We start from the raw sequence: 57671 nt of genomic DNA, 5'->3' as shown, positions 1-57671 counted from the left end.
GGCGGAAGATCCAGTGGCGCAGGAGGCTGAAGCGGACCGCGGTCGCCACCCACCCGGCGATGGTCGTGGTCCAGAGCTCTGCCACGACGCCGGCGTTAGGCTCCACCCAGCGCAGGCCCTCGAGGCTCCCCGCGGTGAGCAGCAGGGCGACGGCGAGGGCCACGAGGCCGTTGAGGTGGTCCTGGGCGAGCTTCGCGGTGCCGCGGACCAAGAAGGTGAAGCGGCGGTTGAGGGACGTGTTCATCACCGAGGTGATGATGAGGGCCACCGCGTTCGCGGTCTGCGCCCCCAGCCATGGACGGCACAGCGCATAGAGGGCGAGCGAGCTGAGCGTGCAGACGACGCCGACCCCGGTGAACCGCGTGAGCTGGCGGACCACGGGCACACGCCAGCTCTTCCGCAGCGACCAGCCGGGGCGCAGGGGCCATAGCCTCGGCAGGGACGCGGGAAGCATGGCCCGGACCGCCCTGCGCAGGCCCCTGGCGCTGGCCGGGCCGGAGTGGTCCACAGTGGCCTCGGGCGGGGTCTGCGGATTCTCCATGCCCTTCACCCTTTCACGCTGCGCTGTGGCTGTGCTGTGCCGTCGGTGTGACCCTTCCCACGTGGGGCCCGTCGTGGGGTCCGCCGTCGCGGGGGTGCCCGGAGGCGAGGCCCCCCCGAAAGAGGCGGGCCGACGACGGCGCGGTGCGGCGCCGTCGTCGGCCATCGCCTCGGGTGCGGCGTGGCTAGCCGCGCCGGGTCCGGTTGGCGACGACGGGGGCCGCGCCGGTGAACCCGTCCCGGGCAGCGGCGATCTCGTGGATCCGCTCCCGGGAGGCGTACCAGCCGAGGACCATGAGGACGCAGGCCACGGCGGTGGCCAGGAGCGTCCACGGGGAGTCGACGAGCACCATGATGAAGACGGCGACGAGGAACACGAGCGTGACGTAGCCGGTGTAGGGGGCGCCGGGCATGCGGAACGCGGGGCGCTCCGTCCAGCCCTTCTTGGCCCAGCGGTGGAGCTGGATCTGGCAGACCACGATCGTGAACCACGTGGAGATGATGCCGACGGAGGCGACGTTGAGGACGATCTCGAAGGCATCGGCGGGGACGAGGTAGTTCAGCGGGACGCCCAGGAGCGAGACCACCGCGGTGATCGCGATGCCGCCGTAGGGGACGCCGGCCTTGTTCATGCGCAGGGCGAACTTCGGGGCGGAGCCGGCAGCGGCCATGGAGCGCAGGATGCGTCCGGTGGAGTAGAGGCCGGCGTTGAGGGAGGAGAGGGCCGCGGTGAGGACCACGAGGTTCATGATCACGTCCACGCCCTGGACTCCGATGGAGCCGAAGAACGTCACGAAGGGGCTGACGCCCTTCTGGTACGCCGTGTAGGGCAGCAGCAGCGAGAGCAGGATCACGGAGCCGACGTAGAAGACGGCGATGCGCACCACGACAGAGTTGATGGCGCGGGGCATGATCTTCTCCGGGTTCTGGGTCTCGCCGGCGGCCGTGCCGACGAGCTCGACCGAGGCGTAGGCGAACACGACACCCTGCATCAGCAGGATCATCGGGGCGAGGCCCATGGGGAAGAGGCCGCCGTGGTCGGAGATGAGGGAGAGGCCGGTGGTCGCGCCGGTCGGGGTGCCGAAGAGGACGAAGTAGATGCCGAGGGCGAGGAAGGCGAGCAGGGCCGCGACCTTGATCAGGGCGAACCAGAACTCCATCTCGCCGAACACCTTCACCGAGACGAGGTTCAGGGTCAGCACGAGCACGAGGGCGATCAGGGCCCAGGCCCACTGGGGCACCGAGGAGATCCACGGGACGTACTTGCCGAAGAAGTGCATGTAGAGGGCCGCGGCGGTGGTGTCCACGATCGTGGTCATGGCCCAGTTGATCCAGTAGAACCAGCCGGAGATGTAGGCGGCCTTCTCGCCGAAGAACTCGCGGGCGTAGGAGACGAACGAGCCGGACGAGGGCCGGTGGAGGACCAGCTCGCCGAGGGCCCGGAGGATGAGGAAGACGAACGCGCCGCAGATCGCGTACGCGAACACGAGCGAGGGGCCGGCCGCGGCGAGCCGGCCGCCGGCGCCGAGGAACAGGCCGGTGCCGATCGCGCCGCCGATGGCGATCATCTGGATCTGGCGTGCCTTGAGGCCCTTGTGGTAGCCGGCATCTTCGGCATGGATCACATGGTCAGCCACATGGGCATGGCCGTGGTCCTCGAGATGGTCGGCGACTTCCGGGCTGCTGGGAGGCTGGGGCTGTGAGGAGGACATGGGTCCCTTTCGGTGTCAGGGGGACGTTCCGGGGTGGGAAAGGGTGCGAGGGGAGCGTGGGGGTGCTGACGGGCGGTGGCGGAAAGCGCCCTGGACGGTGGGGCGCGCTCAGGCGCCGAGGTTGGCGAGCCGCTCCGGGCGGAGGAGCTCGTCGAGACGGTCTGCCGTGAGGAGCCCGCGCTCGAGGACGAGCTCGGCGACTCCGCGGCCGCTCGCGAGGGCCTCCTGGGCGATGGCAGTCGCCTGAGCGTACCCGAGATACGGGTTGAGCGCGGTGACGAGCCCAATGGACTGCTCGACGGTGGTGCGCAGCCGCTCGACGTTGGCGGTGATGCCGCTCACGCAGCGGTCCGCGAGCGTGTGGCACGCGGCCGTGAGGTGGGTGATGCTCTCATGCAGGCTGTGGACGATGATCGGCTCGAAGGCGTTGAGCTGCAGCTGCCCGCCTTCGGCCGCCATGGTGATGGTGACGTCGTTGCCGATCACCTCGAACGCGACCTGGTTGACCACCTCCGGGATCACCGGGTTGATCTTGCCCGGCATGATCGAGGAACCGGACTGGACCGCCGGCAGGGTGATCTCGGCGAGCCCGGCGCGCGGCCCCGAGGAGAGCAGCCGGAGGTCGTTGCAGATCTTGGAGAGCTTGACAGCAACCCGCTTGAGCACGCCGGAGAGGTGGACGAAGGCGCCCATGTCCTGGGTGGCCTCGATGAGGTCGACGGCGGTCACGAGCGGCAGTCCCGTGACCTCGCCGAGGTGCCGGCAGGCGGCCTCGGCGTAGCCGGCGGGGGCGTTGAGGCCGGTGCCGATGGCTGTGGCCCCGAGATTGATCTCGTGGATCAGGCCGGAGGCCTCGCGCAGGCGCTCGCGGTCTTCGCCGATGGTCACGGCGTAGGTCCCGAATTCCTGGCCCAGGGTCATGGGGACCGCGTCCTGGAGCTGGGTGCGCCCCATCTTGACGACCGTGCGGAACTCGTCCGCCTTCGCGGCGAAGGCGTCCTCGAGCGCAACGAGCGCCGCGAGGAGGTCCTCGATGCCGAACACCGTCGCGACGCGCACCGCGGTGGGGTAGACGTCGTTGGTCGACTGGCTGAGGTTGACGTGGTCGTTGGGGTGCAGGGCCGCGTAGTCGCCCTTGCGCCGTCCCAGGACCTCGAGGGCGCGGTTGGCGATGACCTCATTGGCGTTCATGTTCGACGACGTGCCGGCGCCGCCCTGGATGACGTCCACGACGAATTCCTCGAGGAGCGAGCCGCTGAGGATCTCCTGGCAGGCGGCCTCGATCGCGTCGGACCGCTCGCCGTCGAGCAGTCCGAGTTCGCGGTTGGCCCGGGCGGCCGCGAGCTTGACCGCGGCGAGCCCCCGCACGAGATGGGGGTTGGTGGAGAGCCGGCGCCCCGTGATGGGGAAGTTCTCCACGGCGCGGAGGGTGTGCACGCCCCAGTACGCCTGATCGGGGACGAGCCGGTCGCCCAGCAGGTCGTGCTCGGAACGGAAGCCCTCGGGCACGTCCGGGCCGAGCTCGGCGCCCGTGGGGCCCGACTGGTCGTCGCGTGCGACCGCGGCGTCTTCTGCGGCGGTGGTGGGGGAGGCCATGGTGGTGCCTTTCTGGCAGGGCGGGGTCTGGTCTGGCGGGTCTGGTCTGGCAGGAGGAGGAGAACGTGCGGGGAAGGGGGATGCGCTGCGCCGCGGTGACTAGACCGCGGCGGGCGGGAGGGCGTCGTCGAGCGCGGTGAGGACGCCGACGCGACGGCCCCCACCGAGCACGGGCTGCGTCGCGAGGGCCGCGAGCGGGCCGCCCTCGCGGGCCTCCGGCAGCCCCAGCGCGGCGAGGGCGCGCACGGCGATCGGCATGCGGGCGCGGTCTCCGCCGTCGGAGACCTTGACCCCGACTGCGCGCCCGTCGGGCAGGCCCACGAGCTGGACGCCCTCGAAGCCGTCCTTCGCCACGGCGCCAGGCACCGCGTGCATGAGGGCGGTGACGTCCCTCCCGTCGCCGGCCACCATCGCCGGGTGGAGGCTCATGGCTCGGCCGACGGCGGCCTCCGGGCACTCGCTTCCGTCCGCGGCGGCGCGCGCGATCCTGCCGTAGGCGCGGGCCATGCCGACCAGGCTGACCGCCGGCAGCGGGGTGCCGCAGCCGTCGGTGGTCCAGCCGGCGGGCTCCTCGCCCGTCAGGTCCGCCACGGTGGCGGCAATGAGCCGCTGGAGGGGATGCGTCGGCACGAGGTAGCCCGCGGTGGGCCAGTCATTGAGGATGCACACCGCCGCCATGGCGGCGTGCTTGCCGGAGCAGTTCTGGCACACGCGGTCGGCATGGCCGCCCGCGGCGATCCACTCCTCGCGCTCGCGGACCCCGTAGGGCAGGTCGGTCGTGTTCTCGAGCACCGTCTCATCGAGGCCGTGGAGCGAGAGGATCCGCCGGGTGCCCTCGCGGTGCGCGGCGCCGCCCGAATGGCTCGCTGCCGCGAGGGCCAGCAGCTCATCGGGCAGGGAGAGCCCGGCGCGGACCAGCGCGACCGCCTGGAGCGGCTTGAGGGCGGAGCGGGGGAAGAACGGGGCCTCGGGGCTGCCCGCACCCCAGAGCAGCGCACCCTCGCCGTCCGTGGCGGCGACGGTCCCGTAGTGCACGCCCTCGACAGCCGCGCCGCGGATCTGGACGGCCAGCGGGACGTGGACGGGAAGCGCAGGGGCCGCCGCTGCGGGGGCTGCGGCAGAGCTGTGCATGGACGAGGGGGCAGAGGAGGTCATGGCTCGCTTGGGGGTCGGGGTAGGGGGACTGTCAGGGGCGGTCGGGATCAGGGCGCCCCGGCGGCGGGCGGAACGGTCACCGCTGGCCGAGCCGTTCGACAGCTTCGTCGACGGCGGCGAGGTGCCTGGCCATCGCGGCCTCGGCCCGCTCCACGGAACCGGCCTCGATGGCCTCGAGGATCTCCTCGTGTTCGCGGTCGGAGGCGGCCTGGCGGTCCGCGAGGAGGTTGAGGGTCTCGGACTGGTGGGCCAGCGCCTCGCGCAGGTCGGAGAGGACGTCCTCGAAGACGCGGTTCCCGCTGGCCTTGGCGATGGTGCCGTGGAAGACCGCCTCGAGCGCCACGCGGGCCGCCGGGTCGTCCTCGGCGGCAGTCTCGGCGACGATGCCCTTGAGGGTTGCGAGGTCCTCCTCGGTGCGCCGCAGGGCGGCCAGCCCGGCGGCGGGCACCTCGATGTGCGGGCGGGCCTCGGTGAGGTCGCGGGCCGAGTAGCGGCCCAGCACGAGGTCTCCGGTGGCGCGTGCGGAGACGACGAACGTTCCCTTGCCGGTGTGCGTCTGGGTGAGGCCGAGCGCCGCGCACGAGCGGAGGGCCTCGCGCACGACCGACCGGCTGACGCCGTAGCGAGCGGCCAGGGCGGCCTCCGAGGGGAGCTTCCCGCCCACGGGCACGGAGCCCGCCTCGATGTCGGTGCGGAGGTCCGCCAGGACAGCCTCCGCGGCGCTCACGCGGACGAGCGGGCGGCGCGGCGTTGCGCTGTCCTGCTGTCCGCGTGTAAGGCTGTCTGACAGGTTCACGCCCCACACTATGGCAGGCGTCACAGCCGGGTGTCAACCGGCGGGAACGTCCATGGGTGCTGCTAAGGTGCCGCCGCGGTCAGCGAGATCGGCTCGCCAGCATCACCTCGGGCTCCCGGCGCGGCGGTCGCGGCCGGTGCCGGAACCCGGACCTTGGGGGGCTCACGGCTCCTGGGAGCTCACGATTCCGACGGGGCAAGCTCGCCGACCGGTATCTCCGCCTCCAGCCGGTTCTCGGGGCCGGGCAGCGGGCATGCCCAGGCCTCGTCGTACGCGCAGCTCGGGTTGTAGGCGAAATTGAAGTCCAAGGTGTACGTGACACCGCCGGTGGTGTCGGCCCGCCCGGCCGCGCCGACGTGGCCCGTGCCGAGGAAGGCACCCTTGATGGAGTCGAGGAGGTACCGCCCCGCCCCGTAGGAACCGCCGGGCCGGCCCGCCGTGGCGTCGCGGAACGGCACGAACAGCCCGCCACCGTACCCGGTGTGCTCCCACGCGGCAAGGCTGCCGAGGCCGGGCAGCTCGAAGGTGCCGATGCGGACGAACGTGACGACGCCGTCGGTGCCGGTCGCGACGCGCCGCTCCTGCCCTGCCCCCTCGGGCAGGAGCGGTGCGTCGAAGCGGTAGGCACGGTCGTAGGGGGCGACGGGCAGGCCGCGGAAGCCTCCACAGCGGTGCTGAGGCAGGGGCGATGCGGGATGGGCCGCGAACAGGTCGTCGCGCCCGCGCCGCCACAGCTCGTGGCCCTCGCGGGGTGCCGCCGCCCGGACGCGCTCGTACAGCGAGAAGACGCGCAGGCGCCAGTCGGCCACCTCGTGGGGGAGCGGAGCGGTGGCGGGCCGGGCCGCTGCCGGCGCCTCCGGGCGGACAGCGGGGCGGTGCTCATCGGGCATGGCGACAGCCTACGGGAGCGCGGCTTCGCTAGGGTTGGACCATGGTCGCCGCCAGCAGTCCAGAGCCGCCGCGCAGTTCCCCGCAGGCCGTCGAGGCAGGCGCTCGCAGGGCGGGGGGCGTGCGTGCTCTCCGCGGAGCCGCGGCGCTCGCCGTCGCCGTGCTCCTCGCCGGCTGCGGCGCCGGCGCCGGCGCCCCCGTCTGGACTGGTGTGCCGAGTGCCGGGACGGCCTCTGCCGCGCCGGGCGGCCCGAGCGCAGGGGGCCCCACCCCGAGCGGCTCCGCGACCGCGACCGGCGCGGGAACGCCGTCGCCCGGCGCCACGAGCGCCACCTGGAAGACCTACACGGATCCGGCGAAGAAGGTCAGGTTCGAGCTGCCCGCGGACTGGATCGTCCAGAGCACAGGCCCGGCCGCCGGTGCCGCGCCGGGTTCGCTGCACATCGAGGTCAAGAAGGGGGACGGCACCTTCGTCGCGGCCCTCCAGACCGGCCTGCCCGTCCCCACGTCCGCGCCGTGCGACCCGGCGCAGGCCAAGCCCTACTCCGTGCTGAACAGCGTCCCCGTCACGGTGCCGTTCGCGGACGGCCCCGCCGTCATCACCCCGCGCTTCGTGTTCCGGGTCATCCAGGGCTACAAGTACTTCGGCTCGTTCGGGCTCACGGCCCTCGCCACCTCGGCCCAGGACGGGAAGGCCTGCCGCCTCGTCAACATCGTCCCCGGGCCGGCCGGGATCGGCGGGTACTCGTTCGCGGACACCGTCGAGGTGGTCCCCCCATCGCCCCAGGCCCAGGTTGCGCCGCTGTCCTCATTCGATAGCCTTGCTCAGGCGTCGGCCTACGTCCGCGACTCGGGCGACTTCGCCGACGCGCAGCGCATGATCATGTCGCTGGCCTTCACGCAGTCCTAGCCCTCCTGGAGCCCCATGCAGCGCACCGTCGGTGCCCACCTGAAGTTCACGACCGCGCCGCAGACCAAGCTGGCCATGGCCATTGCCGTGGCCCGCGTCCCCGGCTACAGCTCGTTCGAGGAGGAGCTCGTGGTGACGGCCGGAGGCCGTGCGGTGGAACCTCGGGAGCTCCTCGACGGCCACGGGGGCCGGTTCCACGTCCTCGAGCTCGCCGAGCCCACGGAGGTGGAGGTCGACTACCGCGCGGTGGTCGGGGGGACTGCCGACCCTGAGCCGGTCGACGAGATGGAGCTCATCCGCTACGTCCGCCCCAGCCGCTATGCGGAGAGCGACCGCCTCCTGCCCACCTCGTACGCGCACTTCGGCTCGCTCGCCGGGCTCGAGCTCGTCCAGGCCGTGCGGGACTGGGTCAATGCCCAGCTCGCCTATGTCAGCGGGGCCTCGCGGGGGACCGACGGGGCCGTCGAGACGCTCCTGCACCGCCGGGGCGTCTGCCGGGACTTCGCCCACCTGGCGATCGCCCTCCTGCGTGCCAAGGACGTCCCCGCCAGGCTCGCCGCCGTCTACGCCCCGGGCCTGCGGCCCATGGACTTCCACGCGGTCGCGGAGGCGTTCGTCGACGGCGCGTGGCACGTGCTCGATGCCACCGGGCTGGCGCCGCGCACCTCGATGCTGCGGATCACGGCCGGACGGGACTCCTCGGACACGGCGTTCCTCTCGACCGTCGGGGGACGGCTCACGCTCAACCGGCTCACCGTCACGGCCGAGGCCGCCGACCTGCCCGCCGAGGATCCCGCCGCGCTCGTGGCGCTCGGCTGAGCGGCCCTGCCGCCGGCGGCAGCCGGCGGCGTCAACTGAGCCGGCCCGCCGCCGTCGGCCTCAGAGCGGGTGCTCGGCCACGACGTGCTCGCGCACGCGCGTGGTGAGGTCCCGCAGCGAGGCGAGGTCGCCGGCGTCGAGCGCCCCTCCCATGATCCGGTTGATTTCCCGCACGTGGGCGCGTCCCACCTCCCGCTGGACGCGGGCGCCTTCCCCGGTGAGGCGGACGACGACGCCGCGGCCGTCAGCGGGGGTGCTCTCCCGTGCCACGAGCCCCTGCCGCTCGAGCCGCTCCACGAGGCGGGAGAGGCTCGACTGTGCCAGGAGCACGTGGTCGTTGAGCTCGTTGAGCCGGAGTCCGCGCCCCTCGCACCGGCTGAGGGTGAAGAGCACGTCGTAGCTGCTGATGCCGAGCGTCCGGAACGCCGGATCGCGCTGGAGCCGGCGCATCACCGCGACCTGGGCGCGGAAGAGGGACTCCCAGGCCTCGGACACCTCGCGGACCGAGGGGGCAGGGCCCCGGGGGGCGGGCGTCTGGGCGGTCACTGGGCCGCAGCCTCTGCCATGGCCTCGCCGGCCGCGGACTCCTCGGCGCGCCGTGCCGCCACCCGTGCCGCGTGCGTCGGGGCCTCCGGGACGTCCGCGGGGCGCCCTTCCGCGAAGCCCGCCCGGAGCTCCGGGAGCACCTCGCCGAGGAGGTCGAGCTGCTCGAGGACGGTCTTGAGCGGCAGTCCGGCGTGGTCCACGAGGAACAGCTGGCGCTGGTAGTCGCCGAAGTAGTCGCGGAAGGCCAGCGTCTTCTCGACGAACTCGGCCGGGCTGCCCACGGTCAGCGGGGTCTGGGCGGTGAAGTCCTCCATCGAGGGGCCGTGGCCGTACACGGGGGCGTTGTCGAAGTAGGGCCGGAACTCGCGCTTGGCGTCCTGGGAGTTCGGCCGGATGAAGAACTGTCCGCCGAGGCCCACGATCGCCTGGTGCGCCTTGCCGTGGCCGTAGTGCTCGAACCGCTCGCGGTACAGGTTGATGAGCCGGATGTAGTGCTCCTTCGGCCAGAAGATGTTGTTGGCGAAGAATCCGTCCCCGTAGTAGGCGGCGAGCTCGGCGATCTGCGGGGTGCGGATCGAGCCGTGCCACACGAAGGGGGCCACGCCGTCGAGCGGGCGGGGGGTTGCCGTGAAGCTGTGCAGCGGGGTGCGGAACTTCCCGCTCCAGGTGACCACCTCCTCGTCCCAGAGGCGGCGCAGGAGCGCGTAGTTCTCGATCGTCAGCTCGAGGGAGTCCTGGGGGTTCTTGCCGAACCAGGGGTAGACGGGGGCGGTGTTGCCGCGCCCCAGCACGAGGTCGGTGCGGCCGCCCACGAGGTGCTGCAGCATGCCGAAGTCCTCGGCGATCTTCACCGGGTCGTTGGTGGTGATGAGCGTCGTGGTGGTGGAGAGGATGAGCTTCTCGGTCTGCGCGCCGATGTAGCCCAGCAGCGTGGTGGGGGAGCTCGGGTAGAACGGCGGGTTGTGGTGCTCGCCGGTCGCGAAGACGTCGAGGCCCACCTCCTCGGCGTGCTTGGCGATCTTGACGATCGCCTGGATCCGCTCGCCCTCGGTGGGCAGGTGGCCCGTCGTGGGGTCGAGGGTGACGTCGCCGACGCTGAAGATGCCGAACTGCATGAAACGACCTTTCATCGGGCCCGGGCGGCGGTCGCCCGGCTAGATCAATGCATTTGCATCTATCTCAACGGGGGGCCGCCGCCGGACATTCCCGCGGCCGGGGATCAGTCCTTCGCAGCGCGCCGCCCGCTGACCCGGGGAACGGCACCGGTGGTCCAGTCGCCCTCGGGCTCGGCGGCGTCCTCCTCCTCCGTCGGCTCGGGCAGGGGAGTGCGCTTGAGGTCGCGCAGCAGCCTCCGCCGCTCGAGGCCGCCCTCCACGAGCCGGTACAGGACCGGGACCAGCACGAGCGTGAGCGCGGTGGAGGAGACGAGCCCGCCGATCACCACGACGGCGAGCGGCTGGGCGATGAACCCGCCGCCGCCCGTGAGGCCCAGTGCCATGGGGGTCAGGGCGAAGATGGTCGCGAGGGCCGTCATGAGGATCGGGCGGAGCCGCTGGCGCGCGCCCTGCTCGATGGCCTCTGCGAGCGGCAGGGCCGGGCGTCCCCCCTGCGGGCGGCGGTACTGGTTGATGAGGTCGATGAGCACAATGGCGTTCGTCACGACGATGCCCACGAGCATGAGCAGGCCGATGAGCGAGGGCAGCCCGAGCGGGATCCGGGTCACCAGGAGCAGCAGGATCGCCCCGGTCGCGGCGAACGGCACCGACACCAGGAGGACGAGCGGCTGGAGCAGGCTCTTGAACGCCGCGACCATGATCACGTACACGATCGCGATCGCGGCGAGCAGCGCGAGGCCGAGCTGCTGGAACGACTGCGCCTGCTGGCTCGCGGCACCGCCCACCGACGCGGTCGCCCCACCGTCGAGCGCCAGCGCGCCCACCCGCTTGGACACCTCGCCGCTCACCGAGCCGAGGTTCGCGTCGCCGGGCGTCACGGAGACGGTCGCGGTGCGCTGCCCCGCGGTGCTGGTGACGGTCACCGGGACGTCCACGGCCTCCACGGAGGCGATCTGGCCCAGCGTGAGGCCGCCCGGCGCGCCGGGGATCGGGATGGCGCGGACGGCTCCGATGCTCTGGAACTGCGTGCCCTTGCCGATCCGCACGGGGTAGTCGGTCGTGTCGAAACGGACCGTTCCGGCCGGAATCGGGCTCACCGTCGCGGCCAGCGCGGTGCTGATCTGCTGCTCGTTCAGGCCGGCTGCCGCAGCCTTCGCGCGGTCCACCTTGACCTGGACCACCGGCTGGGCCGCCGCGAGGTTGCTCGTCACGTCTGTCGCGCCGGGGACGTCCTTGAGTGCCGCCACAACCGCGTCGTTGGCCTTCGCGAGCGAGGACGAGTCGGGCGCCTTGACGGTCACATCGACGGTCGAGGCCGTGCCGAAACCGCTCTGCTGGCTCCCCACCGACACCGTGCCGACCCCGGAGAGGCGGCCGACGGCGTCGCGCACCTGCTGCTGCAGCGCCACCTGGTCCTTGGACTCGTCCGTGATCACCGTGAAGGTGGCGTTCGAGGCGCCAGAGGACAGGAAGGCGCTGAAGCCGGTCGTCGAGTTTCCGATCGTCACCTGGACGGTCTGGATCCCGCCCACGCCCTTGAGCGCGTCCTCCACCTTGGCCGCCGCGGCGCTCGTCGCGTCCAGGCTCGTGCCGGGAGCGAGCTTCTGGGTGACGGTGAAGTTGTTCTGGCCGGTGTTCCCGAGCAGGTTGGTGGGCAGGAGCGGCGCGAGGGCGAAGGTGCCCACGAGGAGGAGCGCGCCGGCCACGAGCGTGACGACGGGCCGCCGCTGGGTGGCGTGGAGGACTGGGAGGTAGCCGCGCTGCAGGGCGCTGCGCCGCTCCTTCTCGTGGGCCGCCGCCTCGATCTCGGCCCGGTCCCGCGCTGCCGCGGCCCGGTGGCCGAGGAACCAGTACGCGAGCACGGGCACGATCGTGAGGGCGACGACGAGCGAGGCCAGCAGCGCGATCGTGACGGTGAGCGCGAAGGGACGGAACAGCTCTCCGGCGAGGTTCCCGACGAAGGCGATCGGGAGGAAGACGGCCACCGTGGTGAGCGTGGAGGCGGTCACGGCGCCGGCGACCTCGCGCACGGCGTTGAGGATCGCCGTCGTCTTCTCCTCGCCGTAGCTCAGGTGCCTCTTGATGTTCTCGATGACCACGATCGAGTCGTCCACGACGCGGCCGATGGCGATCGTGAGCGCGCCCAGGGTGAGGATGTTCAGCGAGTACCCGGCGGCGAACAGCCCGATGAACGTGATGAGGAGCGAGAGCGGGATCGAGACCGCGGTGACGAGGGTCGAGCGGACCGAGAGCAGGAAGACGAGGATGGTCAGGACCGCGAAGCCGAGGCCGAGGGCGCCCTCGGTGGTCAGGTCCCGGATCGACTTCTCGATGAACGGTGCCTGGTCGAACACCGTGGTGAGCTTCGCGTTCGAGCCGAGGTCTGAGGCCAGCTGGGGGAGGGCGTCGCGCACCGCGTGGGAGATCGCCACGGTGTCCCCGTCGGGCTTCTTCGTCACGGACAGGGCGAGGGTCGGCTTGCCATCGGTCCGGGTGATCGACGTCGGGGCATCGTCCTCGATGGCCACGGCTGCGACGTCGCCGATCGTCGTCGGCTGCTTCGCCCCGGTGAGCGGCAGCGACTTGACGGCGTCGGTGGAGTCGACCGGGCTGCCGGCCTGGAGCGAGAGGGACTTCCCCTGGTCGGTGACCGTCCCGATCGGCACGAGGGCGCCGTTGTTCTGCAGGGCCGTGCGGATCGAGGCGATGTCGACGCCGCGGCCCGCCATCGCGGCCGGGTCCGGCTGGATCTGGAGGTGCTGCGTGGCGCCTCCGGTCACGTCCACGCTGCGCACGCCGTCGATCTTCGTGAGCTTCGGCACGGCCTGCTGGATGAGCTGGGTGTCCAGCTGGCTGAGCGGCCTGTCCGAGGAGGCGGCGATGAAGACGATCGGGAAGTCGCTGATGCTCCCGGCGAGCGTGTTGGGGGAGGCGTCGGCGGGAAGCTGGGACTTGACGTTGGAGATGGCGCGGTCGATCTGGTTCCGCGCGCGGTCCAGATTGGTCCCGTACTGGAACGAGAGCCGGATCGTCGAGACGCCGGTGCGGGACGTCGAGGCGCTGCTCTCAAGCCCCTCGACGGCCTGGAGCGACTTCTCCAGTGGCTGGCCGATCTGCTTGTCCACCACATCCGGCGAGGCGCCGGCCATCGAGGTGACCACGGTGAGCTGGGGGAACTCGATGGACGGGATGAGCTCCTGCTTGAGGCTCGTCGCCGTGATGACCCCGAAGACCGAGGCGAAGACCATGATGAGCGCGATGAGCGCCCTGTTCGCCATGGACAGGCGGGCGAGCCGGAACATCGGTGGCCCTTTCACATGAGGCCGGCCGTTCCGGGGACGGTGGCCGGGAGTCGTGGACTGGTAGCGAAAGGGCCCGCGTCCTCAGGCGAGAGGACGCGGGCCGGAAACGGACGCTGGCCTAGTGGGCCGGGGCCGCGAGCCCGAGGGCTGCCGAGGTGCTCGCGGCGATCTCGGCGGCGAGGTCCGGGTGGTCGTTGAGCTTGATGCCGTACCCGGGCATCATCTCGCTCAGCTTCGGCTCCCAGCCCTTGAAGTTCTTCGGGAACGCGCGCTGCATGAGCTCGAGCATGATCGGCACGGCCGTCGACGCGCCGGGGGAGGCGCCGAGGAGTGCGCCGATCGAGCCGTCCCGCGAGGTGATCACCTCGGTGCCGAACTGGAGGACGCCGCCCTTGGCCTGGTCCTTCTTGATGATCTGCACGCGCTGGCCCGCCGTGATGAGCTCCCAGCCTTCCGCCGAGGCGTCGGGGTAGTACTCCCGCAGCGCCTCGATCTTCTTCTCGTGGCCCTTGGCGACCTCCTTGACGAGGTAGGCCGTGAGGTCCATGTTGTCCTTCGCGACCGCGAGCATCGGGATGATGTTGCCGGGCCGGATGGAGAGCGGGAGGTCCCAGAGGGAGCCGTTCTTGAGGAAGTTCGTGGAGAAGCCGGCGTACGGGCCGAACAGCAGCGAGCGCTTGCCGTTGACGTAGCGCGTGTCCAGGTGCGGAACGGACATCGGCGGCGCCCCGACCGAGGCCTGGCCGTAGACCTTGGCGTCGTGCCGCAGCGCGACCGACTCGTCGGTGCTGCGCAGGAACTGGCCGGAGACGGGGAACCCGCCGTACCCCTTGCTCTCGGCGATGCCGGAGTCCTGGAGGAGGTGGAGCGCTCCGCCGCCGGCGCCGACGAAGACGAACTTGGCGTGGATGCTGCCGCGCTCGCCCGAGGCCTTGTGCCGCGTCGAGACGTTCCAGCCGCCCCGGGCGCGCTCGAGGCCGGACACGTCGGTGCCGTAGTTCACCTCGACGCCGTTGCCGGCGAGGAAGTGGACCAGCTCACGGGTGAGCTGGCCGAAGTCGACGTCGGTGCCCTCGGCCACTCGGGTCGCCGCGACGCGCCCGGCGCCGCGGCCCTCCATGATCAGCGGGGCCCATGCGGCGATCTGGGCCGGGTCCTCGCTGTACTCCATGGTGGAGAAGAGGGGGTTCGGGTGGAGCGCCTCGTAGCGCGTGCGGAGGAAGTCCGCGTGGGCGTCGCCGATGACGAAGCTCATGTGCGGCACGTTGTGGATGAACCCGGACGGGTCCGAGATGCTGCCGTCGCCCACGAGGTGGGACCAGAACTGGCGCGAGAGCTGGAAGCCCTCGTTGATCCCCAGCGCCTTCGCGGGGTTCACCGAGCCGTCCTTGGCCTGAGGCGTGTAGTTGAGCTCGCAGTACGCGGAGTGCCCCGTCCCGGCGTTGTTCCAGGGGTCCGAGCTTTCGAGCCCCACCTCGTCGAGGCGCTCGAAGAGCACGATGTTCCAGCTCGGTTCGAGCTTCTTGAGGAAAGCGCCAAGGGTGGCGCTCATGATGCCCCCGCCGACCAGAACGACATCGGCAGATCGGGTGGTGGAAATGAAGGTCACTGAAGTCTCCCTGCACAAATGGACCAGAGGCAGAATATCCCCCGCCCGCCCGGATCGCTAAATCCCCGGAGGGTCACAGTCAAGACCCCTCACCACATTTTTTCGGTGCGCCTACGCGCCCGGTGTGAGGGTCACGTGGTTGAACGTCTCGTTGAGGACGGGCGACGCCGGGTAGGTCGCCACCCGTGCGGACACCGCCACCGCGGAGATCGGGTAGGCGATCGGCACTGCAGGGGCGCTTGAGCCGATCTGGCCGTTGATGTTCTGGTAGGCCTGCGTCCGGTCGTTGCCGTCCGGCAGTCCCCGGGCGCGTTCGATCTTGCTGAAGATCTGTGCGTCGAAGAACCCGAACTCGCCGTTCTTCGCACCGAAGAGGGGTGCGAGGAAGTCGTCGGGGTCGCTGTAGCTCCCGTAGCGGCCCAGCAGGTGGAAGGCGTGGTCGCCCGCCGTCGTGACCTTCTGCAGGTACCCGTCCTCCCAGTCGACGGGGACCGGCTTGATGTTCAGGCCGAGCAGCGTCAGCTGGGCGGAGAGCTCGGCGTAGACCTTCTCGGGGTCCGGCAGGTAGAGCCGCGTGACGTTGAGCGGGTAGTAGAAGGGCAGCTCCTCGCCCTTGTAGCCGGCCTCGCTCAGTAGCCGCTTGGCCTTCTCCGGATCGTAGGACGGGAAGCCGCCTGAGGCGTTGAAGCCGCTGAGCTTCGGCGGCACGAACTGGGAGGCGGCCTTCGTGTCCTCGAGGAAGAACGGCTTGATGACTGCGTCCTTGTTGATGCCCATCGCGATGGCCTGGCGCACCTTGTCGTTCTGCAGGAGCGGCACGGCCTGGTTCATCCCCAGGTACATGACCGAGAACGGGTCGCGTCGCACCACCTGCAGGCCCTTGCGCACGAGGGTCTCGATGTTCTCGACAGTCACCGCGTCGTAGCCGTCGATGGTTCCGGCCAGAAGCGCCTGCAGCCGCGCCTGTGGCGTGTCGTAGACGACGAGGGTGAGCTGGGCGATCTGGCCGCGCGCCCCCCAGTAGGTGGGGGAGGAGTCGAGGACCACCGAGTCCTTGGTCCACTGCCGGAACCGGAACGGACCGGTGCCCACGGGGTGCTGGGCGTAGCGGGAGATCTTCGTCCCCGACCAGGGCTGGTCCTCGACGTCGGCGGTGCTGGCCTTGAGCGCGGCGGGCGAGGAGATGGCGAAGGCTGGGGTGGTCATCGCGGCGAGGAAGCTCGTGAGCGGCTGCGTGAGCTCGATGCGGACCTCGTGCTCGCCGAGCACCGTGCACCGCTTGTAGAGCGACAGGGAGGCCTGGTCGGAGTGTGCCTTGAACACTGCCGTGAAGGCGAGCCCCGTGTGATTCGAACGGAACTGCGGCGAGAACGCGTACCAGCGGTCGAAGTTGGCCTTCACGGCGGCCGCATTGAACGGGGTCCCGTCGTGGAAGGTAACGTCCTCCCGGAGCGTGAACGTCCACGAGAGGAGGTCTGCGCTCTGCGTCCACGCGGTCGCGAGGGACGGGGCGGGGGCCCCCGTGTCGGGATCGCTGGTGACGAGGCATTCGAGGACCTGGCGCGTGACGCGCCACGACTCGATGTCGGCGGTGACGGCGGGGTCGAGTGCGATCGGCGGAGCCGGCGTGGCGAAGGTGAAGGACGCGTTCGGGGCGGCAGAGCCGCTCGCGCTGGGCGAGGGCTTGGGATTGGGCGAGGGCGTGCACCCGGTCAGGAGGACCGCCGCCGCCGCTGCCTGGAGCAGTTCCCTCCGCCTCATGGTCCGCGCGCCACTCACGACCTGTTCCACGCCTTTCGCTCCCCGCCGCATGTCCGGCGCCCTTGTGTCCCTGGGTGTCGTCCTGCTCGGCCGGGCGGCCTGCAGGAGGCCGGACTGGGGCCGGAGGCGGTGCGCGAGGAGGGACTTGAACCCTCACGTCCGAAGACACAGGAACCTAAATCCTGCGTGTCTGCCAATTCCACCACTCGCGCGGCACCCCGCCTCTGGCGGGGCAACTCGATCAGTGTACCGGGAGGATCTTCAGGTCCCGCTGGAGCTTGGCGACGTGGCCCTTGGCCCGGACGTTGTACTGCGCGAGCTCGATCCGCCCGTCGGCGCCGATGACGAACGTGGACCTGATGAGGCCCTGGTAGGTCCGCCCGTAGTTGACCTTCTCGCCCCAGGCCCCGTAGGCCTCGGCGACACTGTGGTCCTCGTCGGCGAGGAGCGTGAATCCGAGGTGCTGCTCTGCAGCGAATCGGCGCACCGCCTCGGCCGGATCCGGGGAGATGCCCACCACGGTGAGGCCCGCTCCGGTGATTGCCGCGAGGCTGTCGCGGAAATCGCAGGCCTGCTGGGTGCACGCCGGTGTGTTGGCCTGCGGGTAGAAGTAGAGGACGGTCCTCTGTCCCGCGAAGTCCGCGAGGGACGTGGTCCCTCCGTCGGAGTCGGGGAGCGAGAAGGCCGGGGCGGCGTCGCCCGCCGCGAGTCGGTGGGAGGGTCCAGTCGTGGTCACGGACCGAGCCTAGCCGCAGTCGGCGCGCGCCCTCGAGGGGCGGGCGCGGCCCGAGTGCGGTGTGAGGCACTTCACCCGGGGGGGCTCCTGATCGATTTCGCTTTTCGAAAGACGTCCTGTAGAGTTTCATGTCGTTGCGGGGCACGGAGACGGGCCGGAAACGGTCGCTCAGACCGCAGCGAAGATGCGCCTCTAGCTCAACTGGCAGAGCAATTGACTCTTAATCAATGGGTTCCGGGTTCGAGTCCCGGGGGGCGCACGACAACCCCTTCCTGATCCACGCAAACGTGGATCAGGAAGGGGTCTTTTCGTGTCTCCACGGATCCGGTGCCGCGGACTCGCCGCTGCCGTTGCTTCGACGTGAGGAAACGCAGACTCCTGGGGGTCTCTCCTTGTCGCTCTGAAGAGGGCATCGCCGGGGGTCGTCGACCAGGTCAAGTGCAGGCTCGGCGGCGCAGCTGGCCTCGGCCACGGGGGCCTGCGCCGCTCCAGTGGGTGGGGAACCGCCAGAAGCTCTCCCCGGGCCACCACCACCCACTGGGACGAGCTCGCCCTGGGCAAAGTCGGCTGACCCACAGGCCCATGAGAGGTGTCGCCCGTGCCGGCAGCCAGCGGCATCTGAACGCATTCCTCATGAACACCGGCCACCACGAGGCGTCGTGGTGGCTCCCCGACACCCACCCGCACGCCGGAACGAGCCTCGCCCACTTCACCCGGCCGGCCCAGACCGCCAAGCGGGGGCTCCAGGATCACCCTGGGCGTCCGGGTGCGGCGTCCGGTCTCGAGGAAGAAGATGTAGCTGGTTGAGAACGCTGCACCCCTGGTACGAATCCTCGTCGGCGGTGCCCACGCAGGGTCAGGGGGAAAGGGGTCCTCCCGGGGCGGAGAACCCTCCTCCCCGGCCGCTGGGGCCCCGGGTCAGGAGGCCGGGTTGACGGTGGCCTCGTAGGTGAGGATTTCGGTGCCGTTGCCTTCATCGCCGTTGTCGGGGGCGACCATCATGGTCAGGTGGCTGCCGTTGGCGGCCATCTTGAACGGGTTGCGGGTGGCGACGTGCCCGGCGGTGGACCACTTCTGGAAGGGGACGTCGCGGGTGACCTGGTGGCTGGTGAGGTCGAGCATGGCCATGCCGCCGAGCTCGTAGGTGCTGTTCGCGCCGCCGGCGGCCGGGGTCTGGGGCAGGTTGGTGACGCCGCCGCAGAGCATCCTGGAATTGGGCACGTACTGGCAGTCCTGGTAGTCGATGAAGAAGTTCGGGTTCTCCCAGGTGGCCAGCTGCTTGCCCTTCAGGTCCCATTCGGCGAAGCGGCGCGAGCCCCAGGTGTTGCCGACGAGGTGGCCGGTCTGCTGGTCCATGACGATGCCGCCGAAGTGGTCCTTGACCTCGAACTGCTTGTGGACGTCGAGGGTGTTCCCGTCGACGCGGTAGATGATGGCGCTGCTGTTGGGCCGGTACTGGGCGACGGGGACCCAGACGTTGGTGCCGTCGAAGTCGATGCCGCCCGGGTGGTACATGTCGCCCTCGCCGAGGGTGATGTCCTTCTGCAGGTTCCCGGCCTTGTCCATGACGAAGAGGTGCCCGATGCCCTTGCCGGGGGTGCGGTCGTAGCCGCCCTGCGGAGTCGGGTACTTCTGGGTGGGCTCGATGATCTGCACGGCGGAGAGGAAGATGTGATCGGCGCTGAACGCGATGCCCTCGGTGTGGTAGGTCGGGAAGTTCAGCTTGAGCTTGCCCGTCAGCTGCCAGTTCGTGTTCCGGTCCACGGCGTTGAAGTCGTCGGCGAGGGCGGTGCTGACCTGGTGGTGGTCGGGTGCCGGGGCCGGCGGTGCTGCCTGGGCCGCGACGACGGTTCCTGCGGAGCCGGCGATCAGGATGGCGATGCCGGCGGCGAGGAGGGCGCGAGTTCGGGTGTTGCTCACGATGGTGGGACCTTCCGGTAGTTCGGCCACGATGAGCTTCAGAGGCTAGGCGGCAGTGGTGAACCGCACATGGCTCACAGGTGAACCAAGCCCTCCGCTGGTCACCCGGTCACGGCGGCCGACGGAGACGCCCAGGAGCTGGCGGTGGGGAAGTGGCGGTAGGCGAGCATGCCGACGCTGTTCTTCGTCGGGCCCGCCTGACGCCACCGCAGGTACCCGGCCACTTCGTCCAGACCGTCGAGCGGGTGAGCGCGGGCCTCGGTCAGTGCCGTGTCTTCTCGTCTTCCTGTCGATCTCCTCGCTGAGGCTGCATGATGCACGGGTCATGCATCCGAGGGTGAACACGCAGACCACGAGTGTCACGAATATTTGGGCTCCGGTGTCGCTGCCTGATGGACGCGGCGGCCCGCACGGCCCGGCAATGGCTCCTCTTGACCTCTGTGCGATGCGCGCGGATTCTGGACAGCAACGGCGAGCTGGGGGCCTGTCGGACCAGGAGGAGGGGCCAATGGGCCTTCACCGGATCTCTGACGCTGGCCTCCTGGGACTAGGACCGGCCCCAGGTCCCGGGCCTCCTCGATGCTGCCGGCACTGGCCATCGTGCTGAGTTGCTGTACGTCTGGGACTTCCAGCAGGGCGGCCTCCTTCCCGCGCCTGCGCTGGGGCGATCCCGTGCTTCGCTCGGTATCGGACGCCTGAGCCCAGGTCGGCTATCGAGCGTCATGGGCAGCCGGGGCCGTTTATGCTTCGCGCTTGTCCTCCCGTCCCCCGCTTGGTATAGCGAACCGTCCCCGCACTGCTGAACCGCTCTCCAGACAGATCGCAGGGCTCCAGTCCCCGGAAGGCACGATTAGCTCGCACCCCGTGGGGTGGAGCTAAGCGTTTGTGCGATAGGAGCGGCATGATGCGGACGATGGCACGCGACGCAGCGAAGCGGATGATTCGCCTCCCTAGTGCCCCCGGATGGTACCTGCCATGGCCCGCGTGTTCCTGAGCCACTCCAGCAGAGACGGCGTGGCAGCAGCCGCGCTGAAACAGTGGCTCGTCGAGCAGGACCCAGCGCTGGCTGATGACATCTTCCTCGACTCCGATCCTTTGACCGGGGTGCAGATAGGGGAGCGGTGGAAGGACGCGCTGCGCCGTTCGAACGCCCGCTGCGAGCTTGTCATCTGCCTTCTCTCCGCAAACTGGGCGGCTTCCGCTGAATGCATCGCCGAATACCGGATGGCGGAATCACTAGACAAGATGATCTTGGCTGCTCGCCTGGAGCCTATGTCCCAAGCAGGCATAACCGACGAATGGCAGCACTGCGACCTGTTCGGTGAGGGACCCTCGACGATTGTGGACGTCGATGGCCGCGGCCACGTCGTCTTCCTGGCTGAAGGCCTGCAGAGACTGCTTCGAGGGCTCCAGCATGCGGGCATCGGAACGGACCACTTCCCTTGGCCCCCGCCCAGCGACGCTGACCGCTCCCCCTACCGAGGATGGGAACCGCTGGAGGAAGCGGATGCCGCAGTGTTCTTCGGGCGGACCGGGGAAATCGTCCGTGGCCTCGACACATTGCGCGGCATGCGGAGCTCGGGCATCGCTTCCCTGTTCGTAGTCCTTGGTCCTTCTGGCACCGGCAAGTCATCATATCTGAGAGCCGGGCTCTTACCCCGGTTGCGACGCGAAGGGCGCTTCTTCCTTCCCCTGGGCATCGTGCGGCCAGGTCACGACCCGCTCATGGGGAACCGAGGACTGGCCCGATCCATCTATTCGCTCCGCACTTCTGTCGGTCTCGTAAGACCTGACCTCGCTTCCGTCAAGGAGTCCTGCGGCCGCGGAGACGCAGAGAAGCTGCGACAGTTGCTGATTGAGGCGGCAGAGACAGCCGTCACAGAAACGGAGGAGGTGGAGGAGAATCGTCCGAAGACTACCTTCATCCTTCCGGTTGACCAGGCGGAAGAGCTGTTCAATCCTGATTCGTCATCCCGCGCCCGACTGTTCCTGCAGACTCTCGCGCGGCTCTGCGACGGCAGCAGCCCCGACCTGCAGCTCATCGTCGCGCTCACGATCAGGGCCGATCGATATGAGTCGCTTCACAACTCTCGCGAACTTGCGGGCCTCCACAGTGTGTTGTTCAGCGAGCTGAGACCACTTCCCCCTTCACAGTTCAAGGAAGTCATTGTTGGCCCCGCTGCCCGGTCAACGCAGAGCGGACGCCCGTTGCGGGTAGAACCGGAACTCGTGGACCGCCTCATAGCCGATTGCCAGTACGGGGCGGACACACTTCCGCTTCTCGCATTCACACTGAAGCTCCTCTATGAAGAGGATGAGGCAAGCGGAACGCTTTCGCTGGACTCCTACGAAGCCCTCGGCGGCCTGGGTAGAGTCGTGCAGGGCGGAATCGACGACATTCTCTCGCCGGATAGCCACGTGCGGCACGCTCAACTGATGCAATTGCGCTCCGCGTTCATCCCTTGGCTTGCCACCATCAACCCGGACAATGACGAGCCGATGCGTCGGGTAGCCCGATACTCGGATCTGCCAGCCCCTGCTCGCCCCCTCATCGACGCGATGGTGGTGAAGCGAATGCTGGTCAAGGACTCCCGTGACGGCGAGACGGTCATCGAAGTCGCGTTGGAGAGCCTCCTGCGGCAATGGAGCGACCTGGCGGTGTGGCTGGACAGCGAACGGGATGACCTAAAGGAAGCTGACGCTCTAGAGCGGTCAGCAGAAGCATGGAGGCGCCATCATCATGGAGAGGCGTGGCTACTAGAAGGCGAACGATTGGCCAACGCCGAATCGCTAACGGGGAGGGCCGGATTCCGGGAGCGTCTTGAGCCGGTCAAGGCGTTCGTTAACGCGTCCCGGCAGCGCGAAGATGACAGGGCACTGGCGGAGAGGCGACGGCAAGAGTCCGAACTGCGTGCTGCGCGTGAGAAACAAAAAGAAGCCGAAGCTCATGCGCAGGCACTGCGCAGGCGCACGCGAGTACTCCGAACATTCCTTGTCGCGACTATTGTCACTGCGCTCGTCGCAGTCCTCGGATTCATCCAGGCTTCCGTCGCCGAACGCGAAGCTATCGCCCGGGACCGCGAGGCGACTGCGTTAAGGCTCGCCGCCGAAGGCCAAGCGATGGTTGCAGGCGCCCGTCCCGGAGGGGAGATCAGGGGGCTGCAGGAGATGCTCGCTGGCGAGGTGCTTCTCCCCAGCTCTGAAAATGAACGGGCTATCATCAGCACGGTTGTGGCGAAGCGCAACGTTTCGAAGTTGGTGACTGTAGGCCACCCAGTCAACGGCGTCGCGTTCAGCCCGGACGGCAGCAGGATCGTCTCGGGCGGTGCCGATGGAACGCTGCGGCTGTGGGCGGCGGGCAGCGGTGGGCCTGTGGGGGCGCCGATGACCGGCCACCACGGGGCGGTCAACAGCGTCGCGTTCAGCCCGGACGGCAGCAGGATTGTCTCGGGCGGTGCCGATGGAACGCTGCGGCTGTGGGCGGCGGGCAGCGGTGCGCCTGTGGGAGCGCCGATGACCGGCCACCAGGGAGCGGTCAACAGCGTCGCCTTCAGCCCCGACGGCGCCCGCATCGCTTCCGGAGGCGATGATCGGAGCATCCGGCTGTGGACTCCCTCGACACGTTCGCTAGCGGCGCCCCCTATGAACGGGCACAAGAATCGAGTCTTGAGCGTCGCCTTCAGCCCCGACGGCAGGCGCATCGCCTCGGGCAGCGAGGATTACACCATGCAGCTATGGGATGCCGGAACTGGCCGCGCCCTCGGTGACCCGACTGCTGGCCATGGACAGGAAGTGCGCAGCGTCGTCTTCAACCGGAGCGGCACCCAGATAGGCACAGGACTCGAAGACGGCACCCTGCGCATCTACGACACCGTCATGCTGCCGCCTATCCTTGGCCACGACGGAGCCGTGCTCTCAACCGCCTTCAGCCCCGACGGACGACAGATCGCTTCCGGAGGAGCAGACGGAACGGTCCGGCGATGGGACACCAATACGGCGCGTGCTGAAGGTGCACCCATGGCCGGGCACCGGGGCGCCGTCAACAGCGTCGCCTTCAGCCCGGACGGCACCCGCATCGGCTCGGGAGGGGCCGATGGGACGATCAGGCTTGGGATGCCCGCACGGGGAATCCAGTGGGGGCGCCGATGACTGGGCACAGGGGCGCCGTCAACAGCGTCGCCTTCAGCCCGGACGGCACCCGCATCGGCTCGGGAGGGGCCGATGGGACGATCAGGCTGTGGGATGCCCGCACGGGGAATCCGGTCGGGGCGCCGATGACTGGGCACAGGGGCGCGGTCAGCGGCGTCGCCTTCAGCCCGGACGGCACCCGCGTCGCCTCGGGAGGGGCCGATGGGACGATCAGGCTGTGGGACGCCCGCACGGGGAATCCGGTCGGGGCGCCGATGACTGGGCACCAGGGTGCGGTCAACGGCATCGCCTTCAGCCCGGACGGCACCCGCATCGCCTCCGGAGGAGCCGACCGCACCGTTCGCCTTTGGGAGCCGGCTCGCCTGACGGAGTCCGGCCCACCCATGACGGGTCACGAGAGCGCGGTGACTTCGGTCGCGTTCAGCCCCGACGGAAAGCGCATCGCCAGCGCGAGCGAAGACCGCAATGTTCGCCTTTGGAACGCTATGGAGCAGCTGCCGATCAGTGACCCGTTCGCGGGCCACCTCGACTCTGTGACGGGAACCGCCTTCCACCCGAACAACGCCCTTCTAGTCTCCGCCAGCAGAGATGGAGCCCTCAGGCTCTGGCCGGCTCCCGCGGCGTGGGCTCAGAGGCTCTGCACGATGCTGACGACCAATATCAGCCACGATCAGTGGTCCAACTGGGTGTCCTCCAGCATCGACTACCAGCCCATCTGCGCAAATCTTCCGTCATCGCCCTGAATTTCGAGCTCGTGAAGGATGCCATGGACCGCTCGGGAATGCAAAGCAGAGGAGACCGCTTCTTCTCCGGTGAAACAGTTCGCTTTCTCATGTACGGCGTTGGACTCGCGCGCCTAAGGCGCGCAATCTAGGAGGCAAGAAATGACGGAGTGCGAGAAAGACTGCCTTGAGGAAGAGGATCTCCTTCCTGCCAGCTTCCAATACTACGATGAGATGTCGGGTAGGGGTCAGAAAGCAGCTAAGCGCCTCAATCTCGCTCGCCTCGTGGGCGTCACCGTCGCAGCCATCGCAGGCGCGACTGATTCCGTCATGGACTTGCCGCAACTGGGCAGCGTCTCGCTGCTCGGCTTCATGGCGGCGCTCGGATCGGATTACCTACTGCTGCAACGGGAGCCAGAAAAGACATGGTATGCGGCCAGAGAGGCTGCTGAAACGATCAAGACTCTCGCGTGGTGCTATGCGGTAGGCGGAGAACACTTCCCTCATCACATGCGGCAGGACCATGCGGACAGAAGATTCATCGAGAAGTGTGCAGAGATAAGATCTCTTGTCAGCGATGATATTCTGGTCAGCTCAACCGGCGGCGTGGTTTCGGAGATCAAACCGACGTCTCTTATGATTGCAGTCAGGACGGATTGGACCTTCTGTCGCCGACGCGAGGCGTACATAGCGTACCGGGTCCGGAAAGAGGCAGCTTGGTATGGGCAGCGAGCCGCCAGGAACCACAAGGCGGCTCAGAAATGGAAAGTGTTTCTCGTTGCCGCGGAAATTGCCGCCCTGACGCTCTTATCTGCTCGGATGTCGGGAGGGACGCAGGCACCGAAGATCGATTGGGCCGGCATAATGGCCGCTCTCGTCGCTGCAGGCTCGTCGTGGATGCATTTCAAGCAGTACGAATTCCTTACTTCGGCTTACAGCCGCGCCCAAGAAGATCTGGAAACACAGGTTGAGCGTCTTGCCATTTCGAATGAAGACCAATGGCCGCATGCAGTGGCCGACGCCGAGGCGGCCATAAGCCGCGAGCACCGCCTCTGGAAGTCGACTCGAGGAAGTGTGACTACGTAAGAACTGTGCTGGGCATCCTCAGTGCCACGACGTCCGATTGACACCTGCTCGGTTGCCCCATAACGGACGCTAACAAGCGACGAGCGATCCTCCGCTGGGCAAGTCGCTCCTGGTCGGGGAGGGCAATCCCTCAGTAATGTTGAATTCGGACGGGTGCGTGCTCTGGACGAAGTCGGCGGACCTACCGCCGGGCGTACCGCTCGCCGGCGTGGATGCTCAGGCCAGACTCCAGGTAGCGGAGCCGGCGCGCCAAGCCCCTGCGTACAGCAGAAGGCCACCAATCCAGGTCGAAACCCGTCTCCGGCCCCGCCGCGCGCCCGGGCCGAACGGCCCTCCCGCGGGCGCCCGGGAGGGGTTACCTTGAGCGCGGCCTAGAAACTGACCCGGCAGCTGCCTGTGCAGAGAGGAGCGGAGATGCCCACGATCGTCCTCATCCACGGGATCGCGGCCGAGAACTCCTCTGCCGCCAGCCTCCTGGCCGTCTGGCGCCCAGCACTTGCCGGCGGGTTAGCCAACGCAGGCCGCAAGGACCTCTCCCAGCAGGTCCTCGACAACACCATCACCGTGGACATGGCCTTCTACGGGAACCTCTTCCAAGGGCCGGCCACCTTCGACTCCGCTGCCGTGAGCGGAGACGCCGAGGAGTTCGCCCGTGCCATCGTCACGCGCGCCGCGGACTCCTCAGCCAATGACGAGGAGAGGGTCCCCAACCCCGATACCCCGGCCGCCGCCGAGGCAGTTGAGGCTGCCAAGACCGCGGAGGTCGGGGGATCTTCGAGTGCTGGCGACGCCACCGCCCCGCCCAGGCCACGAGGCGATGACCACGGATCGTCCGAGGAGGCGAGAGCAGCTCGAGAGGGCATCGAGGGGACCTTCCTCCAAGCCCTCGACCACCTCCCCTGGATCAAGAAGACGATCTTCGGCCTCGCCGAGGACACCGTCGCCAAGCCCCTGAAGCAGGTAGCCACCTACATGCACGACCAGGCCATCCAGGACCAGGTCCAGAGGGCCGTGGCCGCCCTCGTCGACGACGGCACGAAGGTCATCATCGGCCATTCCCTGGGCTCGGTCGTCGCCTTCAACTATGTCACGCACGCCCTTGACCGCGACCTGCCGCTGCTGCTCACCCTTGGCAGCCCCCTGGGCGACAAAACGCTCATCTACCCGCGCCTTGTGCCGCAGCTTCCCGTCTACCCGCCCCGGGTGAACCTATGGGTGAACGTCGCCGCGCGCAACGACCCGGTGGCGGCCAACCCGAACCTCGCGGACGACTTCCTCGGCGTCCCCGCCGGATGCGGGCTGAACTCGGGCTGGACCGTGCAGAACCTGCAGGGAGGCGCTCATAGCGTCCTGGACTACCTCAACCAGGAGGAGGTCGGGAAGGTCATCGCCAGCGCCCTCGCCTGAACGGGCACGGCAGTACCAGCACTGGCACAGGAAGGGGCCCAGAGCGTACACGGGCTGGGCCCCCGGAGGCAGGCAGGGCGAGGCGGCGGGAAGGTCTGGCACGTCCGCCATCCTCTGGATGCGACCCAGAGGCGCCGAATGCTGCATGCGCGTGGATGCCCGCAAGGGGGCGGGTTCCGGGTTCGAGTCCCGGGGGCGCACCGCAACCCCTTCCTGGTCCACGGAAACGCGGATCAGGAAGGGGTCTTTTCGTGTCTCCCCCGATCCGGTACCCCACGGACTCGCAGGGTCTCGGCGGTCAGCGGATGTGGCCGCGCCGGCGCTGGTCGTCCAGCCATCCGGGGTACTCGTCCAGGACCATCTCGTACAGGTCCTCGGGCTTGGTGCGGTCGACGTCGCGGACGGGCTTGTAGTCGGCGTTGTCGACGTAGCGGCCCTCGAGGTCGTCGAGCCTCTGGAGGAAGGCGATGTTCTCGGCGCCGATGGAGAGGAACTGCCAGAACACCGGCGCGTACGAGGCACGGGTGATCTCCGTGACCGCTTCGGCCTTGCTGTCGGGGGAGCCATCGGTGAGGAACACTGCGAGCACTGGCTGCCCGTCGCGGGCGTCCACGGCCGAGTAGCCCGTGGACTTGCGGAAGAACCCGCCTCCGGACTTCGGCGCGAGCTTGAAGTAGTCGAGGACGGCGCGGAACGCGGCGGCGTAGTTGGTGGTGCCCATGTGGCGCTTGGCGACGATCTTGGCGATGACGTCGCGGAAGTTGCCCAAGGTGACGGTGCCCTCATGGCGGGCGGAGGAGTCGAACGTGAACAGGTCGATCTCCCCGTCATCGTCGAGGTGCACGCCGAGCGCGAGGATGGTTTCCGTGAGCCGCTGCATGGCCCCGGACTTGTACTCCTTGCGCATGGAACCGGAGTAGTCGAGGACGAGGGCGACCTTGGCCCGCTGGCCGTTCAGGCGTGCGGTGTCGATCGCGGACGCTGCGGTCTTGGCGAGGCTGAGAAGCTCCGGTGCCTTCTTCTCAACCTTGTCGAGGGTGATCCCCATGATGGTCCTTCCAGGGAGGGCCCCTCCCGAGTGCACGGGAGGAATGCGAGTGCGCGTGATCCTGAAGCTACCGGTGTTACGGCCCAAAGGGCGGAGGCACGACGGTCCGGTGTTGCCGCGACCTGCCCCGTGTGGGGGGTGCACGGTGGTCGGCGCGACGGGACACGGCCGGTGCACAGCTTCGGCCTGTAGCTTAATCCCCGGCATCGGTAGTTCGGGACATGATGGGGACGCAGATGGGACACAGAAACCGGCCCCTTGGCGGGCGCTATGGGATGAAGGGGCAGGACCTGCCGGACGGTCGGAGGCTCGTACGACGCGCGCTCTTCGACGGCGTGCAGTCGGCGGCCTTCGCAGCGGATCGGAAGCTGGCGGCGGGGCTCGAGGCGGGGCGCCGCGCGGCCCGGGCGGTCTACACCACAGGAAGGGCGGCCGTCGTGGTTCTGGGGCTCGTGCTCGGGGTCCTCGTCGTCACTGACCGGATCGCCCCCGTGGCCGCGGCGCTTCTGGCCGTCGCCCTGCTGGTCACGCCCGACCTGCTCGCGCACCTCCACCGGGCCTGGGAGGCCAGACAGGACGGCGCCCTCGCCGGCCTCTTGGGACGTGACGCCTTCTTCCACCACGCCGGGCCGTGGCTGGCCCCGATTCCCGCGCGGGAGCGGCTGGCGAAGTATCTGGCGCTTCTGACGGCTGGCGAGGTCGCGCTCTCGGGCGTGCTGCTGACCTTGGAGGCATCGGACGCCGGACCCCTCGCACTGGTCGCGACCACGGTCTGATGCTCGATGCCGTCAGACAGCCAGCGCGGCTAGGAGCCGGCCGTCCTGACGCGCTCGCTCAGAGGCGCCTGGCGCCCTGTGTCACTGGCCCCTCCACAGGTGGTAGCCGAGGATGAGGAGCGGCCAGGCGATGGTGGCTCCCAGCAGGAGGACCCCGCCGGCGGCCATGGCGAGAACCTTGAGGATCGGTGTCAGTGGATTTCTTCCTTCTCGTGCTGGACGGCGGCTGAGCGGGATGCGTCGTGCCGGACCGGCAGGTCCTCACGCGTCCCGGCCCCGGGGTAGAGGAGCACGCGGGGCTTTTTCGCCGGGCCGGCGGGGAGGCTCAAGCGGGCCGGCAGCTCGGCGAGGTGCCCTCCCCGGTGCCCGAGGCGGAGCTGGCACCTGGACATGAAGCTCGTCTGGTGCACGTCGAGCTCCGCCTCATAGGTGCAGCGCTGGCCCTCCGGGAGGGCCACTGATTCCGTCACAGAGTGTCCATTCCGTCCGGGTGGCCCGCAAGTCCGGGCCACTGCCTTCTGATGGCGCGTCGATGCCACAGGTGTGCGTGGCATGAGTCACACTCTAGGGCGCTGCGGGCCCGTGGCGGCGCGTGCGGCGTCGTGTCGCGCGGCCGCCAGGAAGACTTTGGATTGAGGACCACTTGGGCCCCGGCCGAGCGGAGTCGCCGGCCGGGGCCCTTCTTCCCGCTCGGATGACCCGGGCGCCCGCCCGGCTGGCACGTGGCTGCCGGGCAGGAGCGGGCTGCCGGGGGATGGGCCTATGAAGCCAGACGCGGCTACTGGGTCAGGGGCGTGTTGCCGTAGTTGACGTGGCACGCGCCGCCGGAGAGCACGTCCCCCGGGACCACCCTGTAGTTGTGGACGGACGGGTTGACGATCACGGTATGGGCCGCGCCGTTGGCGTCGGTCAGCTCCGAGCCGCACGCGTCGGCGGCAGCCTGGGTTCCGGAGGAGCCGCCGATCCACACGTCGAGCCAGACGGTGGTGCCGGCAGGGGCTCCGGTGTGGCAGGGGCCGTTCTGCGGGGTGTCCCCGTCACCGCAGGTGTCCTCGACGATGAGGTACTTCTGCAGATTGGGGACGTAGAGGCGCGTCCCGGCGGGGTAGTCGAGGGTGTCAATGCCCCCGGTGATGGAGTGTCCGACGGCGACCGTCACCGGGTCCGCCCAGGTCCCGGTGCCGCCGGCCGTCCGGTGCAGGACGGGGTGGGAGACCGTGGCCGAGCCCGCCGGGGTGTTGTCCCAGTAGCCGTATCCGGTCGTGTACGCGGTCGTGACGAGGGTCCCCGTCTCGTGGACGGCTGCCGGAGCCTTGGGGGCGGGTGCGGGGATCCGCGCAGCGGGGACGGCCGCCGGGGCCGGGGCCGGGGGCCGGTTCGCCGCACCAGCGGCAGCCTGGGCAGCCGGGGCTGCCGCCGTGGCGGAGGCTGTGGCCGGGGCGCTCGCCGCGGCCGGCGTCGTCGGCTTGGCGGTGTGCTCCGCCGCGGGCGACTTCGTCGCCGTGGGCGTCGCGTCGGGGGTGGCACTCGCTCCGGCGGAGCTCGGCAGGGCGGTCCCGTGCTGGGCGGCGCCCGCGCACCCGGTCAGGGTGAGCAGCAGGGCGGCCGCGGCGGTGGACAGTGTTCTGGCGTGCTTCATGCAGGGGTTCTTTCTGGCTCTTGTACTCGACGATGGCGCACGGCCCCCCCGGTGCGCCAAGTCATCGAGCGTAGTCGGGCTGCTCCGCGAGGCGAAACCGAGAGTGCGCCCCCGCCGGTCACTGCTGCGCGGGGATCTCCCCGAAGTTCGCGTGGCAGGCCTGGCCCGAGAGGACATCGCCGGGGGTCACCCGGTAGTCACGGATGCTCGGATCGAGGATGACGGTGTGGATGCCGGTCAGTGTGGACTGGCACTGCCTGGAGTCCGAGTTGCTGCTGGAGGAGCCGCCGATCCAGACGTCGAACCACACCGTGGCCCCGCGGCGGGCGGCACGGGAGAGGTTGTGGCAGGGGATGTCCTGTGGGGTGGCCCCGTCGCCGCACGCATCCTCGACGATGAAGTACTTCTCGAGGTTGGGGATGTACATGCGGGTCCCGGCGGGGAAATCGAGGGTGTCCACGCCGTTGCTGATCGAGTGGCCCACGGCGATGGTGACCGGGTCCGCCCACGTCCCGGTGCCTCCTGCGCTCTGGTGCAGGACGGGGTTGGAGATGACGGTGGATCCGGGCGGGGTGTTGTCCCAATACCCGTATCCGGTCGTGTAAGCCGTGGTGACGACCCTGCCGGACTCCTGCGGCGAGACGGTGCGGGCGGCCGAGGCGGAAGCTGAGGGGGAACCGGGGGCCGGGGCCGGGCCGGGGCCGGGGGAGCCAGAACAGCTGGTTGCGGCGAGCAGGGCCACAGCCACACCGGCCAGCCTCCGCTGGGTTGCCCGCATGGCGTCAGGCGCCCGCGGCCGGGCGCGGCGGTGCCGGCGTAGAGGCCGACGCCGGGACCGGCCGCACGAGGGGCGCGCGGCCCCGGTGGCGGCCCCGGCGGGCGGTCGAGCGGTCCTCGCGCAGGACGGTCCACACGGCGAGCGCGAGCAGGATCACACCCGAGACGGCGATGACGACCCAGTCCACGGCAGCCTCCCTGCGAGAGTAGTCGGCAACGGCTGAGGCCATTAGACCCTCGCTCCAGCCTGCCCGTCCAGAGACTTGAGGCGGGCAATCACCCAGCGCGGCTCGCCGGCCGGCGGACTACAGGCCGACCAGGTCGCGCAGGAAGGCCTCGAGGTCAGCGGCATCGTCTTCCTGGGCCAGGGCGACGGGGGAGTCGGTTCCGAGCTCGCAGACCGGGCGCAGCGTGAAGGTGACGACCCTGCCGGTGCTCGTGGCGACGTCGAAGGCGCCCGGGAACGGCTCGGAGACATAGGCCAGATTGGTGAGGTCGATCGTCGTCGGCTGCGCGGTGCCCGAGAGCGTCCCGCGGTCGAACGGAGCGAGGACGAGCTCGACCGGCCGGCGGCGGTAGCCCACCACCAGGCCGGTGGCGACGGGAGTTCCTGGCCGGGGCCCGGAGACCGAGCCGCCGCACTCCGTCACGCACACCAGGTTGTAGTCGCCGTAGTTGGGGATCTGGCTGTCGAAGACGTAATGGAGCGCGGCCTTCAGGGCGCCGTCGGGCTCGGGGGCCCGCCCGGTCGGGGCAGTGCTGCTCACGGTTCTCCTCTCGCCGAAGGCCAGTCTACGTACTCGGCGCCTGCTGGGCGCCTGGCCACGCAGCGCGGGCGGCCGCGCGCCCGGTGCCGTGCCCGAGCACCGTCCGGCGGTGCTGCGCCAGTACCCTGTGCGCATGGACTTCCGCCGACTGCTGCTCCTGAGGGAGCTCGCCGACCGCCGCACCATCGGCGCGACGGCCGATGCACTCGGCATCACCGCCTCTGCCGTCTCCCAGCAGCTCAAGCTCCTGCAGGAGGAACTCGGCGTCGTCCTCATCCAGCGGCAGGGGAGGGGCGTCCGCCTCACCGAGGCCGGAGAGGCGATGGCGGCCGCGGCCGCCGGCGTCGCCGTGGCGATGGCCCGTGCCGAGGCCACCGCCGACGGCTACCGCAGGGGCGAGCAGGCCAGCGTGCGGGCAGTGTTCTTCCCCAGCGCAGCCGAGATGTTCCTCCCCGGCCTGCTCGACCGCGTCGCCGCGTGCGAGGGGCTGCGCCTCGAGGCCCGCCTCGAGGACCCGAACGCGCAGGGCTTCGTGGACCTCGCAGCAGACGCCGACCTCGTCCTGGGACACTCCGTCAACGGGCCGGAGGAGTTCCTCCGCTCCGGGCTCGTGGTCGAGCCCCTGCTCGAGGAGCCGCTCGACGTCGCACTGCCGGGCGACCACCCGCTGGCCGCGCAGGACGTCCTCGCGCCCGACGACGTCGCGTCCTGGCCCTGGATCGGCGTGCCGGCGGGCTTCCCCTTCGACACGGTGCTGCGCCAGATCGAGCTGCAGGCCGGGCGCATCGTCGACCGCGTCCAGCTCATGCCTGACCTGCGGGCCATGGAGGCCCTCGTCCGCGGCGGCCACGGGCTGAGCCTGCTGCCGCGCTTCACGTCCCGCGGGGCTCTCCGCAGCGGGCTGGTCCTGCGCCCGCTGACGGGCGTGCAGGCGTGCCGCAGCGTGGTGCTCCTGGCCCGCGCCGACGTCGCGGCCAGGCCCACCGTGCGCTCCGTCATGGACATGGTCCACGCGGAGGCCGAGAGGATCGTCCGCGACGATGCCGCCGAGGGGTGATCCCCGCCACACCTGCGCCCTAGACTGTGGGCCATGACTGAGCAGAGCCAGCCCCGGCCGGCACAGACACGCACGGCACAGAAACCCACGGCACAGACGGGCACGTCGCAGTCGGGCGCGGCACCCGAGGATGCAGACGCCAAGCCCCGCAGCCGGGTCGTGACGGACGGCATCCACGCGGCCCCGGCGCGCGGGATGCTGCGGGCGGTCGGATTCGGCGACGAGGACTTCGCCAAGCCGCAGGTCGGGATCGCGAGTTCGTGGAACGAGATCACCCCGTGCAACCTCTCGCTCGACCGGCTCGCGAAGGCCGCCAAGGAGGGGGTGCACGCGGCGGGCGGCTTCCCGATGCAGTTCGGGACGATCTCGGTCTCGGACGGCATCTCCATGGGCCACGAGGGCATGCACTTCTCCCTCGTCTCCCGCGAGATCATCGCCGACTCGGTCGAGACCGTCATGCAGGCCGAGCGGATCGACGGCCAGGTCCTGCTCGCGGGCTGCGACAAGTCCCTGCCGGGGATGCTCATGGCCGCGGCCCGCCTCGACGTCGCGAGCGTCTTCCTCTACGCGGGCTCGATCATGCCCGGGTGGGTCAAGCTCGAGGACGGCACCGAGAAGGACGTCACGCTCATCGATGCCTTCGAGGCCGTCGGGGCGTGCGCTGCCGGGAAGATGTCCCGCGGCGACCTGGACCGGATCGAGCGGGCCATCTGCCCGGGCGAGGGCGCGTGCGGCGGGATGTACACCGCCAACACGATGGCCTCGGCGGCGGAGGCGCTCGGCATGTCGCTGCCCGGCTCCGCCGCGCCGCCGTCGGCCGACCGTCGCCGGGACGTGTTCGCCCACCGCTCGGGGGAGGCCGTGGTGAACCTGCTCCGGCGCGGGATCACCGCACGGGACATCCTCACCCGCGAGGCGTTCGAGAACGCGATCGCCGTGGTCATGGCCTTCGGCGGCTCGACGAACTCCGTGCTGCACCTGCTCGCGATCGCCCGGGAGGCCGAGGTCCGGCTCGAGCTCGAGGACTTCAACCGGATCGGGGACAGGATTCCGCACCTGGGGGACCTCAAGCCGTTCGGCCGCTACGTCATGTACGACCTGGACCGTGTCGGGGGCGTGCCCGTCGTCATGCGCGCGCTCCTCGACGCCGGGCTGCTGCACGGCGACGCGCTGACTGTCACCGGCAGGACGGTCGCGGAGAACCTCGCCGAGATCTCGCCGCCCGACCTGGACGGGAAGATCGTGCGCGCCATGGACAACCCGATCCACGCCACCGGCGGCCTCTCGATCCTCCACGGCTCGCTCGCGCCGCAGGGCGCCGTCGTCAAGACCGCCGGGTTCGACGCCGACGTCTTCGAGGGCACGGCCCGGGTGTTCGAGCGGGAGCAGGCGGCGCTCGAGGCGCTCGACCAGGGCCGGATCACGCCCGGGGACGTCGTCGTCATCCGCTACGAGGGGCCCAAGGGGGGCCCCGGCATGCGCGAGATGCTCGCGATCACCGGGGCGATCAAGGGGGCCGGGCTCGGCAAGGACGTGCTCCTGCTCACCGACGGGCGCTTCTCGGGCGGCACCACCGGGCTGTGCATCGGCCACGTGGCGCCGGAGGCGGTCGACGCCGGCCCGGTCGCCTTCGTGCGCGACGGCGACAGCATCCGCGTCGACATCCCGAACCGCCGCCTCGACCTCCTCGTGGACGAGGCCGAGCTCGCGGCACGCCGCGAGGGCTGGTCGCCGATCCCGGCGAAGTTCACCCGCGGCGTCCTGGCCAAGTACGCCAAGCTCGTGCACTCCGCGAGCGAGGGGGCTGTCCTCGGGTGAGCAGGATGGGTCGGCGGGCCAGCCCGCCGCCGCGGTGCGTCTCACGCTATGGATGGAGGTCCGCATGGTGAGACGGCCTCCGTCCAAATTGACACTCAAAACCTCAATTCGGGAGACTGTGGGCATGCAGATCGCCCCGACGAGCATGGTGCTCGATGTCGTCCTTGCCCAGCGCGTGGCTCACTGAGCCCGTCTGGCACGATCTGTCACGCGCAACCCCTCGAAACGCCAGGCGGCCGAGGGGTTGTTTTCGTTGGAGCACACCTTCGCCACGAAGATCCTAAGGAAGAGACTGATGAGCAAAGGAACGCCGATCAGCCCATCGCTGATGGCTTCGAAGCCGTCCGCGGCCAAGGCCGCGGATCCTGTCGACACCGTCGACTCTGCCTCTGCCGTCCTGGGGCCCAACCGTGTTGTTGAGCCCACAGAGATGACTGGATCTGAAGCAATTGTCCGCTCGCTCGAGGAACTGGGCGTGGACGATGTCTTTGGTCTCCCGGGCGGCGCGATCCTGCCGACCTATGACCCTCTGATGGCTTCGAAGATCAACCACGTGCTGGTGCGCCACGAGCAGGGCGCCGGCCACGCTGCCCAAGGGTATGCGATGGTCACCGGCCGTGTGGGAGTCTGTATCGCGACGTCGGGTCCGGGAGCCACCAATCTGGTGACCGCGATCGCCGACGCCCACATGGACTCCGTTCCCCTCGTCGCCATCACCGGGCAGGTCTCGAGCTCGGTCATCGGCTCGGACGCGTTCCAGGAAGCGGACATCGTGGGCATCACCATGCCGATCACGAAGCACTCCTTCCTCGTGACGAAGGCCGAGGACATCCCGCGCACCCTCGCCGAGGCTTTCCACCTCGCCTCCACCGGGCGCCCCGGGCCCGTCCTCGTCGACGTGACCAAGGACGCCCAGCAGGCCAGGACCATGTTCAGCTGGCCGCCCCGGATCGACCTCCCGGGCTACCGCCCCGTCACCCGCGGGCACAGCAAGCAGGTGCGCGAGGCCGCCCGCCTCATCGCTGCCTCGTCCAAGCCCGTCCTCTATGTCGGCGGCGGCGTGATCAAGGCGCACGCCTCGGCAGAGCTGCTCGCCCTCGCGGAGGCCACCGGCGCTCCCGTCGTCACGACGCTCACCGCCCGTGGGGCCTTCCCCGACTCCCACCGCCAGCACCTGGGCATGCCCGGCATGCACGGCTCGGTTGCCGCGGTCACGGCCCTGCAGCAGGCGGACCTGCTCATCACCCTCGGCGCGCGCTTCGACGACCGCGTCACGGGCGTCCTGAGCACGTTCGCGCCGAACGCGACGGTGATCCACGCCGACATCGACCCGGCCGAGATCTCCAAGAACCGCACCGCGGACGTCCCCATCGTCGGCTCGGTGAAGGAGATCCTCCCCGAGCTCACCGAGGCGGTGGCCGGCCTGTACGCCAAGGACGGCGCCCCGGACATCACGGCCTGGTGGTCGTTCCTGGACAGGCTGCGCGAGGACTACCCGCTCGGGTGGACCGAGCCCGAGGACGGGCTCCTCTCCCCGCAGCGCGTCATCTCGCGCATCGGCGAGCTCACGGGGCCGGAGGGCGTCTACGTGGCGGGCGTCGGGCAGCACCAGATGTGGGCGGCCCAGTTCATCAAGTACGAGCGCCCCCACGCGTGGCTCAACTCCGCCGGCCTCGGCACGATGGGCTACTCGGTGCCGGCGGCGATGGGCGCCAAGGTCGGCAACCCGGACCGGCCCGTCTGGGCGATCGACGGCGACGGCTGCTTCCAGATGACCAACCAGGAGCTCGCGACCTGCGCGCTGAACAACATCCCGATCAAGGTCGCGGTCATCAACAACTCCTCCCTGGGCATGGTGCGCCAGTGGCAGACGCTCTTCTACGACGGCCGCTACTCGAACACCGACCTGCAGACCGGCGCGGACACCGTGCGCATCCCGGACTTCGTCAAGCTCGGCGAGGCCTACGGGTGCGCCTCCTTCCGCGTGGAGCGCGAGGAGGACATCGACACCGTCATCGCGCAGGCGCTCGAGATCAACGACCGGCCGGTCGTCATCGACTTCGTGGTGAGCCCCAACGCGATGGTCTGGCCCATGGTGCCCTCCGGGGTCAGCAATGACCTGATCCAGGTGGCCCGCAATTCCACCCCCGATTGGGAAGAGGAGGACTGAGCATGTCGCGCCACACCCTGTCCGTTCTGGTCGAGGACAAGCCCGGCGTGCTGACCCGCGTCGCGGGCCTGTTCGCCCGCCGCGCGTTCAACATCCACTCGCTCGCCGTGGGGCCCACCGAGGTCGACGGCGTCTCGCGCGTCACCGTGGTGGTCGACGCCGAGGGCGATCTCCTCGAGCAGGTCACCAAGCAGCTGAACAAGCTGGTCAACGTCATCAAGATCGTCGAACTGCTGCCGGAGAACTCGGTCCAGCGCGACCACCTGCTGATCAAGGTGCGGGCAGACGCCGTCACGCGCCTTCAGGTGACCCAGGCCGTGGACCTGTTCCGGGCCTCGATCGTGGACGTCTCGACCGATTCCCTCGTCGTCGAGGCCACCGGGACCTCCGAGAAGATCCAGGCCCTCCTCGCCGTCCTCGAGCCCTTCGGGATCCGCGAGATCGTCCAGTCCGGCACGCTCGCGGTCGGCCGCGGCTCCCGGTCCATGAGCGACCGCGCGCTCCGCGCGAGCTGACCCGCGCCGCGGGCCCGGCGCCTGCGGCCGCCCCACACCTCACAACGCAATCAAGGAGAACCAAGTGACAGAGCTGTACTACGACGACGACGCAGACCTCTCGATCATCCAGGGCCGCAAGGTCGCCGTGATCGGCTACGGCAGCCAGGGCCACGCCCACGCCCTCAACCTCCGTGACTCCGGCGTCGACGTCCGCGTCGGCCTCAAGGAGGGCAGCAAGAGCCGCGCGAAGGCCGAGGAGCAGGGCCTGCGCGTCCTGACCCCGCGCGAGGCAGCGGAGGAGGCCGACGTCGTCGTCATCCTCGCCCCCGACCAGGTCCAGCGCCACCTCTACGCCGACGACATCGCCCCGGCGCTGAAGGAGGGCGACGCCCTCGTCTTCGGCCACGGCTTCAACATCCGCTTCGGCTACATCCAGCCGCCGGCCGGCGTCGACGTCATCCTCGTCGCCCCGAAGGCCCCGGGCCACACCGTGCGCCGCGAGTTCGTCGCCGGCCGCGGCATCCCGGACATCATCGCGGTCGAGCAGGACGCCACGGGCAAGGCCTGGGACCTCGCCAAGTCCTACGCCAAGGGCATCGGCGGCACGCGTGCCGGCGTCATCAAGACCACGTTCACCGAGGAGACCGAGACCGACCTCTTCGGCGAGCAGGCCGTGCTCTGCGGCGGCGTCTCGCACCTCGTCCAGGCGGGCTTCGAGACCCTGACGGAGGCCGGCTACCAGCCCGAGATCGCCTACTTCGAGGTGCTCCACGAGCTCAAGCTCATCGTGGACCTCATGTGGGAGGGCGGCATCGCCAAGCAGCGCTGGAGCATCTCCGACACCGCCGAGTACGGCGACTACGTCTCGGGTCCCCGCGTGATCTCCCCGGCCGTGAAGGAGTCCATGAAGGAGGTCCTCGCGGACATCCAGTCGGGCGCCTTCGCCAAGCGCTTCATTGACGACCAGGACAACGGCGCCGCGGAGTTCAAGGCCCTGCGCGAGAAGGAGGCCGGGCACCCGATCGAGGCGACCGGCAAGGACCTGCGGGCCCACTTCTCGTGGCAGCAGCAGGACGCCGACTACACCGAGGGCTCGGCCGCGCGCTGACCCCCGGTACCGCAGCGGCGGGCGAAGCCCTCGCCCGCCGCTGCTCCTCTCTGGGTGCGGCCCCCGGCGCCCGGAGGCCCCACCGTTCCGCCCCGACCTGCCCCACCCCTGCCTGATCTTGAGAGGCCCCCGCCCCGTGACCACCAAGCCTGTCGTCCTCCTCGCCGAAGAACTCTCGCCCGCCACCGTCGCCGCCCTCGGACCCGACTTCGAGATCCGCTACACCGACGGCGCCGACCGCTCCCAGCTGCTGTCCGCGATCGCGGACGTCGACGCGATCCTCGTCCGCTCGGCCACGCAGGTGGACGCCGAGGCCATCGCCGCCGCGAACAAGCTCAAGGTCATCGCCCGCGCCGGCGTCGGCCTCGACAACGTGGACATCAGGGCGGCCACCCAGGCCGGCGTGATGGTCGTGAACGCCCCGACGTCGAACATCGTCTCCGCCGCCGAGCTCACGTGCGGGCACATCCTCTCCCTCGCACGCAACATCCCGGCCGCGAACACCTCCCTCAAGGGCGGGGCGTGGAAGCGCTCCAAGTACGCCGGCACCGAGCTGCTGGACAAGAAGCTCGGCGTGATCGGCCTCGGCCGCATCGGGGCGCTCGTGGCCGCGCGCATGCAGGCGTTCGAGATGGACGTCCTGGCCTACGACCCGTACGTCACGGCCGCGCGGGCCGCCCAGCTCGGCGTCAAGCTCGTGACCCTTGACGAGCTCCTCGCCCAGAGCGACTTCATCACCATCCACATGCCCAAGACCCCCGAGACGGTCGGCATGCTCGGCAAGGACGCGTTCGCGAAGATGAAGAGCACCGCGTACGTCGTCAACGTCGCCCGCGGCGGCCTCGTCGACGAGGAGGCCCTCGCCCAGGCGCTCGAGGACGGCCAGATCGGCGGCGCCGGCATCGACGTGTTCGCCAAGGAGCCCAGCACCGACCTGCCGTTCTTCGGCCACGAGAACGTCGTCGTCACCCCCCACCTCGGCGCCTCCACCGACGAGGCCCAGGAGAAGGCCGGCATCTCGGTCGCCAAGAGCGTCCGCCTCGCCCTCGCCGGCGAGCTCGTGCCGGACGCCGTGAACGTCGCCGGCGGCGTCATCGCCCCCGACGTCCGCCCGGGCATCCCCCTCATCGAGAAGCTCGGCCGCATCTTCACCGCCCTCGCGCACGACTCGGTCACCCAGATCGAGGTCGAGGTCGCCGGCGAGATCGCCAACCTGGACGTCAAGTCCCTCGAGCTCGCGGCCCTCAAGGGCGTCTTCACGGACGTCGTGTCCGAGAAGGTCTCCTACGTCAACGCCCCGGTCCTCGCGGAGCAGCGCGGCGTGGCCGTGCGCCTGCTCACCACCACCGAGGCCGAGGACTACCGCAACGTCCTCACCATCCGCGGCCTGCTCCAGGACGGCACCCAGGTCTCGGTGGCGGGCACCCTCACCGGCCCGAAGCAGGTCCAGAAGCTCGTCGGCATCAACGGCTACGACGTCGAGATCCCGATCTCCGAGCACCTCGTGGTCATGTTCTACTCGGACCGCCCCGGCGTCATCGGCACGATCGGCCACATCCTCGGCATGAACCAGATCAACATCGCCGGCATGCAGGTGGCCCGCGCGGACGTGGCCGGTCAGGCCATGGCCCTCCTCACCGTCGACTCCGCGATCCCCTCCACCGTCCTCGAGACGGTCAAGAGCGAGATCGGCGCGACGGTCCTGCGCGAGGTCGACCTCGAGGACTGACTGCCCCGCCCCTGCCGGGCACGCACGACGGCGACCCCCACCGCCCGCGGTGGGGGTCGCCGTCGTCCGTGGTCACTTTGGCCGCGTTCCGCGGCGCTTTGGCGGTCCGCCGTACGGATCCGGTAATTTCTTAGGGTGAGCCCCGCATCTTCGAAGACACCCTTCTACATCACCACCGCCATCACGTACCCCAACGGGGCCCCGCACATCGGGCACGCGTACGAGTACATCTCCGCGGACGCCATGGCGCGGTTCAAGCGCCTCGACGGCTTCGACGTCTTCTTCCTCACCGGCACGGACGAGCACGGGCTCAAGATCGCCCAGACCGCCGAGCGGGAGGGCCTCACCCCGCAGCAGTTCGTGGACCGCCAGGCCGACGTGTACCGCGAGGTCCACGAGCTCCTCGGCACGAGCTACGACCGGCTGATCCGCACCACCGACGCGGACCACTACGGCGCCGCGCAGTCCATCTGGAAGCGGATGGCGGACGCCGGGGACATCTACCTCGACAAGTACGAGGGCTGGTACTCGGTGCGCGACGAGGCGTTCTACACCGAGGACGAGACCGAGGTGCGCGACGGCGTGCGGTACTCGAAGGAGACGGACACCGAGGTCACCTGGACGGCCGAGGAGAGCTACTTCTTCCGGCTCTCCGCCTACCAGGACCGGCTCCTGGCGTACTACGAGTCCCACCCGGAGTTCGGCGCGCCGCAGTACCGCTTCAACGAGGTCATCTCCTTCGTCAAGCACGGGCTCGAGGACCTCTCCATCTCGCGGACCTCGTTCGACTGGGGCGTCCCCGTCCCCGACGCTCCGGGCCACGTCATGTACGTGTGGGTCGACGCCCTCACGAACTACCTCACAGGCGTGGGCTACCCGGACGTGCAGTCCGAGCAGTTCCAGCGGTTCTGGCCCGCGGACGTGCACATCATCGGCAAGGACATCTCCCGGTTCCACGCGATCTACTGGCCGGCCTTCCTCATGAGCGCGGGCCTCGAGCTCCCGCGGCGCGTGATGATCCACGGCTTCCTGCAGAACAACGGCGTGAAGATGTCCAAGTCGCTCGGCAACGTCGTGGCGCCCGCGGACATGATCGCCCAGTACGGCCTCGACGCGGTCCGCTACTTCTTCCTCCGCGAGGTGCCCTACGGCGCCGACGGGAGCTACAGCCACGAGGCCATCGTGGGGCGCATGAATGCGGACCTCGCCAACAACCTCGGCAACCTCGCCCAGCGCTCCCTCTCGATGGTCGCCAAGAACCTCGACGGCGTGGTGCCCGAGCCGGGCGAGTTCACCGCTGCGGACCGGGAGGTGCTCGACGCCGCGGCAGCCCTGCTGCCGGCCGTGCGCGCGGCCTTCGACCGGCAGGAGTTCTCCCGCGCCCTCGAGGCGGTCTGGACGGTCCTGGGGGACACGAACGCCTACTTCGCCGAGCAGGCCCCGTGGGTTCTGCGCAAGACCGACCCGGCGCGGATGGCCACGGTCCTGTACGTCACCCTCGAGGTGGTCCGCCAGGTGGGCCTGCTCGTCCAGCCCGTCATGCCGGCCTCCGCGGCGCGGCTGCTCGATGTCCTCGGCCAGCCCGAGGGCGAGGCGCGCCAGTTCGCGGCGCTCGACACCCCGATCGCGCCCGGCACCCAGCTGCCCGCCCCGACGCCGGTCTTCCCCCGATACGAGGAGCCCGCCGGGGTGTGAGGCCCGACCGCGCCGGGCCGGGGCCGGAGGGCGCGTGACGCGGAGCGCCGTGGGCGGGCCTGGTGACGGGTGGCGTCCGACGCCGGCGGGGCCGCCGATTCACGCGCGGCCCGGCGGGGTACGGTCCTGACATGGTGTCGATCGACCCCGCGAGGGGACCGTCAGCAGGCGCGGCCGCCGAATCCGCAGCAGGGGAGGACCTCGGGCAGGAGGCGCGGGCCGCCGGGACCGCCTCCGGGGGCTGGCCCGACCGCGCGCTGGGGCTCGCCCGACGGCTGGGCGACGCCGCCCCGTTCCCCGGCGAGGGCCGCACGGGCGAGCTGTGGGACCTGCTGGCCGCCCTCGGGGCCGCCGACCTCTCCGTGGCCCGGGTCGTCGAGCCCCATCTCGATGCCCTCGCCATCCTGCGCCAGGCAGGCCTCGGCCGACCCGAGGCCGGCAGCATGTGGGGCGTCTTCGCCGCGGAGGGCCCCGGCACCCGTCTCGAGGCGCGCCGGACGGCCGAGGGCTGGCGCCTGCACGGGACCAAGCCCTGGTGCTCGCTCGCCAAGGCCCTGACCCACGCGGTGGTGACCGCCCACACCGGCCCGGACGCCAGGCGCGCGTTCGCCGTCCCGCTGGGGCACCCGGCGGTGGTGGCCCGCGAGGGCGGCTGGCACGCCCTCGGCCTCCCCGGCATCCCGAGCGGTCCCGTCGACTTCGACGGCGTCCCCGCCGAGCCCGTGGGCGAGGACGGCTGGTACCTCGAGCGGCCCGGCTTCGCGTGGGGCGGGATCGGCGTCGCAGCCGTCTGGCACGGCGGTGCCCTCGGCGTGGCCAGACGGCTGTGGGCCGCGGCCTCGCAGCGGACCCCCGACCAGATCGCCCTCGCACACCTCGGCACGGCCGACCTCGCCCTCGGCACCGCCCGGGCAGTCCTGGCCGACGCCGCCGCGGCCGTGGACGCGCGCCGGGCCGAAGGTTCCGCGGGCGCACTCTGGGCGCTGCGCGCGAGGGGGACCGTCGCGGCGGCCGCAGAGGCCGTCCTGACCGTCGCCGACCACGCGCTCGGGCCTGCCCCGCTCGCCTTCGAAGCCGAGCACGCCCAGCGGGTCGCGGACCTGCGGCTCTACCTCCGCCAGCACCATGCCGAACGCGACACCGCGGCCCTGGGCCGGTCGCTGCTCGAGGCGGGGGAGCGGCCGTGGTGACCTTCAGCCACCTCGACGCAGGCACTCCCGAGGCCCTCTGGCGCGGCGACCGCAACCTGGCGGCCGCGCCGCCGCTCGACCTCGCGGGGCTCCGCACCCTCATCGTCCTCGCCGCCCACCCCGACGACGAGACGCTCGGCGCCGGCGGCCTGATCGCGCACGCGGCCCGGTCCGGCGCCGCGGTGCACGTGATCGTCGCTACCGACGGCGAGGCCTCCCACCCGGACTCGCCCAGCGTCACCCCGGCCCGGCTCGCCGAGGTCAGGCGGCGCGAGGTCCGCGCCGCGGTCGGGGCCCTCGCTCCGTCGGCCACTCTCGACTGCCTCGGCCTCCCCGACGGCGCCCTCGCCGACCGGGGGCCGGACCTCGAGCGGGCGCTGGGAACGGCCGTCCGCGCCGCCCTCGGCGAGGCGGCCCACGGAGGGGACCGGGCCGGCGTCGTGCTCGCGGCACCGTGGCGGCGGGACGCCCACCCGGACCACGACGCCGCCGGAGCGGCGGCCGCGCGGGTGGCGGCTGCTGCCGGCGTCGGGCTGCTGGAGTACCCCGTGTGGATGTGGCACTGGGCCGAGCCGGGGAGCCCGGACGTTCCGTGGGCCGGCGCGCGGCGGCTCGAGCTCGCACCGGCCGTCAGGGACGTCAAGGAGGAGGCCCTCGCCCTGCACGTCAGCCAGACCGCGCCGCTGTCCGCCCACCCCGGCGACGAGGCCCTGCTCGGCCCCGGCATGCAGGAGCACTTCGAGCGCGGCTTCGAGCTCTACTTCGCCTCGCCGCCGCGCGACGCCCGGGCGACCTTCGATGCGGTGCATGCCGCGAGCCCGGACCCCTGGAACTTCACGTCGAGCTGGTACGAGCGCCGGAAACGGGCCGTCACCCTCGCAGCCCTGCCGGCCGCGCGGTACCGGCGCGCGCTCGAGGTGGGCTGCTCGATCGGCGTCCTCACCGGCGAGCTCGCGGAGCGCGCCGACGAGGTGGTCGCGACGGACGTCAGCCAGCGCGCCCTCGAGCGGGCAGCCGAGCGCCTGCCGCACGCCGCCGCGATCAGCTGGGAGCACCGCCGCCTGCCCCAGGAATGGCCCGACGGCCCCTTCGACCTCATCGTCGCCTCGGAGGTGGGGTACTACTTCGGCCCGGAGGAGCTGGACGAGTTCGTGCGGCGGTGCCTCGGCAGCCTCACGGACGACGGCGCGCTGGTCGCCTGCCACTGGCTCGGCACCATCGAAGGGTGGCAGCTCAGCGGCGAGGACGTGCACGCGCGGCTGCGCGCCGAGGCGGGCCTCGAGACGGTGGTGCACCACCGCGAGCGCGACTTCCTGCTGGAGGTCTTCGGGAAGCGGCCCGCCGCCTCGGTCGCGCAGCGCGAGGGCCTCGTATGAGCGGCAGCCACGCGGTCTCGGAGGTCGTCGTGGTGATCCCGGCCAAGGACGAGGAGGAGCTCCTGCCGGGATGCCTCCAGTCGGTCGCGGCGGCCGTGCGCGAGCTCGCGGCGGCGGCCCCCCGCGTCCGTACGGGGGTGACCGTGGTCCTGGACGGCTGCAGCGACGGATCCGCGGAGGTCGTGGCGCGGTGGCCCCAGGTCCGGGCCGTCGAGGGCATGGCCGGGAACGCCGGCGCAGCGCGGCGGCTCGGCGTGCGGCACGCGCTCGCCCGGGCAGAGGCGCACAGGGAGCGGGTCTGGATTGCCTCGACCGATGCGGACAGCAGGGTCCCGCGGGACTGGCTCGTGGAGCACATGGCCCTCGCGGAGTCCGGTGTCGGGCTCGTGCTCGGCACCGTCGTGCCCGATCCGGCGGACCTCGATCCGGAACGCCTCGCCGCCTGGTACGCGGCCCACCGGCTCGCCGACGGCCACGGCCACGTGTTCGGGGCGAACCTCGGCGTGCGGGCGGACGTCTACGGAGCGGCGGGAGGATTCCCAGCACGGGCCTCCGGGGAGGACGAGGCGCTCGTCCTGGCCGCGAAGGCGCTCGGCGTTCGCTGGCGGGCCTCCGACGCCTGCCGCGTGGTCACCTCGGGGCGGCTGCGCGGGCGGGCCCGCGGCGGCTTCGCCGACTACCTCGCGGCGGCCCTGCCCACCTAGCCCGATTCGTGGGGAACCAGCAGGGTGCTGGGGCCGGGTGGCCTCGGGCTCCGGTGAGTGTCCGGATTGCGAGACCACGTGCCCAGCATGTGGATGGTTTCGTTAGGCTGGCACCATGACGCAGACGCAGCTCGACCTCGCAGTGATCCCCGGAGACGGCATCGGCCCCGAAGTGACGGCCGAGGCGCTCAAGGTCCTCCACCGCGCCCTCGAGGGCACCGGCCTCGAGGTCAAGGAGACGCACTACAGCCTCGGCGCGCAGCACTGGCTCGAGACCGGCGAGACGCTCTCCGACGAGACGCTCGCCGACATCCGCGGCCGGGATGCGATCCTGTTCGGCGCGGTCGGCGCCGCCCCCGGCGACGCCCGGATCCCCTCGGGCATCCTCGAGCGTGAGGTCCTCCTCAAGCTCCGCTTCAGCCTCGACCACTGCGTCAACCTCCGCCCCTCGACCCTCTACGCAGGGGTGCCCAGCCCCCTCGCGGCGCCGGGCACCATCGACTTCGTGGTGGTCCGCGAGGGCACGGAAGGCCCCTACACCGGCAACGGCGGCGCCCTGCGCACCGGCACCCCGCACGAGATCGCCACCGAGGTCTCCGTCAACACCGCCTACGGGGTCGAGCGCGTGGTGCGGGAGGCCTTCCGCCGCGCGACCACGCGCCGCAACAAGGTCACCCTCGTCCACAAGCACAACGTCCTGGTCCACGCGGGCTACCTCTGGAAGCGCACGGTCGAGGCCGTCGCGGCGGAGTTCCCCGGCGTCGAGCACGACTACCTGCACGTCGACGCCGCGACGATCTTCCTCGTCACCGATCCGTCCCGGTTCGACGTCATCGTCACCGACAACCTCTTCGGCGACATCCTCACCGACCTCGCCGGCGCCGTCACCGGCGGCATCGGGCTCGCGGCCTCGGGCAACATCAACCTCGACGGCACGGCGCCCAGCATGTTCGAGCCGGTCCACGGCTCCGCCCCGGACATCGCCGGCCAGCAGAAGGCGGACCCCACGGCGGCGATCCTCTCGGCCGCGCTCCTGCTCGAGAACATCGGCCAGCCCGAGGCCGCGGCGCGCATCCAGTCCGCGGTCCGCGCCGACGTCGAGTCCCGCGCCCAGGCCGGCGCCCGCACCACTGCCCAGATCGGGGACGCGATCGCCGCGCGACTCTGAAGCGCCCCTGGGGCGCGGCCCCTGGACCGCGCGACCAGGGCGGACGACGCCGGGTGCCCGCCCGCCGTCGTCCGCCCGCCTTCCGGCAAGTACGCAGGCGTAAGCTGGTGGCACTGACAGGCTCCGGGCCCCGGCAGCGACGCCATCCGCCCGATTGATGTGGAGGAATCATGACTCAGAACGCCCTGGGCGTTGAATTCGAACGGCGGCTCTCGGCGACCCCGAAGAGCGCCGAGGAGCGCGCAGCCGTCCTGGCGAACCCGGGCTTCGGCGACCACTTCACGGACCACACGGCGGTCATCGACTGGAAGGTCGATGCCGAGGGCAACGGCGGCTGGCAGAACGCACGGATCGAGCCCTATGGCCCCATCTCCATGGATCCGGCCGCGGCCGTGCTGCACTACGGCCAGGAGATCTTCGAGGGACTCAAGGCCTACCGGCACGCCGACGGCTCTGTCTGGACGTTCCGCCCCGAGGCCAACGCGCGCCGCTTCAACAAGTCCGCCCGCCGCCTGGCACTGCCCGAGCTCCCCACCGAGGTCTTCCTCGAGTCCCTGCGCCAGCTGGTCTCCGTGGACCGCGACTGGATCCCCTCCGGCGACGGGGAGTCCCTCTACCTGCGCCCCTTCATGATTGCGACCGAGGCGTTCCTCGGCGTCCGCCCCGCCCGCGAGGTCTCGTACCGGGTGATCGCCTCCCCGGCCGGCAACTACTTCGGCGGCGAGCTCAAGCCCGTCTCCATCTGGCTCTCGGAGAACTACGCCCGGGCCGGCCACGGCGGCACCGGCGAGGCCAAGTGCGGCGGCAACTACGCGGCCTCGCTCGCGGCCCAGCTCGAGGCCGAGGCGAACGGCTGCAAGCAGGTGCTCTTCCTCGACCCGACCAACGACTTCGCGGTCGAGGAGCTCGGCGGGATGAACATCTTCTTCGTCTTCAAGGACGGCACCCTCGTCACCCCCGCGCTCAACGGCAACATCCTCCACGGGGTGACCCGCGACTCCGTGCTGCAGCTGGCGGCTGACCGCGGCCTCACCGTCGAGGAGCGCAAGATCACCATCGACGAGTGGCGTCGGGCCGTCGCGGACGGGACGCTCGCCGAGGTGTTCGCGTGCGGGACCGCCGCGGTCATCACGCCGATCGGCGAGCTCAAGACGGCCGACGGCTCGCTCGTCACCCCCGAGGCTGGCCCGGACTCCGTGGCCATGGGGATCCGCGAGCAGCTGCTCGGCATCCAGACCGGCAAGGTCGAGGACCTGCACGGCTGGCTGACCCAGCTGGCCTGAGCCCGCTGGCCCCTCCCGGGCTCCGTGGCGCACGACGGCGCGTCCCCACTTCGGCGGGGGCGCGCCGTCCGTCGTGGGGGAGTGCAGCCGCCCGTGCGCCGGGAGGGCCCGGGCGCCCCTCAGCGGTCGGCGAGCGCCACGCTGGCGCCGGCGGCCGCGGCGACCAGACCGGCGTCGTGCGAGGCCATGACGATCGCCGTCCCGGAGTCGCGCCGGCGCGCGAGGAGCGGGCCGAGCGCGAGCCTCCGCTCGGCGTCGAGCCTCTGCTCGGGCTCGTCCAGGACGAGCAGCGAGGCCGGCCGGACGAGGGCGAACGTGATGCCGGCGGCCTGGCGCTCCCCGGAGGAGAGCTCCGCGGGGAAGCGGTGCAGGATCCCGGTCAGGCGCAGCGCCTCGAGCACCGGGGCGAACCGGCCGGTGACCGCCTCCCCGCCCCAGCTGAAGGTCAGGAGCGCCAGGTGCTCCTCGATCGTGAGGTCCTCGCAGAACGGCGGGGCGCCGAGCGCGGACCCGATGTGGGTGCGCTTCCGCCGCGCGAGCGGGCCGCCGTAGGTCAGGGTGCCCGTGGTGGGAGTGTCGCGGCCGAGGATGAGGCGCAGGAGCGTGGTCTTCCCGGAGCCGTCGGGACCGGTCACGGCCACGCACTCGCCGGCTCCCACCGAGAAGCTGACGGGTCCCAGGAGCGGCTCGCCGGCGACCTCCTTCCCGACGGAATCGGCGATCAGGAGGGGTACGTCAGTCGGGGTCGCCACCCGTCCGACTCTAGGGGAGCGGGCGCTGGGCGCCCAAGACGGCCTTCGTCCGGCCGGCCTCCCAGCTGGGTCCCGGCGCGATCCCGGCACCGAGGGGCGGCTCGGGTCGCCGCGGTAGGGTAAGGCCCATGCGCATTGCCCGTTGTGTCAGCATCTCGGCCGCGGACGCGGCCCCCTTCTACGGTGTGGTCCAGGGAGAGCCCGGCCACGAGACGGTCGCCGCCATCAAGGGCGATCCGTTCTTCAACGGCGTCGAGCCCACGGGCGAGACGCACCCGCTCGAGGACGTCCGCCTCCTGGCGCCCATCATCCCCCGGAGCAAGGTGGTCGGGATCGGGAGAAACTACGCCGACCATGCCAAGGAGATGGGCAACGACCTGCCGACCGAGCCGTCCATGTTCCTCGTCGCCAACACGGCCGTAGTGGGCCCCGGCGATCCTGTCGTGCTGCCCGAATGGAGCGAGGAGGTCTCCTACGAGGGCGAGCTCTGCGTGGTGATCGGCCGGATCTGCAAGGACGTGCCCGCCGAGAAGGCCGCGGACGTCATCTTCGGGTACACCGTGGGCAACGACTTCACCGCCCGGGACAAGCAGCGCACAGACCTCCAGTGGGCGCGCGCCAAGTCCTTCGACACCTCCAAGCCGCTCGGGCCGTGGATTGAGACGGACCTCGACGTCGAGGACCTCCGCCTCACCACCACCGTCAACGGCCAGACGAAGCAGGACGGCAGCACCGCGGACATGGTGTTCGGCGTCGACGAGCTCGTGGCCGCGGTGTCCGCCGCGTTCACCCTCCTTCCCGGCGACGTCATCATGACCGGGACGCCGGCCGGCGTCGGCCTTGTCCGCGACGGCGACCGTGTCGAGGTCGAGATCGAGGGCCTGGGCGCGCTCGCCAACCCCGTCGTGCGGCGGTAGCGGGGCGACCACCCGGACCTGGGAGTCACCTCCTGAAGGTCACTTTCTGAGAGTCAGCTTCTGGGGGTCACTTCCCGCGGGCCGCACCTTCAGGGGTGGCCCTCAGGAGACGGCTTCCGGACGCCTCTAGAATGGGGAGCACTATGACTTCCTTGCCCGCAGAGCCCCTGCTCGATCCCGCCTCGATCCCGTCCGTCATGCCCGATACCCCGGTGCGCGTGCGCTTCTGCCCGTCTCCCACGGGCACCCCGCACGTGGGCATGGTCCGCACCGCCCTGTTCAACTGGGCGTACGCGCGCCACACGGGCGGCACGTTCGTGTTCCGCATCGAGGACACCGACGCGCAGCGCGACACGGAGGAGAGCTACCAGCAGATCGTCGAGGCCCTGCGCTGGCTCGGCCTCACCTGGGACGAGGGCATCGACGTGGGCGGCCCGCACGAGCCGTACCGCCAGTCCCACCGCCTCGACCTCTACAAGGACGTCGCCGCCAAGCTCAAGGATGCCGGCTTCCTCTACGAGTCGTTCTCGACCCCGGACGAGATCGAGGCGCGCCACCGTGCCGCGGGCCGCGACCCCAAGCTCGGCTACGACAACTCGGACCGCGCCCTCACCGACGAGCAGAAGGCCGCCTTCCGCGCCGACGGCCGCGAGCCCGTCCTGCGCTTCCGCATGCCGGAGGAGGACGTGGTCTTCGACGACCTCATCCGCGGCGAGATCCGCTTCAAGGCCGGCTCGGTGCCGGACTTCGTGGTGGTCCGCGCCGACGGCTCGCCGCTGTACACGCTCGTGAACCCCGTGGACGACGCGCTCATGGGCATCACCCACGTGCTCCGTGGCGAGGACCTCCTCTCCTCGACCCCCCGCCAGGTGGCCCTCTACCACGCGCTGCACGCCGTGGGCGTCGCGAGTTACATGCCGCTCTTCGGCCACCTGCCGTACGTCATGGGGGAGGGCAACAAGAAGCTCTCCAAGCGCGATCCGCAGTCGAACCTCTTCCACCACAGGGACCGAGGCTTCATCCCCGAGGGCCTGCTGAACTACCTCGCGCTCTTGGGCTGGTCGCTGTCCGCTGACGAGGACATCTTCACGGTGGACCAGCTCGTGCAGCACTTCGACATCGCCGACGTGCTGCCCAACCCGGCCCGGTTCGACCAGAAGAAGGCCGAGGCCATCAACGGCACCCACGTGCGCATGCTCGAGCCGGCGGACTTCCGCGACCGCCTCGTGCCCTACCTCCACGCCGCCGGCCTCGTGGGGGAGACGCTCACCGCGCGCCAGGAGGAGATCCTCACCGAGGCGGCCCCCCTGGTCCAGGAGCGCATCGCCCTCCTCGGCGAGGCGCCGGAGATGCTCAGCTTCCTCTTCACGGAGGACTCGGACCTCACGATCGCCGACGACGCGCTCAAGGGGATGCCCGCGAACCTCGCCGAGGTCCTCGACGCCGCCCTGGCCGCCCTCGAGCCGCTGGCCGACTGGACGGCCGAGGCCATCCAGGACGCCCTCCGTGCCGCCCTCGTCGACGGGCTCGGCATCAAGCCCCGCCTCGCCTTCGGCCCGGTCCGCACGGCCATCTCCGGCCGCCGCATCTCCCCGCCCCTGTTCGAGTCGATGGTCATCCTCGGCAAGGAGTCCTCGCTGGCGCGCATCAAGGCCTTCCGTGGCTGAGCTCACCGCCGCTGTGCCTGCCCAGGACGAGGGGACGCACGACGGCGGGTCCGCACCCGCCGTCGTGCGTCGCCTCCCGGCGGACCGCGCCGCGCTCGTGAAGGGGGTCCTGCTCGACATCGACGAGACGCTCGTGGACCTCGAGGGCGCCATGGACCGCGCGCTGCGCGAGGTGAGTGCCCGCCTGCTGCCGGGCCTCGACGAGGCGGAGTGGACCACGTTCTGCCGGATCTTCACCCGCGGTTCGGACGACATCTACGAGCGGTACGTGGCGCGTGAGATCACGTTCGCGCAGCAGCGTGTGCTGCGGGCCGAGCGCTGCCTCGCGCACTTCGGGCGGGCCTTCGCCTCGGATGCCGAATCGGCGGGGTGGCTCGCGGCGTACGAGGCGGCCCAGCCCACCTATGTCCGCGCGTTCGACGACGTCGTGCCGCTCCTGGACGCGCTCGACGCTGCCGGGATCGCCTACGGGGCCGTGAGCAACAACGTCCACGACTACCAGCGCGCCAAGCTCGACACGGCCGGGCTCCAGCGCATCGGCATCCTCGTGGGGATCGACGCCGTGGGGGCGGCCAAGCCGGATCCCGCGATCTTCCACGAGGGCCTGCGCCAGCTGGGGACCGCGGCCCACGAGACCGTGTACATCGGCGACAACCCCGCGCACGACGTGATCGGCGCCGCCGGGGCGGGCCTGCGGGGCATCTGGCTCAACCGGCGGTCCGCCGTCCTGGACGCCGCCGTGGCCCCCTCCGTGCCCGATCAGGTCACCGGACTCGAGCAGATCCCGGCGCTCCTCGGCCTCGCCTGACCCGCCGGGGGAGCGCCCGGAAGCGGCCGGGGCGCCGATTTGTGGCGCACGGGAGCTTCGGGTAAAGTAATTACTCGTGCTGAGGGGCACGGAGCGCAGCGGAGAGATCCGGTGGGCACGGCCCGGACAGTGCGGTGGGATATGGTGTAATTGGCAACACTACGGTTTCTGGTACCGTCATTCTAGGTTCGAGTCCTGGTATCCCAGCTCCGGATGTTCTGCCCTCGGGCAGTGCAGAAGGATCGCTCACTTCTGAGCACGGTAAAGTACCACGGCCCCATCGTATAGCGGCCTAGTACGCCGCCCTCTCACGGCGGTAACGCGGGTTCGAATCCCGCTGGGGTCACTGAAGGACCGGCAGCAGCCGTCCTTCGAACAGAGCCATCCGTTCCGGATGGCCGGAGCGCGCGCTTCGTCGGCGTGTGCAGTGCGAGGCCCCATCGTATAGCGGCCTAGTACGCCGCCCTCTCACGGCGGTAACGCGGGTTCGAATCCCGCTGGGGTCACCTCATGGAGGGCCCGGTCTTCGGACCGGGCCCTTTCCGCATCTGTCCTCCGCGTTCCGCTGCCGCGGGCATCAGCCGAAGGCGGCCCGGACCTTCTCGAGGGTGCGGAGGTTCCGCGTCGTCGTGGTGGCCTTGAAGACCGGCTTGGCCGTCGCCTTCGACAGCGGCGCATCCAGGGTCGCACCCTTGGGGCAGCGCCACGCGAGGGCCACGGGGCTGAGCCGGACGTGGGCGCCGTCGTCCTGGGCCCCCTCGGATCCGTCCCCCTCCAGGAGGGCCACGAGCCGGTCGAGCGCCGCGGGATCCGAAGACAGTGTCACGTACGCATGGACCTGGGGGTCGTCCGGCGGGTACGGGCACGAGCGCACGAGGGCCTCGACGGCCTGGCGCGGGAGCACGACCACCCACGCGTCGTACCCGAACGAGGCCCGCAGGGCCTCCTCGACGCGCGCCTTGAGGGTGGCTCCCTCGAGGTCGGTGGACAACACGGCGTTCCCGCTCGCCAGCAGCGTCTTCACGCCGCTCACGGGCAGCGCGCCGAGGGCCTCGCGCAGCGCGGCCATCCTGATGGTGATGCCGCCGACGTTCACGCCGCGCAGGAACACTGCGAATTCGGCCACAGGACCTCCGCCCGCTTCAGTGGCTGGAGCCGGACCGGCTAGTCGTTGCCCTTGCGCAGGGCTTCGGTCAGCAGCCGTCCGGCGTTGCAGATGACCTCAGCATGCTGGCGGCCCGGCTGGCGGGTCAAGCGCTCGATCGGGCCGGAGATGGACACCGCGGCGATCACCCGGCCCGAGGGCCCACGCACAGGGGCGGAGACCGAGGCGACCCCCGGCTCGCGTTCGCCGAGCGACTGGGCCCAGCCCCGGCGTCGGACGCCGGCGAGCACGGTGGGGGTGAACCGGGCGTTGTGAAGCCCCTCGAGGAGCCGGTCGTGGTCCTCCCAGGCAACGAGGATCTGGGCCGCGGAGCCTGCCTTCATGCTCAGCTGCGTGCCCACGGGGATCGTGTCGCGCAGCCCCACGGGACGCTCCGCGGACGCCACGCACACGCGCCAGTCGCCCTGGCGGCGGAAGATCTGGGCGCTCTCCCCGGTCGCGTCGCGCAGCTGCATGAGGATGGGGCCGGCGGCCGCGATGAGCCGGTCTTCCCCGGCTGCGGAGGCGAGCTCGACGAGGCGGGACCCGAGGACGAACCGGCCCTGCATGTCCCGGGCCACGAGGCGGTGGTGCACGAGCGCGAGGGCGAGGCGGTGGACCGTGGGACGGGCCAGGCCCGTGGCAGCCACCAGCTGGGCGAGCGTCGTGGGGCCCGCCTCCAGCGCATCGAGTACGAGGGCGGCCTTGTCGATCACGCCGACGCCACTAGTATTGTCCATAGGTTGATATTGGCGTCTCAATATCTGAGATGCAAGTCGGCGGGGTGGCCAGCGCGGCCGACTCGCTGGTCCACTGGATACAAGGCAGCCAGAAGGCTGGCCGGGCGGGCGCCGGCCTGATCGGCACTCGACGATCAGGACCGGATGACCACCACCGGCACGATCAGCACTGGCACGAGGCGGAGGGAGCAGGCCGTGGGACGCACACTGGCCGAGAAGGTCTGGGACGCGCACGTGGTGCGCAGGGGCGAGGACGGGCAGCCCGATCTGCTCTACATCGACCTCCACCTCGTGCACGAGGTCACCTCCCCGCAGGCGTTCGAGGGCCTCCGCCTCGCTGGCCGGCGGCTCCGCCGCCCGGACCTGACGATCGCGACCGAGGACCACAACACCCCCACGATCGACATCGACAAGCCGATCGCGGACCCGACCAGCCGCACCCAGATCGAGACGCTGCGGGCCAACTGCGCCGAGTTCGGGGTGCGCCTGCACTCGCTCGGCGACAGGGAGCAGGGCATCGTGCACGTCGTCGGGCCCCAGCTCGGGCTCACCCAGCCGGGCCTGACGATCGTCTGCGGCGACTCGCACACGTCCACCCACGGCGCGTTCGGCGCCCTCGCCATGGGCATCGGCACCTCCGAGGTCGAGCATGTCATGGCGACCCAGACGCTGCCGCTGAAGCCGTTCAAGACGATGGCCATCACCGTGGAGGGCACGCTCAAGCCGGGCGTGAGCAGCAAGGACATCATCCTCGCCGTCATCGCCAAGATCGGCACCGGCGGGGGCCAGGGGTACGTCCTCGAGTACCGGGGGTCGGCCATCCGGGCCCTGTCCATGGAAGCCCGCATGACGATTTGCAACATGTCGATCGAGGCCGGCGCGCGCGCCGGGATGGTTGCCCCGGACGAGACCACCTACGCCTTCATGAAGGGCCGTCCCCACGCCCCGCAGGGCGCAGACTGGGACGCGGCGGTCGAGTACTGGGACACCCTCCGCACCGACGACGACGCCGTGTTCGACGCCGAGGTCTTCCTCGACGCCGACGAGCTCGAGCCGTTCGTCACCTGGGGCACCAACCCCGGCCAGGGCGTGTCCCTCTCGCAGTCCGTCCCCGACCCGGACCAGATGGCGGACGAGAACGCCAAGGCCAACGCCCGCCGCGCCCTCGACTACATGGGCCTCGCCGCGGGCACGCCCATGAAGGACATCCGCGTCGACACCGTCTTCCTCGGCTCCTGCACGAACTCGCGCCTCGAGGACCTGCGCGCAGCCGCGGACATCGTCCGGGGCCGCACCAAGGACCCGAACGTGCGGATGATGGTGGTCCCCGGCTCGGCACGGGTGCGCCTCGAAGCCGAGGCCGAGGGCCTGGACAAGGTCTTCACCGAGTTCGGAGCCGAGTGGCGCTTCGCCGGCTGCTCGATGTGCCTGGGCATGAACCCGGACCAGCTCCAGCCGGGGGAGCGGTGCGCGTCCACCTCGAACCGCAACTTCGAGGGCCGTCAGGGCAAGGGCGGCCGCACCCACCTCGTCTCGCCCGTCGTCGCGGCGGCCACGGCGGTCCGCGGGACCCTCTCGTCGCCGTCGGACCTCGACCCCGTCCCCGCGGACACCGCCGCCGGCGCGGCAGCCTAAGGAAGGACCCAGCCATGGAGAAGTTCACCACCCACACCGGCATCGGCGTGCCGCTGCGCCAGTCCAACGTGGACACCGATCAGATCATCCCCGCGGTGTTCCTCAAGCGCATCACCCGCACCGGGTTCGAGGACGCCCTCTTCGCCTCGTGGCGCAAGGACGAGTCCTTCATCCTCAACCAGGAGCCGTTCAGCCAGGGCTCGGTCCTCGTGGCGGGCCCCGACTTCGGCACCGGGTCCTCCCGCGAGCACGCCGTGTGGGCCCTCAAGGACTACGGCTTCAAGGCGGTCCTCTCGTCCCGGTTCGCGGACATCTTCCGCGGCAACTCCGGCAAGCAGGGGCTCCTCGCCGCCGTCGTGGCCCAGGACGACATCGAGCTCATCTGGAAGGAGCTCGAGAACCACCCCGGCACGCAGGTCACGGTCGACCTCGCCTCCAAGACGGTCACGTGCGCGAACATCGTCGCCCCGTTCGAGATCGACGACTACACGCGCTGGCGGCTGCTCGAGGGCCTCGACGACATCGGCCTGACCCTGCAGCACGAGGACGCCATCACGGACTACGAGGCCTCGCGCGCTTCCTTCAAGCCCACCACCCTGCCGGCGCGCGCCTGAGCGGGCCGACGCGCCGAGGAGCTCGCCCCGGGGTTTTCACTGCCCCGGGCGCGAGCTTCTATGCTTAGCAGGGTCTCCGCACGGGCGGGGCCGCAGCAGGGCTATGGGGGCCAGTGAGGAAAAGGTGCGCATGAGCAGTGTTCTGACCATCCGGGGCGGCATCCCCCTTTCGGGCAAGGTGACGGTCCGGGGCGCGAAGAACCTCGTCCCCAAGGCCATGGTCGCGGCGCTGCTCGGGAACGAGCCGTCCAGGCTCCGCAACGTGCCGGAGATCCAGGACGTGGACATCGTCACGAGCCTGCTGCAGCTGCACGGCGTCGCCGTCGAGCGGGACGCGGCCACCGGCGACCTGACGCTGGATCCCACGAACGCGAAGACCGCAAAGGTCGCGGACATCGACGCCCACGCCGGCGACTCCCGCATCCCGATCCTGCTCTGCGGGCCGCTCATCCACTCGATCGGCGAGGCGTTCATCCCCGACCTCGGCGGCTGCCGGATCGGCGACCGCCCCATCGACTACCATCTCGACGTCCTGCGGCAGTTCGGCGCCGTCGTGGACAAGCGCCCCGGCGGCATCAGCATCTCGGCGCCGCGCGGGCTCAGGGGCGCAAAGATCATGCTCCCGTACCCGAGCGTGGGCGCCACGGAGCAGGTGCTCCTCACCGCGACCCGGGCCGAGGGCGTCACCGAGCTCAAGGGCGCGGCGATCGAGCCCGAGATCATGGACCTCGTCGCAGTGCTGCAGAAGATGGGGGCGATCATCGCCGTCCTCAACGACCGCACCATCCGCATCGAGGGCGTGCGCGAGCTCGGCGGCTACACGCACCGCGCCCTCTCGGACCGCAACGAGGCCGCATCGTGGGCCTCGGCGGCCCTCGCGACCCACGGCGACATCTTCGTCGAGGGCGCGAGCCAGCGCGACATGATGACCTTCCTCAACGTCTACCGCAAGCTCGGCGGCGGCCTGTCGATCGAGGACGAGGGCATCCGGTTCTTCCACCCGGGCGGGAAGCTCTCCCCGCTCGTGCTCGAGACGGACGTCCACCCCGGCTTCATGACCGACTGGCAGCAGCCCCTGGTCGTCGCCCTGACCCAGGCCGAGGGTGTGTCGATCGTGCACGAGACCGTGTACGAGAACCGCTTCGGCTTCACCGAGGCCCTGGGCCGCATGGGCGCGACCATCCAGCTGCACCGCGAGTGCCTGGGCAGCGTGCCGTGCCGCTTCGGCCAGCGGAACTTCCTGCACTCGGCGGTCATCTCGGGTGCCACCCCGCTGCACGGGGCCGACTTCGACGTCCCGGACCTCCGCGGCGGCTTCAGCCACCTCATCGCGGCCCTCGCGGCCGACGGCGTCTCCCGCGCCACCGGGGTGGGCGTCATCCGCCGCGGCTACGAGTACTTCACCGAGAAGCTCGGCGCGCTGGGCGCCGACTTCGACCTCGAGGAGGGCCAGTGAGCCGCGCGCCGAAGACGGCCCTGAGGGAGAGCGCCGGGGAGAGGGTCGCGTTCGCGATCGCCGGCGCCGTGGTCCGGCCCCTCCTGAACATGCTGATGCGCAAGGAGTGGCGCGGCACGGAGAAGCTCGCGGGGTTCCCAGGCCGCGGGGGCTTCATCGCGTGCGTGAACCACTGCACCGAGATCGACCCCCTCACCGTTGGCCACATGCTCTACAACCAGGGACGCCCGCCGCACTTCTTGGCCAAGGCCGGCCTGTTCAAGCCGCCGCTGCTGGGCCAGATCATGCGGGGCACCAAGCAGATCCCCGTTGACCGCGGCGGGACCGGCGCCGGCACCTCGCTCGAGGTGGCCCGCGAGGTCATCGA

General features: G+C 70.5%; 48 protein-coding genes, 5 tRNA genes and 1 pseudogene (2 of these 54 running past the window's edge). 31 read left to right on the top strand and 23 right to left on the bottom strand.

The genetic code is table 11. The features are described 5' to 3' along the window. The 6 genes from J2W20_RS00535 to J2W20_RS00510 all read right to left on the bottom strand — a co-directional run. Positions 1 to 541: the 5' portion of a GtrA family protein gene (locus J2W20_RS00535; RefSeq protein WP_307003651.1), read on the bottom strand. The gene continues 17 nt to the left of window position 1, outside the view; the window shows 541 of its 558 coding nt (coding positions 1-541); it begins with the start codon at positions 539 to 541; the stop codon falls past the left edge of the window. 184 nt (positions 542 to 725) lie between these two features. Further along, a complete protein-coding gene (locus J2W20_RS00530) occupies positions 726 to 2252 on the bottom strand; it encodes an amino acid permease (RefSeq protein WP_307003649.1) in 1527 nt (508 codons plus the stop codon). Between the two features lie 108 nt (positions 2253 to 2360). Further along, positions 2361 to 3848, bottom strand: coding sequence for an aspartate ammonia-lyase (locus J2W20_RS00525; RefSeq protein ID WP_307003648.1), 1488 nt, complete (start codon positions 3846 to 3848; stop codon positions 2361 to 2363). 99 nt (positions 3849 to 3947) lie between these two features. Then, positions 3948 to 5003 (bottom strand): asparaginase, encoded by a 1056-nt coding sequence (locus J2W20_RS00520; RefSeq protein ID WP_307003647.1) that lies wholly within the window; start codon positions 5001 to 5003, stop codon positions 3948 to 3950. 76 nt (positions 5004 to 5079) lie between these two features. Continuing rightward, complete coding sequence (locus tag J2W20_RS00515) at positions 5080 to 5799, bottom strand: FadR/GntR family transcriptional regulator (protein ID WP_307003645.1); 720 nt, start codon at positions 5797 to 5799, stop codon at positions 5080 to 5082. 179 nt (positions 5800 to 5978) lie between these two features. After that, positions 5979 to 6689 (bottom strand): DUF1684 domain-containing protein, encoded by a 711-nt coding sequence (locus J2W20_RS00510; RefSeq protein WP_307003643.1) that lies wholly within the window; start codon positions 6687 to 6689, stop codon positions 5979 to 5981. Between the two features lie 119 nt (positions 6690 to 6808). Here J2W20_RS00510 and J2W20_RS00505 point away from each other — a divergent pair, with 119 nt between their 5' ends. Beyond that, positions 6809 to 7597 carry a hypothetical protein gene (locus J2W20_RS00505; protein ID WP_307003642.1) on the top strand — a complete coding sequence of 263 codons (789 nt, stop codon included), beginning with the start codon at positions 6809 to 6811 and terminating at the stop codon, positions 7595 to 7597. Positions 7598 to 7612: 15 nt separating this feature from the next. Then, positions 7613 to 8416: a transglutaminase-like domain-containing protein gene (locus tag J2W20_RS00500; protein ID WP_307003640.1), complete on the top strand. Its 804-nt coding sequence runs from the start codon at positions 7613 to 7615 to the stop codon at positions 8414 to 8416. A gap of 60 nt (positions 8417 to 8476) precedes the next feature. Here the strand turns inward: J2W20_RS00500 and J2W20_RS00495 are convergent, their stop codons facing one another. The 7 genes from J2W20_RS00495 to bcp form a co-directional block, all read right to left on the bottom strand. Next, a complete protein-coding gene (locus tag J2W20_RS00495; protein ID WP_307003638.1) occupies positions 8477 to 8962 on the bottom strand; it encodes a MarR family winged helix-turn-helix transcriptional regulator in 486 nt (161 codons plus the stop codon). Then, complete coding sequence (locus J2W20_RS00490) at positions 8959 to 10077, bottom strand: CE1758 family FMN-dependent luciferase-like monooxygenase (RefSeq protein ID WP_307003637.1); 1119 nt, start codon at positions 10075 to 10077, stop codon at positions 8959 to 8961. Before J2W20_RS00490 ends, J2W20_RS00495 begins: the two co-directional genes overlap by 4 nt. A gap of 104 nt (positions 10078 to 10181) precedes the next feature. Then, positions 10182 to 13379, bottom strand: coding sequence for an efflux RND transporter permease subunit (locus tag J2W20_RS00485; protein ID WP_307003635.1), 3198 nt, complete (start codon positions 13377 to 13379; stop codon positions 10182 to 10184). 118 nt (positions 13380 to 13497) lie between these two features. Next, positions 13498 to 14988, bottom strand: a complete 1491-nt coding sequence (locus J2W20_RS00480) for a malate:quinone oxidoreductase (protein WP_307003634.1) — start codon at positions 14986 to 14988, stop codon at positions 13498 to 13500. A 111-nt stretch (positions 14989 to 15099) separates the two neighbouring features. Beyond that, positions 15100 to 16749, bottom strand: coding sequence for an ABC transporter substrate-binding protein (locus J2W20_RS00475; protein ID WP_307003633.1), 1650 nt, complete (start codon positions 16747 to 16749; stop codon positions 15100 to 15102). Between the two features lie 130 nt (positions 16750 to 16879). Then, positions 16880 to 16961, bottom strand: a tRNA-Leu gene (locus J2W20_RS00470). A 29-nt stretch (positions 16962 to 16990) separates the two neighbouring features. Beyond that, positions 16991 to 17485, bottom strand: a complete 495-nt coding sequence (gene bcp / locus J2W20_RS00465) for a thioredoxin-dependent thiol peroxidase (RefSeq protein ID WP_307003632.1) — start codon at positions 17483 to 17485, stop codon at positions 16991 to 16993. A 186-nt stretch (positions 17486 to 17671) separates the two neighbouring features. Between bcp and J2W20_RS00460 the strand changes: the two genes are divergently transcribed. Continuing rightward, positions 17672 to 17744, top strand: a tRNA-Lys gene (locus J2W20_RS00460). 659 nt (positions 17745 to 18403) lie between these two features. Here the strand turns inward: J2W20_RS00460 and J2W20_RS00455 are convergent. Then, entirely contained in the window at positions 18404 to 19405 is a 1002-nt protein-coding gene (locus J2W20_RS00455) for a DUF6454 family protein (RefSeq protein WP_307003630.1), read from the bottom strand. Between the two features lie 975 nt (positions 19406 to 20380). Here J2W20_RS00455 and J2W20_RS00450 point away from each other — a divergent pair. The 5 genes and pseudogenes from J2W20_RS00450 (at position 20381) to J2W20_RS00435 (ending at position 26769) form a co-directional block, all read left to right on the top strand. Then, positions 20381 to 23554 (top strand): nSTAND1 domain-containing NTPase, encoded by a 3174-nt coding sequence (locus J2W20_RS00450; RefSeq protein ID WP_307003629.1) that lies wholly within the window; start codon positions 20381 to 20383, stop codon positions 23552 to 23554. Next, positions 23551 to 23766, top strand: a pseudogene (locus J2W20_RS19165) (WD40 repeat domain-containing protein); the annotation flags it as partial. The gene J2W20_RS00450 and the pseudogene J2W20_RS19165, both read left to right, overlap by 4 nt. Before the next feature lie 42 nt (positions 23767 to 23808). Then, positions 23809 to 24297, top strand: a complete 489-nt coding sequence (locus tag J2W20_RS00445) for a WD40 repeat domain-containing protein (RefSeq protein WP_307003627.1) — start codon at positions 23809 to 23811, stop codon at positions 24295 to 24297. 141 nt (positions 24298 to 24438) lie between these two features. After that, positions 24439 to 25362 carry a DUF4231 domain-containing protein gene (locus J2W20_RS00440; RefSeq protein WP_307003625.1) on the top strand — a complete coding sequence of 308 codons (924 nt, stop codon included), beginning with the start codon at positions 24439 to 24441 and terminating at the stop codon, positions 25360 to 25362. Between the two features lie 414 nt (positions 25363 to 25776). Further along, positions 25777 to 26769, top strand: a complete 993-nt coding sequence (locus J2W20_RS00435; protein ID WP_307003623.1) for a hypothetical protein — start codon at positions 25777 to 25779, stop codon at positions 26767 to 26769. A gap of 298 nt (positions 26770 to 27067) precedes the next feature. On the opposite strand, the gene J2W20_RS00430 is transcribed toward J2W20_RS00435, so the two are convergent. Beyond that, the gene (locus J2W20_RS00430) at positions 27068 to 27817 is read right to left on the bottom strand and encodes a VWA domain-containing protein (protein WP_307003622.1); all 750 of its coding nucleotides are present in this window, start codon (positions 27815 to 27817) and stop codon (positions 27068 to 27070) included. Between the two features lie 275 nt (positions 27818 to 28092). Here J2W20_RS00430 and J2W20_RS00425 point away from each other — a divergent pair, with 275 nt between their 5' ends. After that, complete coding sequence (locus tag J2W20_RS00425) at positions 28093 to 28593, top strand: hypothetical protein (RefSeq protein WP_307003620.1); 501 nt, start codon at positions 28093 to 28095, stop codon at positions 28591 to 28593. Between the two features lie 191 nt (positions 28594 to 28784). Here the strand turns inward: J2W20_RS00425 and J2W20_RS00420 are convergent, their stop codons facing one another. The 5 genes from J2W20_RS00420 to J2W20_RS00400 form a co-directional block, all read right to left on the bottom strand. Further along, positions 28785 to 29063 carry a hypothetical protein gene (locus tag J2W20_RS00420; protein WP_307003619.1) on the bottom strand — a complete coding sequence of 93 codons (279 nt, stop codon included), beginning with the start codon at positions 29061 to 29063 and terminating at the stop codon, positions 28785 to 28787. A 308-nt stretch (positions 29064 to 29371) separates the two neighbouring features. After that, positions 29372 to 30232: a hypothetical protein gene (locus J2W20_RS00415; RefSeq protein WP_307003617.1), complete on the bottom strand. Its 861-nt coding sequence runs from the start codon at positions 30230 to 30232 to the stop codon at positions 29372 to 29374. 118 nt (positions 30233 to 30350) lie between these two features. After that, positions 30351 to 31010, bottom strand: a complete 660-nt coding sequence (locus J2W20_RS00410; protein WP_307003616.1) for a hypothetical protein — start codon at positions 31008 to 31010, stop codon at positions 30351 to 30353. Positions 31011 to 31014: 4 nt separating this feature from the next. Then, entirely contained in the window at positions 31015 to 31197 is a 183-nt protein-coding gene (locus J2W20_RS00405; RefSeq protein WP_307003615.1) for a hypothetical protein, read from the bottom strand. Positions 31198 to 31314: 117 nt separating this feature from the next. Beyond that, entirely contained in the window at positions 31315 to 31776 is a 462-nt protein-coding gene (locus J2W20_RS00400) for a hypothetical protein (protein ID WP_307003613.1), read from the bottom strand. 133 nt (positions 31777 to 31909) lie between these two features. Here J2W20_RS00400 and J2W20_RS00395 point away from each other — a divergent pair, with 133 nt between their 5' ends. From J2W20_RS00395 to J2W20_RS00340, 12 genes are all read left to right on the top strand, one after another. Continuing rightward, the gene (locus J2W20_RS00395; RefSeq protein WP_307003611.1) at positions 31910 to 32833 is read left to right on the top strand and encodes a LysR family transcriptional regulator; all 924 of its coding nucleotides are present in this window, start codon (positions 31910 to 31912) and stop codon (positions 32831 to 32833) included. Between the two features lie 33 nt (positions 32834 to 32866). Further along, entirely contained in the window at positions 32867 to 34651 is a 1785-nt protein-coding gene (gene ilvD, locus J2W20_RS00390; protein ID WP_307003609.1) for a dihydroxy-acid dehydratase, read from the top strand. Positions 34652 to 34946: 295 nt separating this feature from the next. Beyond that, on the top strand, positions 34947 to 36821 hold the full coding sequence (locus J2W20_RS00385) for an acetolactate synthase large subunit (protein WP_307003607.1): 1875 nt from the start codon (positions 34947 to 34949) through the stop codon (positions 36819 to 36821). A 2-nt stretch (positions 36822 to 36823) separates the two neighbouring features. Continuing rightward, positions 36824 to 37336 carry an acetolactate synthase small subunit gene (ilvN, locus tag J2W20_RS00380; protein WP_307003605.1) on the top strand — a complete coding sequence of 171 codons (513 nt, stop codon included), beginning with the start codon at positions 36824 to 36826 and terminating at the stop codon, positions 37334 to 37336. A 64-nt stretch (positions 37337 to 37400) separates the two neighbouring features. Continuing rightward, positions 37401 to 38426, top strand: coding sequence for a ketol-acid reductoisomerase (ilvC, locus tag J2W20_RS00375; protein ID WP_307003603.1), 1026 nt, complete (start codon positions 37401 to 37403; stop codon positions 38424 to 38426). Between the two features lie 136 nt (positions 38427 to 38562). Continuing rightward, positions 38563 to 40155 (top strand): phosphoglycerate dehydrogenase, encoded by a 1593-nt coding sequence (gene serA, locus J2W20_RS00370; RefSeq protein WP_307003601.1) that lies wholly within the window; start codon positions 38563 to 38565, stop codon positions 40153 to 40155. 135 nt (positions 40156 to 40290) lie between these two features. Beyond that, positions 40291 to 41850: a methionine--tRNA ligase gene (metG, locus tag J2W20_RS00365; protein WP_307003599.1), complete on the top strand. Its 1560-nt coding sequence runs from the start codon at positions 40291 to 40293 to the stop codon at positions 41848 to 41850. A gap of 131 nt (positions 41851 to 41981) precedes the next feature. Further along, positions 41982 to 43040, top strand: coding sequence for an acyl-CoA dehydrogenase family protein (locus tag J2W20_RS00360; protein ID WP_307003597.1), 1059 nt, complete (start codon positions 41982 to 41984; stop codon positions 43038 to 43040). Beyond that, positions 43037 to 44416 carry a PIG-L family deacetylase gene (locus J2W20_RS00355; protein ID WP_307003595.1) on the top strand — a complete coding sequence of 460 codons (1380 nt, stop codon included), beginning with the start codon at positions 43037 to 43039 and terminating at the stop codon, positions 44414 to 44416. The genes J2W20_RS00360 and J2W20_RS00355 overlap by 4 nt, the downstream gene beginning before the upstream one ends. Next, positions 44413 to 45120, top strand: coding sequence for a glycosyltransferase (locus J2W20_RS00350; protein WP_307003593.1), 708 nt, complete (start codon positions 44413 to 44415; stop codon positions 45118 to 45120). Before J2W20_RS00355 ends, J2W20_RS00350 begins: the two co-directional genes overlap by 4 nt. Before the next feature lie 115 nt (positions 45121 to 45235). Then, a complete protein-coding gene (locus J2W20_RS00345; protein ID WP_307003591.1) occupies positions 45236 to 46288 on the top strand; it encodes a 3-isopropylmalate dehydrogenase in 1053 nt (350 codons plus the stop codon). Between the two features lie 170 nt (positions 46289 to 46458). After that, complete coding sequence (locus J2W20_RS00340; RefSeq protein ID WP_307003590.1) at positions 46459 to 47571, top strand: branched-chain amino acid aminotransferase; 1113 nt, start codon at positions 46459 to 46461, stop codon at positions 47569 to 47571. A 119-nt stretch (positions 47572 to 47690) separates the two neighbouring features. On the opposite strand, the gene J2W20_RS00335 is transcribed toward J2W20_RS00340, so the two are convergent. Beyond that, complete coding sequence (locus J2W20_RS00335; RefSeq protein WP_307003589.1) at positions 47691 to 48323, bottom strand: ABC transporter ATP-binding protein; 633 nt, start codon at positions 48321 to 48323, stop codon at positions 47691 to 47693. Positions 48324 to 48451: 128 nt separating this feature from the next. Here J2W20_RS00335 and J2W20_RS00330 point away from each other — a divergent pair, with 128 nt between their 5' ends. The 6 genes from J2W20_RS00330 (at position 48452) to J2W20_RS00305 (ending at position 52221) form a co-directional block, all read left to right on the top strand. Next, positions 48452 to 49240 (top strand): fumarylacetoacetate hydrolase family protein, encoded by a 789-nt coding sequence (locus J2W20_RS00330; RefSeq protein WP_307003587.1) that lies wholly within the window; start codon positions 48452 to 48454, stop codon positions 49238 to 49240. Between the two features lie 143 nt (positions 49241 to 49383). Then, positions 49384 to 50907: a glutamate--tRNA ligase gene (gltX, locus tag J2W20_RS00325; RefSeq protein WP_307003585.1), complete on the top strand. Its 1524-nt coding sequence runs from the start codon at positions 49384 to 49386 to the stop codon at positions 50905 to 50907. Beyond that, a complete protein-coding gene (locus J2W20_RS00320; protein ID WP_307003583.1) occupies positions 50900 to 51715 on the top strand; it encodes an HAD family hydrolase in 816 nt (271 codons plus the stop codon). Before gltX ends, J2W20_RS00320 begins: the two co-directional genes overlap by 8 nt. A 135-nt stretch (positions 51716 to 51850) precedes the next feature. Then, positions 51851 to 51922 (top strand) — tRNA-Gln (locus J2W20_RS00315). 66 nt (positions 51923 to 51988) lie between these two features. Further along, a tRNA-Glu gene (locus tag J2W20_RS00310) sits at positions 51989 to 52061 on the top strand. An 87-nt stretch (positions 52062 to 52148) separates the two neighbouring features. Further along, positions 52149 to 52221, top strand: a tRNA-Glu gene (locus tag J2W20_RS00305). 71 nt (positions 52222 to 52292) lie between these two features. Here J2W20_RS00305 and J2W20_RS00300 read toward each other — a convergent pair. Together J2W20_RS00300 and J2W20_RS00295 are read right to left on the bottom strand one after the other, a co-directional pair. Then, positions 52293 to 52841, bottom strand: a complete 549-nt coding sequence (locus tag J2W20_RS00300) for a DUF1697 domain-containing protein (protein ID WP_307003581.1) — start codon at positions 52839 to 52841, stop codon at positions 52293 to 52295. A 38-nt stretch (positions 52842 to 52879) separates the two neighbouring features. After that, positions 52880 to 53599 carry an IclR family transcriptional regulator gene (locus tag J2W20_RS00295; RefSeq protein WP_066498336.1) on the bottom strand — a complete coding sequence of 240 codons (720 nt, stop codon included), beginning with the start codon at positions 53597 to 53599 and terminating at the stop codon, positions 52880 to 52882. Positions 53600 to 53794: 195 nt separating this feature from the next. On the opposite strand from J2W20_RS00295, the gene leuC reads away from it, so the two are divergent. The 4 genes from leuC to J2W20_RS00275 form a co-directional block, all read left to right on the top strand. Then, a complete protein-coding gene (gene leuC / locus J2W20_RS00290) occupies positions 53795 to 55234 on the top strand; it encodes a 3-isopropylmalate dehydratase large subunit (protein WP_307003579.1) in 1440 nt (479 codons plus the stop codon). A gap of 14 nt (positions 55235 to 55248) precedes the next feature. Continuing rightward, a complete protein-coding gene (gene leuD, locus J2W20_RS00285; protein ID WP_307003577.1) occupies positions 55249 to 55848 on the top strand; it encodes a 3-isopropylmalate dehydratase small subunit in 600 nt (199 codons plus the stop codon). 130 nt (positions 55849 to 55978) lie between these two features. Continuing rightward, complete coding sequence (gene murA, locus J2W20_RS00280) at positions 55979 to 57304, top strand: UDP-N-acetylglucosamine 1-carboxyvinyltransferase (RefSeq protein ID WP_307003575.1); 1326 nt, start codon at positions 55979 to 55981, stop codon at positions 57302 to 57304. Between the two features lie 20 nt (positions 57305 to 57324). After that, on the top strand, positions 57325 to 57671 hold the 5' end (the start) of the coding sequence (locus J2W20_RS00275) for a lysophospholipid acyltransferase family protein (protein WP_373457951.1). 412 nt of this gene lie beyond the right edge of the window; 347 of the gene's 759 nt are visible here — the first part of the coding sequence; it begins with the start codon at positions 57325 to 57327; its stop codon lies beyond the right edge, outside the window.

Source organism: Sinomonas atrocyanea (assembly GCF_030812675.1).
Lineage (GTDB): Bacteria > Actinomycetota > Actinomycetes > Actinomycetales > Micrococcaceae > Sinomonas > Sinomonas atrocyanea_B.
Note: the sequence above shows the minus strand (reverse complement) of the source record. Positions and strands in the feature narration are given on the sequence as shown.

What these genes read in the sequence shown, in the direction of transcription:
- J2W20_RS00475 (WP_307003633.1), bottom strand. Translation starts at nt 16,749, where the DNA reads ATGAGGCGGAGGGAACTGCTCCAGGCAGCGGCGGCGGCGGTCCTCCTG.
- leuD (WP_307003577.1), top strand. Translation starts at nt 55,249, where the DNA reads ATGGAGAAGTTCACCACCCACACCGGCATCGGCGTGCCGCTGCGCCAG.
- J2W20_RS00350 (WP_307003593.1), top strand. Translation starts at nt 44,413, where the DNA reads ATGAGCGGCAGCCACGCGGTCTCGGAGGTCGTCGTGGTGATCCCGGCC.
- J2W20_RS00295 (WP_066498336.1), bottom strand. Translation starts at nt 53,599, where the DNA reads ATGGACAATACTAGTGGCGTCGGCGTGATCGACAAGGCCGCCCTCGTA.
- ilvN (WP_307003605.1), top strand. Translation starts at nt 36,824, where the DNA reads ATGTCGCGCCACACCCTGTCCGTTCTGGTCGAGGACAAGCCCGGCGTG.
- J2W20_RS00490 (WP_307003637.1), bottom strand. Translation starts at nt 10,077, where the DNA reads ATGCAGTTCGGCATCTTCAGCGTCGGCGACGTCACCCTCGACCCCACG.
- J2W20_RS00385 (WP_307003607.1), top strand. Translation starts at nt 34,947, where the DNA reads ATGAGCAAAGGAACGCCGATCAGCCCATCGCTGATGGCTTCGAAGCCG.
- J2W20_RS00415 (WP_307003617.1), bottom strand. Translation starts at nt 30,232, where the DNA reads ATGAAGCACGCCAGAACACTGTCCACCGCCGCGGCCGCCCTGCTGCTC.
- J2W20_RS00435 (WP_307003623.1), top strand. Translation starts at nt 25,777, where the DNA reads ATGCCCACGATCGTCCTCATCCACGGGATCGCGGCCGAGAACTCCTCT.
- J2W20_RS00430 (WP_307003622.1), bottom strand. Translation starts at nt 27,817, where the DNA reads ATGGGGATCACCCTCGACAAGGTTGAGAAGAAGGCACCGGAGCTTCTC.
- J2W20_RS00440 (WP_307003625.1), top strand. Translation starts at nt 24,439, where the DNA reads ATGACGGAGTGCGAGAAAGACTGCCTTGAGGAAGAGGATCTCCTTCCT.
- J2W20_RS00520 (WP_307003647.1), bottom strand. Translation starts at nt 5,003, where the DNA reads ATGACCTCCTCTGCCCCCTCGTCCATGCACAGCTCTGCCGCAGCCCCC.
- J2W20_RS00450 (WP_307003629.1), top strand. Translation starts at nt 20,381, where the DNA reads ATGGCCCGCGTGTTCCTGAGCCACTCCAGCAGAGACGGCGTGGCAGCA.
- J2W20_RS00530 (WP_307003649.1), bottom strand. Translation starts at nt 2,252, where the DNA reads ATGTCCTCCTCACAGCCCCAGCCTCCCAGCAGCCCGGAAGTCGCCGAC.
- J2W20_RS00410 (WP_307003616.1), bottom strand. Translation starts at nt 31,010, where the DNA reads ATGCGGGCAACCCAGCGGAGGCTGGCCGGTGTGGCTGTGGCCCTGCTC.
- J2W20_RS00510 (WP_307003643.1), bottom strand. Translation starts at nt 6,689, where the DNA reads ATGCCCGATGAGCACCGCCCCGCTGTCCGCCCGGAGGCGCCGGCAGCG.
- J2W20_RS00330 (WP_307003587.1), top strand. Translation starts at nt 48,452, where the DNA reads ATGCGCATTGCCCGTTGTGTCAGCATCTCGGCCGCGGACGCGGCCCCC.
- J2W20_RS00340 (WP_307003590.1), top strand. Translation starts at nt 46,459, where the DNA reads ATGACTCAGAACGCCCTGGGCGTTGAATTCGAACGGCGGCTCTCGGCG.
- ilvD (WP_307003609.1), top strand. Translation starts at nt 32,867, where the DNA reads ATGACTGAGCAGAGCCAGCCCCGGCCGGCACAGACACGCACGGCACAG.
- murA (WP_307003575.1), top strand. Translation starts at nt 55,979, where the DNA reads ATGAGCAGTGTTCTGACCATCCGGGGCGGCATCCCCCTTTCGGGCAAG.
- J2W20_RS00345 (WP_307003591.1), top strand. Translation starts at nt 45,236, where the DNA reads ATGACGCAGACGCAGCTCGACCTCGCAGTGATCCCCGGAGACGGCATC.
- J2W20_RS00525 (WP_307003648.1), bottom strand. Translation starts at nt 3,848, where the DNA reads ATGGCCTCCCCCACCACCGCCGCAGAAGACGCCGCGGTCGCACGCGAC.
- J2W20_RS00360 (WP_307003597.1), top strand. Translation starts at nt 41,982, where the DNA reads ATGGTGTCGATCGACCCCGCGAGGGGACCGTCAGCAGGCGCGGCCGCC.
- J2W20_RS00485 (WP_307003635.1), bottom strand. Translation starts at nt 13,379, where the DNA reads ATGTTCCGGCTCGCCCGCCTGTCCATGGCGAACAGGGCGCTCATCGCG.
- J2W20_RS00395 (WP_307003611.1), top strand. Translation starts at nt 31,910, where the DNA reads ATGGACTTCCGCCGACTGCTGCTCCTGAGGGAGCTCGCCGACCGCCGC.
- J2W20_RS00500 (WP_307003640.1), top strand. Translation starts at nt 7,613, where the DNA reads ATGCAGCGCACCGTCGGTGCCCACCTGAAGTTCACGACCGCGCCGCAG.
- gltX (WP_307003585.1), top strand. Translation starts at nt 49,384, where the DNA reads ATGACTTCCTTGCCCGCAGAGCCCCTGCTCGATCCCGCCTCGATCCCG.
- J2W20_RS00445 (WP_307003627.1), top strand. Translation starts at nt 23,809, where the DNA reads ATGACTGGGCACCAGGGTGCGGTCAACGGCATCGCCTTCAGCCCGGAC.
- J2W20_RS00425 (WP_307003620.1), top strand. Translation starts at nt 28,093, where the DNA reads ATGAAGGGGCAGGACCTGCCGGACGGTCGGAGGCTCGTACGACGCGCG.